A 46,628-nucleotide genomic window follows, 5' to 3' on the forward strand; every position below is an offset into this window, starting at 1 on the left:
CAACGTCAGAAAACCCGCCGGCAACCATCCCTGGCGCCATGCTCCAACTTGACCGGCCTTCCCGGTGACGCCAAAGGGGACATGTTTAACTGGCACAGGGTGGGGACATTTCTAAATGGCGTTGACATCTGTCATGCCGGGGTCTTGGCGAGCTCCAGATGCGCTGCTACCATGCGCAGCTCTGTGGGGCCATAGCTCAGCTGGGAGAGCGCGTCGTTCGCAATGACGAGGTCGGGAGTTCGATCCTCCCTGGCTCCACCAATACACCAAGGGTCTGGATAGTCTCCAGGCCCTTTTTCTTGCGCGCATCCCCGTGTGGCGCGGGGTTCAGACCACCTATCCTGCGGGTGACACCTCGCCAGAAGTCCCGAAAACGGTCGTTTTCTTGGTCAGAGCCGCCTCTTTTCTCTTGTTTGCCCCGCCTACCGCTTCGCGGCCAGCCTCAGACTGTCCAAAATCGCTCCAGGCGATTTTGCGCACCTCGCAGTCCGGCGGTAACGATGACGCGTGGTAACGATGACGCATAATATGCTTGCGTGATAGCATCACGCTCCCACAACGGGGAACCCGAACATGCGCACAGTGATTGGCATCCGTCCGGCCAAATCCGGCCGCCGGGCAGTCGATGACGCCACCGGCCCCAAGCCCACCGTCTGGTTCGATTCCTGGCGACAATTGGCCGGTCTGCTGTCGGACGAAAACCGCGCGCTGCTGCGCCTGATGCGTGAGCGGCAACCGCGCACCGTGCTGGAGCTGGCCGAGTGGTCGGGTCGTGCGGCCAGCAACCTGTCGCGCACCCTGCGTCACCTGGAGCGCCACCACCTGGTCAAGCTGCACCGCAGCCCGGACACTCGTGCTGTGCGCCCGGAGGCGCTGGCCACCGAGTTTCTGATCGTGCTGGATTGACCTGAGAGGATAAAAAGCGAGGTTCGCCTCATCCAATGCCGACCTGATCGCCGCCGGGCTGTCGCCGCTGGCGCCGGAGCGTGCGCTGCTGGCCGCCAGCCGGATTTTTCTGCGCGAGATCGGGGAGCGCGTTACCACCCGCGAGGATTTTGCCTTCGAAACCACCCTGGCGGGGCGTACCTACCTGCGCCTGATCGAGCGGTTGCAACGCGACGGTTGGCGGCTGGAGCTGATCTACCTGGCCCTGCCCAGTGTCGAGATGTCGAAGGCCTAACGATTGCCGCCTAACGCTCATAGCGCGCCTGGATGCCGTGCACACCGCATCAGCCACAACGCGCACACCACCCGGCTCAAGATTCCCCGCCGAGCGGAAAGGTGGAGAATCAGCATGACCATTCGGAGAAAGCAAGGGACGGGCTCGGACATGCCCTCGCGGCGGGAGTCGCGGACAAAGATCCTGCAGCTTCAGGACCGGAACGGCAAGGTTCCGGCTTTTTTTTCGTCACCACACCGAGCGCAGGAAGGCGTCGACCTCGGTGGTGTAGTCGGACGGTTCGCCGAGCGTCTTGTTGATCTCGCCGTGCGACAGGTCCTCCTCCAGAACGCGGCCGCGAGCGCCCAGTGACTGCAGCTTGTCGACGAAGGCGTGCGCCTGGGGGCAGGCGTCGCGGCGGCGGCTTGAGCACACTGCCAGGAACGGTGCCGGCGCGGCCGCGAGGTGCTGATACGGCGACGCGGCGAGCCAGTCCGCCGGGTTGGTCCCGAACGCCTGGTCGTACAGCGGAAAGTGCCGGCCGCGCATGGTCTGCACCACGTCGAGACAGGCACTGTCCAGCGAGACGGTACCGCGCCACGGGCGAGCGCCCTGCTCGCTCGCCAGCTCGGGACGAGCTGTCAACAGCGCGACCAGATGCGCGCCGGCGGAGTGCCCCATCAGCACGAAGCGGTTCGGGTCGGCGCCCCACGCAGCGGCGCGCCGCTGCGCCGTGGCCAGCGCCCTCGCCACGTCCTGTGCCTGCTGCAGCGGCGAGGTGTCGGGCAACATCCGGTAATTGGTGGAGATCACCACGTAGCCACGCACTACCCAGTAAGCCACCTTGTTCTGGACCACGCCGCGCATGGCCTTGTCGCCACGACGCCAGCCGCCGCCGTGGACCATGAAAATCACCGGCGCCCCGCGCGCAACCTTCGGCGCGTACACGTCGAAACGCTGCCGCGGGTCGCTGCCATAGGCCACGTCGCGAATGACGCGGATCCCCGGCGGGACCGTCGCCGGCTCACCGGCCTCGGCCAACCGGGCACGCCAGCGCAAGGTCTGCGCGCTCGCGCCCGGTGTCGCGTCCGGTGTCTCGACCTGCGCCCGCACGACGTGCATCGACAAGGCCGGCACGAGCGCACAGGCACTGAGCAGAAATCGGATCACGCGACGGCTCATCAAGGTCTCCCGAACGCAATCTTCACTGCATCGCCCAGACTGTCGGCACTGCGCAACCGCGCGAACAGCCGGTGCCACTGCCCGAACGCGATCTTGATCGGGTCATGAGTCTGCAGCGGATGCGCCAGACCGTAGCGTATCGGCTCTTCTGCCCGCTCGCTGCGCAAGGTACCGAAGAGGCGATCGAACACGATCAGCACGCCGCCGTAGTTGCAATCCAGATAGGCAAGATTCGACGCATGGTGCACCCGGTGGTGGGCTGGCGTGTTGAACACCCATTCCAGCGGTCCGAGCCGACCGACCGCCTCGGTATGCAGGAAAAACTGGAAGTGCAGCGACGACGTGGCCCAGACCGACCGCGAGCGACGCCCACGCCCCCTTGCCGTCATAGCCGGCACGGGCGACGTACTTGCGCCAGATCCATTCGGTCAACACCAGCGCGAGCATGACCAGGGCCAGCCCGGGCATTCGAGCGATGCGTTCCATGGCCGCGTTTCTCCCTACTTCCCCGCCAAGGCGCGTGCATGCTCGGCCATCTGCCGCATTTCGGCCTGGTCCACCGCACCGTCGCCGTTGGCATCGACCAGGGCGAACAGCTTCTCGCCGGCCTGTTCGAACTCGGCGCGGCTGATGCGCCCGTCGCCGTCCAGGTCGGTCGCCTGCTGCAGGGCGTGGACCTTCTGCACCATGCCGGCGTGGGAACGGGCGAATGCAGGCAGATCGTCGTCACTGATGTAGCCGTCGCCATTGCGGTCGACCTTGGCAAAGCGGGCCGCTCGCCCAGCGACGAACTCGTCATGGGTGATCCGGCCGTCGTGGTTGGTGTCGGCCTGCGCGAAGCGTTCAGCCGGGTCGGAGCGTCGCATCATCTGCGCCTGCGCGGCGGTGGCAATGACGCCAAGCGCGACGAACAGGCCGAGGGCAAGCATCGGTCGCATGGAGGTTCTCCGTGGTGATCGGTTAAGACGAGGCATGGCCGGAAAGGCGGCCGATGACGCGGTCGTGGTCAAGGGCAACGAGCCACGCCACCGGCCGGTCGGTGCAATCAGTGGCCGCAGGAAATCACGTTGCCGGCGGCATCCGTGCAGGTGCCGCTGTGGCTCACGCCCTGCCCCTTGGTGTAAGTGGTCTGGCCGTTGTAGCTCTCGCCGACGGCGTTGGTCGCGCTGGTGGCATGGGTGGTGACGCCGTCGGCCGTGCTGGTATTGCCGACGAAACTGCCGCGCGCGTCGCTGCCGCTACTCTGCGAGCTGCCGCTGACGCTGCCATCGGCACTGCGGCTATAGCCGCCACTGGTGTTGAACGTACCGCCGCTGGCCGTGGTGCCGGAGCCGCTGTGGCCGGTACTGGCCGAGCCATCGGCATGGCGGGTATAGCTGTTGCTGCCGCGATAGCTGCCGCCATTGGCACCCTGCACCGCACGCCCGGCCTGGTGCTGCACGCTGCCGTCGGCGCCGGTGGCGGTGTAGCCACCACGCACCACCGAACCGCGCGCCCCGGAGGCTGCCGTGCCGCGCATATGGGTGATGCCGCCCTGCCCGTTGGCGAAGGTGCCGCGGGCATGGACGCGGCCGCTGCGCTGGGCGTCGGCCGGCGAGGCAAACGCGGCCACGGCCGTGCAGGCCAGGGCCAGGGAGACGATGCGGAAAGAGGTGGACATGCTCATGACAGGCTCCAGTCGTTGGAAGTGGGACCGCATGACGCTGCGGTGGGGCCACTGTCACGCCGAAGACCGCCGCCAGGTGTGTCTGAAATCCGCTCGGTGTGAGCGGATGTTGCGGACGCCGCGCCCGGAAACATTTGCTTGCAAATTGGCCATGGTGGGCGCTTGTGGCCCCACAGAACGCACGACATAGTCGCTCCATGGAACCGCCCCACATCCTTGTCGTCGACGACGACCTGCGCCTGCGCGGCCTGCTCGAACGCTACCTCGACCAGCAGGGCTTTCGCGTCCGCGGCGCCGCCCACGCCGCCGGCATGCGCCGCGAGCTGGCCGCGCACCACGTCGACCTGATCGTGCTCGACCTGATGCTTCCCGACGCCGATGGCCTGCAGCTGTGCAGCAGCCTGCGCGCCGAAGGCGTGCACACGCCGATCATCATGCTCACCGCGAAGGGCGACGACGTGGACCGCATCGTGGGGCTGGAGATCGGCGCGGACGATTACCTGGGAAAACCATGCAACCCGCGCGAGCTGGTGGCACGCATCCGCGCCGTGCTGCGGCGGCAGCCGAAGGCCGTGGTGGGCGCGCCACAGACCGAGCAGGCCAGCATGCGCTTCGGCCGCTTCTACTTCGACCCGGCCACCCGCCAGTTGCTGGACGGCGAGAGTCCGGTGAAACTCACCAGCGGCGAGTTCGCCGTGCTGGCGGCGCTGGTGGCGCATCCGTTCGAGACGCTGAGCCGGGAGCGGCTGATTGCGCTGGCGCGCGGCCGCGAGCACGAGGCGTTCGATCGCAGCATCGACGTGATGGTGTCGCGCCTGCGTCGCTGTATCGAGGACGATCCGCGCCAGCCGCGCTGGCTGCAGACGGTGTGGGGCGAAGGCTACGTGTTCGTGCCGCAGGGAGATGCTCCGTGAAGCGTGGGCCTACCACGTTTTCGCTGGTGCTGGCCCTGCTGGTGGCCGCGCTGGTGCTGGCGCTTACGCTGGGCGGACTACTGTCCACCCGGGCCGGCCTGCGGGCAATGGGCGATTCGTTCGGCCGGCTGGTGGTGGCGACATCAAGTTCGGTCGACGCGCTGGCCGACCGCGATGATGCCGGCGCGCGCGACACCCTCGCCCGGTTGCAGCGCAGCGGCATCCGCATCACCAGCGCCTCGCCGCCGCCCACGCTGAAACCGGTGGTGCCGGTGGCGGAAGAAATCGGCCACGTCGTGGGCGAGCAGCTCGGCGACCCGTCGCGGGTCGTCGTCGTGCAGCAGCCGCAGGTGCAGATCTGGGTACGCAGCGCCCGTCGGCCTGGGCAGTGGATCGTGATGCAGGTGGCGAGCTTCCGTCGCCAGGTGATCCGCTCGATGCTGCTGCTGATGCTCTTCGCTGGCGCCGTGGCGCTGGCCGTGGCGGCCCTCGCCGCGCGCATGCTCACCCGCCCGCTGGAACGCCTGGCGACGCATGCCCCGGCCCTGCTAAGCGGCCAGTCGATCGCGCAGCATCTGCGCGGCAGCCCACGCGAGGTGCGCGACCTCGCCGATGCGCTGGGTGCCGCCGGCGAGGAGCTGCGCCAGAGCGCGCGCGAACGCGAGCTGATGCTGGCCGGCATTTCGCACGACCTGCGCACGCCGTTGGCGCGGCTGCGGCTGGCGCTGGAGCTGGGCGATGCCGGCGATCCGGCGCGGCGCGACGCCATGGTCACCGACCTCGGAGAACTCGACAGCGCGCTCGCCCAATGCCTGGCCTACGTGCGCGACGGCAGCGACGAGGCCGTGCGCGAAATCGACCTCGCCACCCTGCTCGTGCAGCTGATGGCACTGCGCCCGCAACCCGATGCATGGTGCTACGAAGGCCCCGACAGCCTGCGCCTGTGCACACGCCCAAGCCTGCTGCGCCGCGCTCTGGGCAACCTCATGGACAACGCCGAGCGCTACGGCGCCGCGCCGTTCCTGGTGACGGCGCAGCAACGCGGTAACGGCCTGCACGTGGACGTCGAAGACCACGGCCCAGGCGTGCCCGAGGCCCTGCTCGCACAACTCGGGCGGCCGTTCGTGCGCGGAAACTCCGCGCGCAGCGGCACCGCCGGCAGCGGGCTGGGCCTGAGCATCGTCAAGCGCGCGGCCGAGGTGTGCGGCGGTCGTCTTGAGCTGCACAATCGCCCCGGCGGCGGTTTCATCGCCATGCTGGTGCTGCCCAACACGACGACGGCGCGCCGTTGAGCGCCGCGCCCGCTGTGGCGACCGATCGCGGCGGGCGCAGGACATGATCCCGCAGTACGCTCCCGACCTGCGCCGCGGAGTCGTCGACCGCAACTCGGACAAGCACCGAGCCCCGGAGACACCGTGTTCGGAATCAGGCGATGCCGGCGTGGTCGTCGGCGAGCCGCAGCTCCCTTGGCAGGGCGAAGGTGATGTTTTCCGGCTCGCCGTTCAGTTCGCGCACCTGGCCCGCCCCCCATGACTGCAATCGGGCGATGACCTCCTTCACCAGTTTGTCCGGCGCCGAGGCACCGGCGGTGACGCCTATGCGCCCAACGCCTGCGAGCCACTCCCGCTCGATGTGCCCGGCGCCGTCGATCAGGAACGAGCGCACGCCCTGCTTCTCGGCCAGTTCGCGCAGTCGGTTGGAATTGGAGCTGTTCACCGAGCCGACCACCAGCACCAGATCGACCGATTCGGCCAGCCGCCGCACGGCGTCCTGACGATTCTGGGTGGCGTAGCAGATATCGTCCTTGCGCGGGCCCTCGATGTCGGGGAACCGTTCGCGCAGGGCCATGATGATGGCCTTGGTGTCGTCCACCGACAGCGTGGTCTGGGTGACGTAGGACAGCTCGCGGGGAAACGCCGGCGCCAGCGTGGCCACCTGCCCGACCGACTCCACAAGCAGGATCTCACCGCGGTTGGCCGGGTTCCATTGCCCCATGGTGCCTTCCACCTCGGGATGGCCCGCGTGACCGATCAGCACCACGCTGCGACCGATGCGCCCCAGCCGCGCCACTTCCATGTGCACCTTGGTCACCAGCGGGCAGGTGGCGTCGAACACCTTCAGCGCACGCTGCCCGGCCTCCTCGCGCACCGCCTGCGAGACGCCGTGGGCGCTGAAGATCACGGTGGCGCCGTCGGGCACCTCGTGCAGCTCCTCCACGAACACCGCGCCGTCGGCGCGCAGCTTGTCGACCACGTAGCGGTTGTGCACCACCTCGTGCCGCACGTAGATCGGCGCACCGTAGGATTCCAGCGCGCGCTCGACGATGGCGATGGCGCGGTCGACGCCGGCGCAGAAACCGCGGGGATTGGCGAGGAGGATGTCCATGGGCGCACCGACAAAAGGGATCGTCGTAGGAGCGCACCCTGTGCGCGAACGCCTTTGATCTCAATCGACCCAAAGGCGTTCGCGCACAGGGTGCGCTCCTACAGGGTGTTGGATTATCGCATGTCCTTCCGCTTGCCGGCCCACAGGCCGAACACGATCAACATCACCGCGCCCACGCTGATGCCGCAGTCGGCCACGTTGAATACCGGGTAGCTCCACTGGCGCCAGTAGACCTGGATGAAGTCGGTGACGGCCGCCGTGTGCAGGCGGTCGATCAGGTTGCCGATGGCACCGCCGATGATCAGCGCCAGCGGCGCCGCGGTGCGCCAGTCGCGCCGCGCGGTGCGCGCCAGCCACACCACCAGCACCGCGCTGATCAGCACGGCCAGCACCACGAAGAACCAGCGCTGCCAGCCCGCACCCTGCGCAAGAAAGCTGAACGCCGCGCCGGGGTTGAACGCCAGCGTCCAGTTGAGCAGGCCGGGGATCACCGGATGCGGCTTGCCCGCGGGCTGCAGCGTCGCCAGCGCCCACCATTTGCTCAACTGGTCGAGCGTGATGACGGCGGCGGAAAGCAACAGCCAAGGAAGCGCGTTGGGTTTGGTGGTCATGGGGGTGCAGCTTCCGATTCGATGGTGCTGATTCCTGGTGGGCAGGAGCGCACCCTGTGCGCTAACGCCTTTGATTTCAATTGACCCAAAGGCGTTCGCGCACAGGGTGCGCTCCTACACGGGCTGGTCAGAACCAGCGCCGGTCCTCGCCCGGGCCCTCGACGTTGCTCACGCAGCGCCCGCACAGCCCGGGGTGATCGGCGTGGCTGCCCACGTCGTCGCGACGATGCCAGCAACGCACGCACTTGGCCGCGTTGCTGACGGTGGCGGAGACCCATGCCTCGCTGCCGTCCAGCTCGACCTTCGCCGCCTCGTCGGGCCGCGGAGCCACTGGTGCCAGGGTGAGCTCGGAGGTGATGAAGAAGAAGCGCAACTCGTCCGCCGCCGGGGCGTAGCGGGCACGCAGCGCTTCGTCGGCATGCACCGTGACCTTGGCCTCCAGCGCCGCGCCGATCTGCTCGGCCTTGCGCATGCCCTCGAGCACGCGCGAGGCGCTGTCGCGGATCGCCAGCAGGTCGGTCCAGTAGCGACGCTGCTCGGGCGAAGCCTGCGTGGCGGCAAGACCCTCGTACCAGGTCTCGAACAGCACCGTCTCGCCGCGCCCGCCGGGCAACGCCTGCCAGATTTCCTCGGCGGTGAAGCTCAGCACCGGCGCCAGCCAGCGCACCATCGCCTCGGCGATGCGGTACATCGCGCTCTGCGCGCTGCGCCGGCCGCGGCTGTCGGTCGGCATGGTGTAGAGGCGGTCCTTGGTGATGTCCAAGTACAGCGCGCCCAGCTCGTTGGTGCAGAAGTTCTGCACCCGCGCCACGACTTCGGGGAAGTCGTAGCGGTCGTACGCGGCGACCACCGCCTGCTGCACGTCGTGGGCCTGCTGCACGGCCCACTGGTCGAGCAGCAGCGAATCCTGCACCGGCAGCAGATGCTTCGCCGGATCGAAGCCGTCGAGGTTGCCGAGCAGGAAGCGCGCGGTGTTGCGGATGCGGCGGTAGCTGTCCGACACGCGCTTGAGGATCTCGTCGGAGACGGTCATCTCGTTGCGGTAGTCGGCCGAGGCCACCCACAGGCGCAGCACGTCGGCGCCCAGCGTGTCCATCACCTTCTGTGGCGCCACCACATTGCCCAGCGACTTGGACATCTTGCGGCCGGAGGCATCCACGGTGAAGCCGTGGGTGAGCACGTCGTCGTAGGGCGCGCGGCCGTGGATCGCCGCCGAGGTGAGCAGGGACGACTGGAACCAGCCGCGATGCTGGTCGGAGCCTTCCAGGTACATCACCTTGTAATCGTGCGCGTCGCCCTGCTGCAGCTCGGGGCGCTGGCCGATCACGCCGAAGTGGGTGACGCCGGAGTCGAACCACACGTCGAGCACGTCGGTGACTTTCTCGTAGTCGCCGGCCTGGTCGCCCAGCAATTCGGCCGCGTCGAGCTCGTACCATGCATCGATGCCACCCTGCTCCATGCGCCGGGCCACCTGCTCCATCAAGGCCACGGAATCGGGGTGCGGCTCCTGCGTGGCCTTGTGCACGAACAGCGCGATCGGCACGCCCCAGGTGCGCTGGCGGCTGATGCACCAGTCCGGCCGGCCGGCCACCATGCCGGCGATGCGCTCCTCGCCCCAGCCCGGCACCCAGCGCACCTGCCTGATCGCCTTGAGCGCCGCGTCGCGCAGGCCGGCCTGCTCCATGCCGATGAACCACTGCGGCGTGGCGCGATAGATCACCGGCGTCTTGTGGCGCCAGCAATGCGGATAGGCGTGTTCGATGGTCGCGTGGGCCAGCAGCACGCCGCGCGCGCGCAGCAGTTCGACGATCTGCGGGTTGGCCTTCCACAGATGCTGGCCGGCCAGCTCGACGCCGTCGGCGGACGGCGTGTCGGCGCGGTAGATGCCGCGGCCGTCGACCAGGTTGATCGTGCCGATGCCGTACTGGCGCGACACGGTGAAATCCTCCACGCCGTGATCGGGCGCGGTGTGCACGGCGCCGGTACCGTCCTCGGCCGACACGTGCTCGCCCAGGATCACCGGCACCTCGCGCGGGTAGAACGGATGCTTCAGCTGCACGCCTTCCAGCGCAGAGCCCGCCGCATGGCCGAGCACCTTGCGCCCCTCTCCCTGCGGGAGAGGGGCTGGGGGTGAGGGTTCGGCGGAGCCGGAAGGCTGCGCTCCGCCCGCACCCTCACCCGCCCTTCGGGCACCCTCTCCCGCGGGGAGAGGGGCGTAGCGGGCCAGCGCCTTGTCGACCAGCGCGCTGGCGATCACCAGCAGCACGCGGCGACCGTCACGCGAAGGACCTTCGACCAGCGCGTACTCCAACTCCGCGCCCAGCGACACGGCCAGGCTGGAGGGCAAGGTCCACGGGGTGGTGGTCCAGATCGGCACGGCGACGATGGCGTCGCCCGCGTCCACGCCGAACGCCTTCGCCAGCGCCTGCGGATCGACCGCGTCGTAGGCCACGTCCACCGCCGGCGACTGCTTGTCGGCGTACTCGATCTCCGCCTCGGCCAGTGCCGAGCCGCAGTCGAAGCACCAGTAGACCGGCTTGGCGCCGCGCACCACGTGGCCGTTGGCGACGATGCGCGCCAGCGCGCGCACCATGCCCGCCTCGTAGCTGAAGTCCATCGTGCGATAGGGCTTCTGCCAGTCGCCCAGCACGCCCAGGCGCTTGAAGTCGGCGCGCTGCGCGTCGACCTGGCCGGCGGCGTACTCGCGGCACTTCTGGCGGAAGGCGCGGGCGTCGAGCCTGTCGCCCGGCTTGCCGTACTTCTTCTCCACCGCGATCTCGATCGGCAGGCCGTGGCAGTCCCAGCCCGGTACGTACGGCGCGCGGTGGCCGGCCAGCAGCCTGGACTTGACCGTCATGTCCTTGAGGATCTTGTTGACCGCATGGCCGATGTGGATCGAACCGTTGGCATAGGGCGGACCGTCGTGCAGCACGAACACCTTGTCGCGCCCCGCCGTGTGCGCCTGGATCTGCGCATAGCGATCCACCTGCTCCCACTGCGCCAGCCAGCCGGGCTCGCGCTTGGGCAGGTCGCCGCGCATCGGGAAATCCGTCTGCGGCAGGTTGATGGTGTTCTTGTAGTCCTGGGTCATGGCCTGGTTGCCGTCGGGTGGGTTCGCCGGGACGACCCGGACGAACGTGATGCATGGCTGACCGCGCGCGTGCGGCCAGCGCACGCCACGGGCAAACCTCAAATGCTAATGCTGGCCGGGCTTGACGCAAGCACGGCGGGTGCGGGGCGGCACGCGGTCCTCATGCGCCCACCAGCACGGGATTCATGCCCAGCATGGCACGCGCCGCCGCGGCGTCGCGATCCATCTGGGCGGTGAGCGCGTCCAGATTGTCGAACTTCCGCTCGTCGCGCAGCTTGCCGACGAACTCCACCGCCATGCGCCGGCCGTAGAGATCGCCCTCGAAGTCGAACAGGTGCACTTCCAGCAGCGGTTCGGCCACCTCGTTCACGGTGGGCCGCACGCCGAGACTGGCCACGCCCGGCCAGGCGCACCCGCCATCGCCCAGGCCGACGCGCACCGCGAAGATGCCGTGGATCGGGCTGACCCGCTCGCGCAGGCGGATGTTGGCGGTGGGATAGCCCAGGGTGCGGCCCAGCTGGTTGCCGTACTCCACCTTGCCCTCGATCACGAACGGTCGACCGAGCAGCGGCGCGGCGGCGGCGAAATCGCCGGCGGCCAGCAGCTCGCGCACGCGGGTGGCCGACACGCGCTCGTCGTGCAGGGTCACCGGCGCCATGGTGCGCGCGACAAACCCGAACGCGTCGCCTAGGCGCTCCAGCATCGCCACGTCGCCCGCGCGGCGGTGGCCGAAGCGGAAATCACCACCCACCCAGACCTCGCGGGCGGCCAGTCGCTCCACCAGCACGCTGCGCACGAAATCCTCGGCGGGCATCGCCGCCAGTGCCGCGTTGAAGCGCAGCAGCAAGGCATGCGTCATGCCGGCCGCATCGAAGCCACGCAGCTTCTCGCGCATGCTGGACAGGCGCGGCAGCGGCTCGCGTGAAAAATAGGCGCGCGGCAACGGCTCGAAACTCACCACCACCGGTTCGACGTCCAGCGCAAGCGCACGCTCGTGCACCTGCGCCAGCAGGGCCTGATGGCCGCGATGGAGACCGTCGAACGCGCCGATCGCCACCACGCTGCCGCGCGGCGTCAGGCAAGCACCGGCGACATCCCTGGAAAGCTTGATCATCGCGCCAGTATAGCGGCCGGCCGCACGCACCTGGCGCTCAGGCACCGCGCAGGTCCCGCACCCGGAGCCCCAGCGCGAACAGGACGCCAACGTAGGTGCCGGCGCCCGCGATCACCAGCACGGCGAGATGCCACAGCCGCGCCAGCACCGCGACATCGGTCCAGTCCGGCCACAGCCAGCGACCAGCGAGCAGCACGGCGACCATCGCCGCACACGCCACGCCCAACCGCAACCAGTGCCGCGACCATCCGGGCAAGCGCTGATACACCCCGGCCCGACGCAGCCAGTGCCACAGCAGCACGAAGTTCACGTAGCTCGACAGCGAACTGGCGATCGCCAGCCCCACATGCAGACCCGGCACCTGGGCGATGCCATCGATCCAGCTGCCCTGCTTCTGCGCCGGGGTCGCCCACAGCTCGAACAGCAGCGCGATGAACACGCCGTTGAACAGCATGTTGGCCACCAGCGCCGCCACCCCGGCGCGCACCGGGGTGCGGGTGTCCTGCCGCGCATAGAACGCAGGCAGCAGCACCTTGACCAGCGCATAGGCCGGCAAGCCGGCGCTCAGCGCCAGCACCGACAGCGAAGCCATCCGCGCATCGAACGCCGAGAAGTTGCCGTTCTGGAAGAACGTGGCCACCAGCGGCTCGGCCAGCACCAGCAGCGCCAGCATCGCCGGCAGCGCGATCAGCAAGGTGATGCGCAATCCCCAGTCCAGCGCCCGGGAAAAACCCACCCGGTCCGTGCCGACATGGTGGCGCGACAGCGCCGGCAGGATCACCGTGCCCAGCGCCACGCCGAACACGCCCAGCGGCAGCTCGAGGAAACGGGTGGACTGCCACAACCAGGTCTGCGAACCGGTCACCAGGTAGGAGATCACCACGGTGTCGAGCAGCAGGTTGAGCTGGGCCACGGAGGAGCCGAACAGCGTCGGCACCATCAGCGTCATGATCCGGCGCACCTGCGGGTGGCTCCAGCCCCAGCGCGGCCGCTGCAGCAGCCCCAGTCGACGCACCGCAGGCAGGAGGAACAGCCACTGCAGCACGCCGGCGGCCAGCACCGCCCAGCCCATCGCCGTGATCGGCACCTGCAACCGCGGCGCCAGCCACAGTGCTCCCACGATCATGCAGATATTGAGGATCACCGGCGCCAGCGCCGGCAGCGCGAACCGGTGGAAGCTGTTCAGTACGCCGGCCGCGAGCGCGTTCAGCGACACAAAGAAGATGAAGGGGAACGTCAGCCGCACCAGGTCGGCGGTGAGGTCGAACTTGTGCGGGTCGTCCAGCGCCCCCGGCGCAAACATCGAGGCCACCTGCGGCGCGAAGATCATGCCCAGCGCGGTGACCAGCAGCAGCACGCCGCCGAGCGTCCCCGATACGCGCGCCAGCAGCTCCTTCAGCTCGTCGCGCGAGCCGGTCTGCTTGACCTCGGTGAACACCGGCACGAAGGCGGTGGAGAACGACCCTTCCGCAAACAGGCGCCGCATGAAGTTGGGAATGCGGAAGGCGATGACGAACGCATCGGTCGCCGCATTGGCGCCAAACACGTGACTCATCGAAATGTCGCGGATCAGGCCGAGGACCCGCGAAATCATCGTCATGCTGCTGAACGACAGCAGCCCGCGCAGCATGCTGGGGGACTTCATGCGGGTGACGCTACCTCTGTGAAGGGAACCTGGCTGCGCCGTCTCGGCCGGCACGCCATGCAGGCCGCGTAGTGTGACAGCCGGCGCGGCCGAGTTGACAGCCCGCTTGTGGCACAATGCGGGCACGTCGCCCTGCCGCAGGCTCTGCAAAAGCCCTGCAGGCAACCGCCCCCGCAAAGGCCAAGCGGTTGACGCCATAGCGCATTGCCCGCATAATTGCGCGTCTTTTTCCAACCCGAGCATTTCCGGAGTTTTACCTTGGCCAACATCAAGTCCGCGAAGAAGCGCGCGCGCCAGTCCGAGCAGCGCCGCCTGCGCAATGTCAGCGCCCGCTCCATGGTCCGCACCGCGCTCAAGAAGGTCGTCAAGGCCATCGAGGCCAAGGACAAGGCTGCCGCCGTCGAGGCGTTCACCGCCGCCCAGCCGGTCATGGACCGCTACGCCGCACGCGGCCTGATCCACAAGAACAAGGCTGCCCGCCACAAGAGCCGCCTCAACGCGAAGATCCGCGAGCTGGCGTAAATCGCCCTGCAGCCATCCGGTTGGAAACAGAAAACCGGCGCCAGGGCGCCGGTTTTTTTATGCCTGTGCCGAATGGACTGCAGTGCCCAGGGGCGCCGCAGAGGCTGAGAAAAATTCGACCGCCGTAGCGAGAGCGCCGCCAAGCGTTCGTGACAAGGTGCGTTGGGCGCAAATCCGGGGAGTTTGGTGAACCAAATGACCCGGATTTGCGCCCAGCGCGCCGCCGGCACGGGCGTTTGGCGACGGTCGCAGTAGGCGGGCGATTTTTTCTCAGCCTCTCAGTCCGCATTGATTCGTCAGACGTCGCCGCGCAGGCGCACGTCGTTCGCGGGCATCTCGTCGGCAGATTCACGCCGCGCCGCGCGCTCCGCCTCGAAGAAGCGCTGCACCTGCCGGCAGACCGCCATGGTGTTGTCGCGCGCAATCGCCGACACCAAGAACCACGGCCGGGTCCAGCCCAGGCGGGCCACGATGTCCCCGGCCACCTGCTGGCGCTCGTCCTCGGGCAGCACGTCCGCCTTGTTGAGCACCAGCCAGCGCGGGCGCTCCAGCAACTCCGGATCGAACTTCGCCAGCTCCTGCTCGATCGCGCGCACCTGCCCGACCGGGTCGGCGCCGTCGATCGGCGCGATGTCGACCAGATGCAGCAGCAGACTGGTGCGCGACACGTGACGCAGGAACTGGATGCCCAGTCCGGCGCCCTCGGCGGCCCCCTCGATCAGGCCGGGAATGTCCGCGATCACGAAGCTCTGGTCGGTGCCAAGACTGACCACGCCGAGATTGGGATGCAGCGTGGTGAACGGGTAGTCCGCCACCCGCGGCGTGGCCGCCGACACCGCCCGGATGAAGGTCGACTTGCCCGCGTTCGGAAAACCGAGCAAGCCCACGTCCGCCAGCAGCTTGAGCTCGAGCTTGAGCTCGCGCACATCACCGGGCGTACCCGGCGTGGACTTGCGCGGCGCCCGGTTCACCGAGCTCTTGAAATGGATGTTGCCCAGCCCGCCCTTGCCGCCCTGCGCCACCAGCAGGCGCTGGCCGTGCCGGGTGAGGTCGCCGATGATCTCGTCGGTGTCCACGTTGGTGACCACGGTGCCGATCGGCACGCGGACCATGGTGTCCTCGCCGCCCTTGCCGTACATCTGGCTGCCCATGCCGTTCTGGCCGCGCTGCGCCTTGAAGCTGCGCTGGTGGCGGAAGTCGATCAGGGTATTGAGCCCCTCGTCGGCGACCAGCCACACCGAACCGCCGAAGCCGCCGTCGCCGCCGTCGGGACCGCCGAACGGGATGAACTTCTCGCGACGGAAGCTGATGCAGCCATTGCCGCCGTCGCCGGCCTGGACCTTGATGACTGCTTCATCGACGAATTTCATGGGGATACATCCGGGAGCTATGAGGCAAGGCGGAACAAGGTTAGCCCGATGGCGATTGCCACGGAGCTTTCCTCGCCCGCCTGAAAAACAAAGGCCCCGCCGGAGCGGGGCCCTTGCACAACGCGTCGTGACGGGCTCAGGCCGGGATCACGTCGACGAATCGGCGGTTCTTCTCGCCGCGGACCTTGAACTGCACGGTGCCGTCGACCAGCGCAAACAGCGTGTGGTCGCGACCCAGGCCGACGCCGGTGCCGGCGTGGAACTGGGTGCCGCGCTGCCGCACGATGATGTTGCCGGCCTCGATGGCCTGGCCGCCGTAGATCTTGACGCCGAGATACTTCGGGTTCGAATCGCGACCGTTGCGGCTGGAACCTACGCCTTTTTTATGTGCCATGACTCAATGCTCCAGTTGCTCAGGCGTTGATGCCCGTGATTTCGACTTCGGTGAAATGCTGACGATGTCCCTGCTGCTTCTTGTGGTGCTTGCGGCGGCGGAACTTGATGATGCGGATCTTGTCGGCACGGCCGTGCTTGCGCACGGTGGCGCTGACGGTGGCACCCGATACGATGGGCGCACCCACGGTGATCGACTCGCCTTCGCCCACCAGCAGAACTTCGTCGAAGCTCACGGTGGCGCCTTCTTCGGCGTTCAGCAGCTCCACGCGCAGGACGTCGCCCTGCTGCACGCGGTACTGCTTGCCACCGGTCTTGATGACTGCATAACTCATGGGATGGTCCCTTCTGTCGTTATTCTCTTGGGTTCCGCGGGGCGATGGTCTGCGCTGGCGGACTCGGGAGTATAGCGAGGCACGGAGAAGCTGGTCAATCCTTGACCACCCCGCGGGAAGCCGGCCCAGCGCGCTATCGGGAGCCCGTGCCGGCCGGCTTGCCGAGCGCCGGCTGCGCCGGCGCGCTGGCCGGGCAGCGACCTTCGGCCGTGATGGTGCCGGCCTTCTGCAGCTGCTCCATCATCGCCTGGCCGCGCTCACGGCCCCATTGCTGGCCCACCTGCATGCCCTCGGCCATGGTGGCAGGCATCTCGGCAACCACCTTGCGGCCCAGCGGGGAACGGTAGAACTTGAGCAGGCCGTCGATGTCCTCGGCGGTGAAGTGGCGCTGGTAGATCGGGATCATCTTCTCCGACAACTCCTGCATGCCCTTCTCGTCGAGAAAGTTGTTCCAGTAGCTGGCCGGCACGCAGGGCAGCTGCTGGCCCATCATGCCGGCCATCTGGGTGTTCATCTGCTGGAACATGCGGTTGACGCCGAATATGTCCATCAGCTCGTGCACCTGCTGGGCGCTGGCCTGGGCGGCCCATGCGGGACTGCCGGCGAGGGCGAGCACGGCACTGCAGGCCAGCGTGCGCCAGGCGCGTTCGATCGATGTCGGCTTCATGGATGTCGGCTTCATGCGTTTGTGCTCCGATGCAGGGATGGCGAAGCCGGCATTTAGCCACAGCCGTCGCCGCCGGCAAAACGTCCCGGGCTTGGAGGCGGATGGGTGACGCACCCGTTATCGACGCCACGGTCCGATCACGGGGCATTGGTATAGTGCCCGTTTCCCCCATATCACGGCGCGATGGACACCATTCGCATCCGCGGCGCACGCACGCACAATCTCAAGAACATCGACCTGGACCTGCCGCGTGACCGGCTGATCGTGATCACCGGCCTGTCCGGCTCGGGCAAGTCCTCGCTCGCCTTCGACACCATCTACGCCGAAGGTCAGCGCCGCTACGTGGAGTCGCTGTCGGCGTATGCGCGGCAGTTCCTGTCGATGATGGAAAAGCCCGACGTGGACCACATCGAGGGCCTGTCGCCGGCGATCTCGATCGAGCAGAAGTCCACCTCGCACAACCCGCGCTCCACCGTGGGCACGATCACCGAGGTGTACGACTACCTGCGCCTGCTGTACGCCCGCGTCGGCACGCCGCGCTGTCCGGACCACGGCATCCCGCTGGAGGCGCAGACGGTCAGCCAGATGGTCGACGCCACGCTGGCGATGGATCCGGAAAAGCGCCTGATGCTGCTGGCACCGGTGATCCGCGACCGCAAGGGCGAGCACGTGCAGGTGTTCGACCAGTTGCGCGTGCAGGGTTTCGTGCGCGCCCGCGTCGACGGCGTGGTGCATGACCTGGACGCCGTGCCGCCGCTCACCCTGCGCCAGAAACACACCATCGAGGTGGTGATCGACCGCTTCCGCCCGCGCGAGGACATCAAGCAGCGCCTGGCCGAGTCGTTCGAGACCGCGCTGCGGCTGGGCGACGGGCTGGTGATCCTGGCGGACATGGATGAGGTGGGCGCAGCGGACCAGATGCTCTCCTCGCGCTATTCCTGCCCGGTGTGCGACTACTCGCTGCCGGAGCTGGAACCGCGGCTGTTCTCGTTCAACTCGCCGATCGGCGCCTGCCCCGGCTGCGACGGCCTGGGCGTGACCCAGGTATTCGATCCGGCGCGCGTGGTCGGCCATCCGGAACTCTCGCTGGCCGGCGGCGCGATCCGCGGCTGGGACCGGCGCAACCCGCACTATTTCCAGCTGCTGCAGTCGCTGGCCGCGCACTACGATTTCGACGTCAACGAGCCGTGGGAGAACCTGCCGGCCGCCACCCGGCAGGCCGTGCTGTTCGGCAGCGGCAGGCAGCCGATCGCCTTCCGCTACCTCACCGAGCGCGGCGGGCGGGTCATCCGCAAGCATCCGTTCGAGGGCATCGTTCCCAATCTGGAGCGCCGCTACAAGGAAACCGAATCGGCCGCGGTGCGCGAGGAGCTGTCCAAGTACATCAGCGACCAGCCCTGCCCCAGCTGCGAGGGCCAGCGACTGAACCGCTCCGCCCGCAACGTGTTCGTGGCCGATCATGCCCTGCCCTCGCTCACCCACCGCTCGATCGACGACGCGCTGGCGTTCTTCGACACGCTCACCCTGACCGGCTGGCGCGGCGAGATTGCGGCGAAGATCGTCAAGGAAATCCGCGAGCGGCTGACCTTCCTCAACGACGTGGGCCTGAACTACCTCACGCTGGACCGGCAGGCCGATTCGCTTTCCGGCGGCGAGGCGCAGCGCATCCGCCTGGCCAGCCAGATCGGCGCCGGGCTGGTCGGCGTGATGTACGTGCTCGACGAGCCGTCGATCGGACTGCATCAGCGCGACAACGAACGCCTGCTCGGCACGCTCACCCGCCTGCGCGACCTGGGCAATACGGTGATCGTGGTCGAGCACGACGAGGACGCCATCCGCATGGCCGACCACGTGCTCGACATCGGCCCCGGCGCCGGCGTGCACGGCGGCGAGATCGTGGCGCAGGGTTCGGTGGACGACATACTGGCCTCGCCGCGCTCGGTCACCGGCCAGTTCCTCTCCGGCAAGCGCGCCATCGAGGTGCCGGAGAAGCGCCGCCAGCCGGTCGACAAGGCGTCCTGGCTGCACCTCAAGGGCGCCAGCGGCAACAACCTCAAGCACGTCGACCTGGCAATCCCGGCCGGCCTGTTCACCTGCGTCACCGGCGTCTCCGGCTCGGGCAAGTCGACCCTGATCAACGACACCCTGTTCCGGCTGGCGGCGATGGAGCTCAACGGCGCCTCGACCCAGCCGGCGCCGTTCGACTCGGTCAGCGGCATGGAGCTGTTCGACAAGGTGGTGGACATCGACCAGTCGCCGATCGGCCGCACGCCGCGCTCCAACCCGGCCACCTACACCGGCCTGTTCACGCCGCTGCGCGAGATGTTCGCGCAGGTGCCGGAGGCGCGCTCGCGCGGCTACACCGCCGGCCGCTTCAGCTTCAACGTGCGCGGCGGCCGCTGCGAGGCCTGCGAAGGCGACGGCATGATCAAGGTGGAGATGCACTTCCTGCCCGACGTGTACGTGCCCTGCGACGTCTGCCACGGCAAGCGCTACAACCGCGAGACGCTGGACATCCTCTACAAGGGCCACACCATCGCCGACGTGCTCGACATGACGGTGGAGGACGCGCTGAAGCTGTTCGAGAACGTGCCCACCATCGCCCGCAAGCTCGACACGCTGCGCGCGGTGGGGCTGGACTACATCAAGCTCGGCCAGAGCGCGACGACACTGTCCGGCGGCGAGGCGCAGCGCGTGAAGCTGTCCAAGGAACTCAGCAAGCGCGATACCGGCCGCACCCTGTACATCCTCGACGAGCCCACCACCGGATTGCACTTCCACGACATCGAGCAACTGCTCGACGTGCTGCACCAGCTGGTCGACCAGGGCAACACGGTGGTGGTGATCGAGCACAACCTGGACGTGATCAAGACCGCCGACTGGATCGTCGATCTCGGTCCCGAGGGCGGCTCGGGCGGCGGGCGCATCCTGGTGTCCGGCACGCCGGAGACGGTCGCGGCCACCGCCGGCTCGCACACCGGCCGCTTCCTCGCGCCGCACCTGAAATCCACCCACGCCACCAAGGCCAAGCGCGCCGACGCGCCCAGGCGCACCAAGGCCGCCACCAGGCACATCGCCTCGGCCGACAAGCATCGGCCCATGCCCAGGAAGAAGCGTTCGTGAGCTCGCCGCAGGACACCCCGAAGCCGGCGCGCAAGCCGCGCGCGTCCAAGACCGCCGACGCAGCCCCGGCGGCCGACCTCGACAGCTCGCCGCAGGGCGAGCAAGTAAAGCCCAGGCCGCTGTTCGTGGCCCATCTGGACGTGCGCTGGCGCGATCTGGACGCCTTCAACCACGTCAACAATTCCACTTATCTCACCTACCTCGAAGAGGCGCGGCTGCAGTGGCTGCGCCACGTGCCCGGCCCATGGCTCGACGAATCGTCGATGCCGGTGCTGGCGGCCAGCCACCTCAACTACCGCCAGCCCATCGCCTGGCCGGGGCATCTGGCCGTGGAGCTGTGCTGCGAGCGGCTGGGCAACAGCTCGATCACCCTGGCCCATCGCATCGTCGATGCCGGGGATGCCGACCGGCTCTACTGCGACGGGCAGGTGGTGCTGGTATGGATGAATCCCGCCACCGGCAAGCCGGTAGCGCTGCCGCAGGCGATCCGCGACTCGGCGGCCGCTGCCGCGGCCTGAACGCACGATGGTGGGCGATGGAGTGATGGTGGTGATGGAGTGGCGCGGCAGCGATGACCGATGCCCGCGCTTCATGGCGGTGTCGGTAAGATCGCCGACACCGCTTCGACAAGGAGTTTGCCGTGCGCCAGACGCCTCTCGCCCTTTTGCTGCTGACGCTCGCCACCGGCGCCGCTGCCGCCGAACACGGCGAGATCACCATCTACCGCAGCGACGATGCCGCGCTGTTCGCCAACGACGGCGCCAGCGTCCCGGCCGGCTACGCCCTGGTGCGCCAGCCGCGCACGGTGAACCTCACCGCCGGCGTGCAGGACATCCACCTCGGCGGCCTGCCGCTGTATCTCGACCCCGAAGCGTTGGCACTGGAGTTCGACGGCGCCAAAGCCTCGGTGATCTCGCAGCGGCTGCAACTGGCCCAGGGCGGCTCGGCACTGGCCGGCAACCTGGTCGGACGCCAGGTCGACGTGCTCGGCGACCAGGGCAACGTGATCGCCCGCGGCACCCTGCTCTCGGCCGGCAGCCCGCTGCAGGTCCGCCAGGGCGACGTCACCGTGCTGGTCCACGACTATGCCGCCGTGCGCGCCAGCGGCACCATCGACGGCGGCTCCCGGCTGGACCTGCGCGTGGACGCGCAACGGGCCGGACCGGCCAGTGCGCAGCTCAGCTACGTGACGGGCGGGCTGGGCTGGCGTGCCTCCTACCTCGGCACGCTTGCCGATGGCGGGGCATGCCGGCTCGACCTGCAGTCGCGCGCCAGCGTGGCCAACCGCAGCGGCAGCGACTGGCACGACGCGCAGCTCACGCTCATCGCCGGCGAGCCGCGACTGGACAAGCCCGCCGCGCCGATGGTGACCATGGCGTTTCGTGGCAAGGCCGCCGACCTGCCGCAACAATCCGCGCTGGCCGACTACCGCAGCTACCGCCTGCCCGCGCCGGTCGACCTGCCGGACGGCAGCATCAGCCTGCTGCCGCTGTACGCGCCCAGGAGCATCGCCTGCGAGCGCACCGCACTGTATGAGACCGGCGGCCGCTACCAGCCGCCGCAGCCGATGATCCAGTCCCCGATCATGACCACTGGCCCGTCGGCCGTCATCGGCACGCTGGCTTTCCGCGCCTTCGACAGCCTGCCGGCCGGCTATCTGCGCGTGCTGGCCCGCGACGATCGCGGCGCTGCGCAGGTGATCGGCGAAAGCCGCATCGAGGACACCCCGAAGGGTGGCGAGGTCAAGCTCACCCTCGGCAACGTGTTCGACCTGCGCGCCAGGCGCGAACGCACCGCGTTCCACGTCGATCGCGACGGCCGCACCATGGACGAAGCCTTCCGCCTCGTCTTCACCAATGCGGGCGACCGTGCGCGCACCGTCACGGTGCGCGAGCATCCCTCGCGCTGGCGCACATGGATACTGGCCTCCTCCAGTCTCAGGCCCACCGTCACTACCGCCGACACGCTGGGCTTCGCGGTGAAGGTGCCGGCGCACGGCAGTGCCACCCTCGACTACGCGGTGCGCTACACCTGGACCGCCGACGACCGGCCGCAATAAGCCCGCCCCTCAGGGACACGACCATGCTCAACCGCATCACCCACGACACCATCGTCGAACTGCAGCTGGCCCGCCCGCCGGTCAACGCACTGAATCTCGAACTGCTGCGCAGCCTGCGTGCCGCGCTGGAGGAAGCGCCCGCGGCCGGCGCGCGCGGCATCGTGCTGTCCGGCGCACCGGGCATGTTTTCCGCCGGTGTCGACGTGCCCGCATTGATGGGCCGCGAACGCAGCGAGGTGCGTGCGTTCTGGCGCGAGTTCTTCGCCGTCTGCGCGGCGCTGGCGCGCGCGCCGGTGCCGGTGGTGGCGGCGATCACGGGACACAGCCCGGCCGGCGGCGCGGTGCTCTCGCTGTTCTGCGACTACCGGGTGATGGCCGAGGGGCCGTTCAGGATCGGTCTCAACGAGGTGCAGGTGGGGCTGAGCGTGCCCGACTGCATCCAGCTGGCGCTGCGCCGCGTGGTGGGCACCTATCGCGCCGAGCGGCTGCTGGTGGCCGGCGCGATGATCGAATCCTCCCAGGCGCTGGCCTGCGGCATGGTCGACGAGCTCACCGGCGTGGACCAGGTCACCGTTCGCGCGCTGCACTGGCTGCGCGAACTGCTGGCCCTGCCCTCGCATGCGATGCTCGCCACCCGCGCCCTGGCCCGCGCCGATCTGGCCGATGCCTACGCCGATGTGGATGCGCTGCCGCTGGATGCCTTCGTCGACGGTTTCTTCCACCCGCAGACGCAGGCCGTACTGCAGGGCCTGGTGGAGCGGCTGCGCAGGAAGTGAGCCGGACCGGGCGGGCGCTCAGCCCGGTCCGGTCGCCACCGGCCGCGACGGATCGCTGACCCAGCCGCTCCACGACGGTGCGTACAGCCGCGAACCGGCCAGACCGGCATGCTCCATCGCCAGCAGGTTGTGGCAGGCGGTGACGCCGGAGCCGCAGGAGTGCACCACCTGCGACGGCGCGTGCCCCTCGACCACCGTCAGGAACTCCCGCCGGAGTTCGCCGGCAGACTTGAAGCGTCCGTCGGCGGCGAGGTTGTCCGCGAACGGACGGTTCCTCGCGCCGGGCACGTGGCCGCCCACGCGGTCGAGCGGTTCGGTGTCGCCGCGGTAGCGCGGGGCGGCGCGTGCGTCGAGCAGCAGTTGCCCCGGCCGCGCCGTCACGGCGGCATGATCGAGGATGAGCTGCGCGGCGTCGTAGTGGATCGCCACCTGCGTCGGCGCGCGCTCCGGCAACGCCGTTTCCAGCGGCAGCCCGGCGGCGGTCCACGCGCCAAGGCCGCCGTCGAGCACGGCCACTGCGCGCGCTCCGACCAGCCGCAGCAGCCACCACAGCCGCGCCGCGGCCAGTGCGCCGCCGGCGGCGTCGTACGCCACCACCTGCAGGTCCGGATGCCAGCCCCAGCGGCCGAGCACGGCCGCGAAATCGGCCTCCAGCGGCAGCGGGTGCCGGCCCAGTCCGAGCGACTGCCGCGAGAGATCGGACAGGTCATGGTCCAGGCTGGCGTAGACCGCGCCGGCGATGTGCCCGGCACGGTAGTCGCGCTCGCCCTTGCCCGCGTCGGCGAGATCGAAGCGGCAGTCGACGATCAGCACCTTGGCGGGCGGAAGCGCAGCCAGTTCGGTGGCGGTAATCAGCGTGGTCTTCATGGCGTGGTCTTCATGCGCGTCCCATCCTCTGCAACAGGTTCAGCATCATCGCCGCGGTGGCGCCCCAGATGCGGTGACCACCGTGTACGAACTCCACCATGGACCGCTGGTGGCCGCGGAATTCCATGGTGTAGTGGCGCAGGTTGCCAGGCTCCAGAAAGAACCCCAACGGCACCTCGAACACTTCGGCCACCTCGTCCGGTGCCGGCGTCAGCCGCGCGTGCCCGGCAATGCGCGCCACCACCGGGGTCACGCAGTAGCCGCTGATCGTCTCGAACACGTCGAGGAATCCCAGCGGCGACACCAGGCCCGGGTCCAGACCGATCTCTTCTTCGCTCTCGCGCAGGGCGGTGGCGATCGCATCGCGATCGTCCGGATTGCTGCCGCCGCCGGGAAACGCCACCTGCCCCGCGTGCGAAGGCAGGTGCGCCGTGCGCACGGTGAGCAGCACGCGCGGCTCGACGCCTTCGCGCACGCCCACCAGCACCGCCGCGGGCCGGCGCACGGCGGTGCCGAGCAGTTCGCTCATGTGCGCGTGGTTCCAGCCCGGCGGCTGCGGCGGCTCGGCCAGCGGCAGCAGCGCGGGCTCCAGCGCGTGCCAGATCCGCTCCATCACGAGGCCTTGCGGGTCGGCAGCACCACACGCATGAGGTACAGCCGCTCGGTGTCGGGCATGCTGCCCCAGCGCGCGATCTCGCCCATCGAGCGCTGGCAGCCCAGGCAATAGCCGCGACCGTCCAGCCGGCACAGACCGATGCAGGGCGTCAGCGGCGCCTGGGGAAAGGAAGCACGGGGATCGGTCGACATGGCCCCCGATGATAGCGCCTGCAAGGGATGCTCTGATCAGGGGTTGGCGACGTCCAGCAGCTCGATGTCGAACACCAGCGCCTCGTTCGGACCGATGCGCGGCAACGCGCCGCGCTCGCCGTAGGCCAGCTTCGGCGGGATCACCACCTTCCAGCGGTCGCCCACGTGCATGCGCGGGATCACGTCGCGCCAGCCGGGGATCACGCTGTTCACCACGAAGCTCACCGGGTTGCCGTGGGCAAAGGTGCTGTCGAACTCGGTGCCGTCGATCAGCATGCCGCGATAGTTGACGGTGACCTTGCTGTCCACCGTCGGGCTGGTGCCGCCCCGTCCCTGCTTGATCACCGCGTACTGCACGCCCGAGGGCAACTGCACCACGCCGGGCTGGGTGCGGTTGTGCGCCATGTACTGCTCGCTCCTGCGGGCGTTGCGGACAGCGACGCGGCGGAACTCGGCCACCGCGCGGGCGTGCATCTGCTCGTCCAGCGCATGCAACTGGGCGCGCATGTCCGACATCGGCACGCTCGGCGGGCGCTTGGCGGCGGCGTCCTGGATCGCCCGCTGCAGCGTGGCCAAGTCGACGGACGGCTCGCCGTCGGCGAACTGGCTGCCGATCTGGTAGCCGATCGCGTAGGACAGCTTGGCCTTGTCGATGGCGGCAGGCGGCCTGGACGACTGCTGCGCCTGCGCGACCGTGCCGATCAGCCCGAGTCCCGCCGCCATGAACCGTCCTGCCCACTTCACCATGCCGCTCTCCGAAACCGTGACGCCCGGTGGGCATGCCCATGCGCCATGCCTGCCCGGTGCAGCATCGCCGGATGCGATACCCGGCATGAGATTCCGGCCGGTGGCAAAGGTTCCCGCTGCTACCATCTGGACTTTTTCCCCCGCAGGTTCCTGCCATGGCTTATCGCAACCTCGAAATCGCCGACCGCGGCGCCATCCGCACCATCACCGTGGCGCGCCCGGACAAGCTCAATGCACTCAATCGCGACACGCTCAACGAGCTCACCCTCGCCTTCACCCAGGCAGCGCAGGAAGACGGCGTGCGCGCGGTGGTACTGGCCGGCAGCGGCGAGAAGGCCTTCGTCGCCGGCGCCGACATCGCCGAGATGAGCGGCTACACGCCGCTGCAGGCGCAGTCGTTTTCGCGCACCGGGCAGCGCCTGATGAGCCTGATCGAACGCCTCGGCAAGCCGGTGATCGCGCGCATCCAGGGTTTTGCGCTGGGCGGCGGCATGGAGCTGGCGATGGCCTGCCACCTGCGCGTGGCCAGCGAGAAAGCCAAGTTCGGCCAGCCGGAAATCAACCTCGGCCTGATCCCCGGCTTCGGCGGCACCCAGCGCCTGCTGCGGCTGGCTGGCCGCAGCGCGGCGCTGGAGCTGTGCCTCACCGGCGCCACGATCGGCGCGCAGCGCGCCCACGAGCTGGGCATCGTGACCCGCGTGGTCGCGCCCGAGGCGCTGGACGAAACGGTCGACGCCCTCGCCGACCAGCTCGCCGCCGCCGCGCCGCTGGCCGCCGCCGGCATCCTCGACGCCGTGCTGCAGGGTGGCGAAACCAGCCTCGACCAGGGGCTGGAGTTCGAAACCCAGGCCTTCGCCCTGGTGTTCTCCAGCGAGGACATGCGCGAGGGGACGCGCGCGTTCCTCGACAAGCGCAAACCCGCGTTCAAGGGCGCCTGACCGCCCTCCCACCGACTCTGCGCTCCCGTAGATGTGGCGCAGCCCATGTAGGAGCGCACCCTGTGCGCGAATGCTCTTGCTCCTGATCGACATCAAAGCCAAGAGCATTCGCGCACAGGGTGCGCTCCTACCGTCAGTGACCGCCGCGGTATTTTTTCTCGCCGGCGGTCACGGCGATATCCAGCCGGTTTTCCGGCGGCGCCAGCGGGCAGGTGGCGAACGGCGTGAAGGCGCACGGCGGGTTGTAGGCGCGGTTGAAATCCAGCACCACGCTGCCGGGCTGCTTCACGCTGCCGGCGGGCAGTGCGGCGTAGAGGAAGCGTGCCGCGCCGTAGGTCTGCTTGCCCGAGGTGCGGTCGGCGATCACGAAGAACAGCTCGCCGCCCGGCTCCTCCTGGTAGGGCAGCAGCTCGAAGGTCTTGCCGTCTCGCTCGAACACCGCCTTGCCCGGCACGTCGACCGCGTCGATGGTGCCGATCACCGAGCCGATCTGGAGCTTGTGCGGCGGATCGAACGGCACCCACTGCGCCACGATGCGCCAGGAGGGATCGATCGGGAACGATTCGATGCCCAGGAAATGCCTGCGGGTGGGCGCCTCGGGGGCCTTCACGCGCAGCGCCTTGCGGCCGTCGCGATCGATCACGTAGAAGCTCGCCGTGCCGAACCGAACCGTGGTCGGCCCGTTCGCGCCCGCGTGCATGTCGTCCACCAGCGGCGCGCTGGCCACGGCCTTGCCGTCCACCGTGGCGCCGCTGCCGGCGGCCAGCGCCATCGACAGCGCGCCGTCCGGGCCAAGCGTCACGGTGCCCAGGTGGTCCGGGCCCGCGGCCAGCACGATATCGTTGTCTGCCGCGTGACCGATCCGGTTCGCGCCTTCCTTCAGCCATTCCAGCCCGACCAGGCTGAGCCAGCCGTCCGGCGCGGTCAGCCGCTGCAACCGACCCTGCCGCCACTGCTCGACCCCGCGTGTGACGTCCTGGGCGGAAAGAGTCGGTGCGGCGGGAACATCGGCAGCGTGCACGAGCGGAACTCCAAGCAGGAAGGCAACAGCCAGCGTGGCGCGACGGAGCATCAGGCGGTCAGCCGGTGGGGAGGGAACGCCCGAGTATGGGCAGCGCCCGGGCCACGAGGCAAATCCCGCCGGTCAGCGGCCGCGCAGGAACAGCTTATCCAGCTCGGCCAGGCTGAGCTGGGTCCAGGTCGGACGTCCGTGATTGCACTGGCCGGAGCGTTCGGTGGCCTCCATCTCGCGCAGCAGCGCGTTCATTTCCGGCAGGCTCAGGCGGCGGCCGGCGCGCACCGAACCGTGGCAGGCCATGGTCGACAGCAGCTCGTTCTCCAGCTCCTGCAGCCGGCGCGAACTGCCGTGCTGGGCGAGCTCCGCCAGCACGTCGCGGGTGAGCTGACCCACGTCGGCGCCTTCCAGCAGCGCCGGGATGCGCCGCACCACCACCGCCGAGGGGCCGCCGCGCGACAACTCCAACCCCCACGCCGCCAGCGCCTCGGCGTGCTCCTCGGCGGCCGCAGCTTCCTTCGCGCTCACCGCCAGGCTGAGCGGCACCAGCAGCACCTGCGAACGCAGGTGGTTGGCGGCGCGCGCGACCTTCAGTTTCTCGTAGGTGATGCGCTCGTGCGCCGCGTGCATGTCGACCAGCACCAGGCCGTGCTCGTTCTCCGCCAGCACGTAGATGCTCTTGAGCTGGGCGATGGCGAAGCCCAGCGGCGGCGCCTGCTCGGCGCTGTCCGGGGCGAATGAAGGCTGGGTCCAGCCGGCGGCGTCGCGTGGTACGGACTCTCCCAGCAGCGCGGCATAGTCGGCCAGCGGCTGCTCGCGCACGCCCAGGCTGAGCCGGCTCTGCGTGGCCGCTCCACCGGACCAGCCGCCGCCGTACGTCGACTGCGCGGCGACGGCGCTCGTCGATGCCGTGTCGGCGACGGCCGCGGGCTGCTGCTGCATCGCCTGCCCGGCGCGCGTCTGTGCCAGCGCCTCGTGCAGGCTGCGGAACAGGAAGTCGTGCACCAGCCGCTGCTCGCGAAAGCGCACCTCGTGCTTGGCCGGATGCACGTTGACGTCCACGCCCACCGGATCGAGTTCCAGATACAGCACGAAGGCCGGATGGCGGCCGTGGAACAGCACGTCCGCATAGGCCTGGCGCACGGCGTGCGCCACCACGCGATCACGCACGAGGCGGCCGTTGACGTAGAAGAACTGCGCATCGGGCTGGCCGCGCGAGGCGGTGGGCAGGCCGACCCAGCCGGACAGGCGCAGGCCGGCGGCTGCGTGGTCGATGCGCAGGCTGCGTCCCGGGAATTCCTCGCCGAGCACATCCGCAACACGCGCCAGCGCGGCCTGCTCGTCACGCGCGACCTTCCACACGCGCACCGGCTTGCCGTTGTGGCTGAGCCGGAACTCCACGCCGCTGCGTGCCAGCGCGAGCGACTTCAAGAGGTCGTCGATGTGTGCGAACTCGGTGCGCTCGGCGCGCATGAATTTCCGCCGCGCCGGCACGTTGTAGAACAGGTCGCGCACCTCCACGCTGGTGCCCGGCGGGTGCTGTGCCGGTCGCGCGGCCTGCAGCTTGCCGCCGTCCACCTCGATGCGGAATGCCGCCTCCGCGCCGCGCGCACGCGAAGTCAGCGCGAAGCGCGCCACCGACGACACCGAGGCCAGTGCCTCGCCGCGAAAGCCCATGCTGGCGACGTGTTCGAGATCCTCGAAGCTGCCGATCTTGCTGGTGGCATGCGAGGCCACGGCGAGCGGCAGCTCGTCCGGTGCGATGCCGCCGCCGTCGTCGCGCACGCGGATCAACCGCGCGCCACCCTGCTCGATGTCCACCTCGATGCGCGTGGCGCCCGCGTCGAGGCTGTTTTCCACCAGTTCCTTCACCACCGACGAGGGCCGCTCGATGACCTCGCCGGCGGCGATCTGGTTGATGAGGTCGGGAGGCAGCACGCGGATGACAGGCATCGGCGTAGCTTACGGGAGCGGCCGGGGATCGAGAAGGCGAGCGGTTCGGCCAGTGCCCACCGATGGAACCACCCGCACGCTCGCCACCGGCCCTTCGACTTCGTTTCGCTCGCCACGAACGGAGCGAGCCGTTCGCGCTGGGCGGCCTGAGGGATCGGCGCGTCAGCCGGCGGGAATCGCCAGCACGGCACCGGCGCGAATGGAATCGCCGTCGATGCGGTTGGCATGCTTGAGCGCGCCCACGCTCACGCCGTACTGGCGCGCGATGCTGCCCAGGCTCTCGCCGCGGGCGACGCGGTGCAGATCGCGCACCGTTGCATCGGCACGATCAGACGCCACGGCCACGGAGGCCTTGCTGTCCTTGCCGGGCTGGGTGGCCGCAAGCATCGCGCCGCTGCGGCGTGCCGCCTCGGCGGCGAACCAGGTGCCCGGCGGCGGCGTCGATTCGAAGTAGTTGCGCACGCCGCCCATCACCGCCTGCGCCAGCTCGGCCTGGTGGGTCGGATCGCGCAGCTTGCGTTCTTCGGTCGGATTGCTGATGAAGGCGGTCTCGACCAGGATCGACGGCACGTCCGGCGAGCGCAGCACCACGAAGTTGGCGCGCTCCACGTAACCGCGGTGCGTCGGCCCCAGCCGCGCCAGCGCCTTGAGCACGTTGCCGGCGATCGACTCGCTGGCCTGCATCGCGTAACCCTGCTGCAGGTCCAGCAACACGGCGGCGAGGCTGTCGTTCTTGTCGTCCAGCGACACGCCGCCGATCAGGTCGGCGCGGTTTTCGCGGTCGGCCAGCCAGCGCGCCGCCTCGCTGGTCTTGCCGCGCGGCGACAGCACCCACACCGACGAACCCCTCGCATCGCCGTTCCTGAACGCATCGGCGTGGATGGACACGAACATGTCCGCGTTCTTCTCGCGGGCGATCTGATAGCGGCGCTTGAGCGGGATGAAATAGTCGCCGTCGCGCGTGAGCACGGCCTGCATGCCCGGCTGCCTGTTGATCAGTGCGGCCAGCCGACGCGCCACGGCAAGCGTGACGTTCTTCTCCAGCGTGCCGCCCGGACCGTGCGCGCCCGGGTCGTCGCCGCCGTGTCCGGCATCGACCGCCACCACCACCTTGCGCTGGCCGCCCATCTGCTCGGCCACCTGACGCAGGGTCATCACCTCGCTCGCCGAGGCCTTGTTCGCGTGCACGGCCTTCATCACGGGCGGCGACGCACGGGCGACCACCGCAGCGCTCGCGGCCTTGGCCGCTGCGGCGGGATAGAGATCCAGCACCAGCCGGTAACCATAGCCACCGCCGGGCTTGAGCACGAAACTCCTGGGCGCGCTGTGCGCATCCACGTCGGCGATCAGTTCGAGCCGACCACCGCGGCGGCGAGTGCTCAAGCCCTTGAACAGGCCCTGCGCCGACGGCGTGGCGAACGCCGGACCCAGCCGGTCCTTGCCCAGATCGATCTGCACCTTGCCGTCGTCCTGGCGGAGTCGATAGCTCACCGGGCCGCTGAGATCGAACACCACGCGGGTGTAGAGCGGGCCGGCCCAGACCCGCGCGGCGCGGACATCGGCGGCGCGGGCGGGCAACGCGGACAGGCCGGCGGAAGTGGCCGCCAGCGCGATCAAGCCGATCCTGAACAGGGATGCCCTCATGGCCTGCATTGAATCGCAGGAAAAACGCCATTGCAAGCATTTTTTCCTTGGATATCCGCAACCTGCACCGTATTCGTCAGGCAATATCCAGAAGAGCCCTGCAAGCCGCGCTTTCCCGGGCACTAATTGCCCCACCACAACACACTTTTTTCCCTTCAGGAACGCAAGCTTAGCGATGCGAATGCGGCACGACCGGACCGCGTGCCGGCGGCGGCATCCGGGCCAGCAGTCGCTCGCCGTGCGGGCTGGCGGCGCGCAGCACGGCCCTGCGTCCGGTCCCCGCGTACTCCAGGAACACTTCGACGTCCGCCGCCGGCAGGGCGCCCGCACCGCGCTGTGGCCACTCGATGAGCACCACCGCACCGGGCTCGCCGAGCGCGTCCAGGCCGAGCCATTCGAGCTCGTCCGGATCGGCGATGCGGTAGAAATCCAGGTGCCAGGCCTGCGCATCGCCCAACGGATAGGACTCCACCAGGCTGTAGGTCGGACTCTTGATGCGGCCGGGCACGCCCAGCGCATGCAGCAGCGCGCGCGCGAATGCACTCTTGCCGGCACCGAGGGGGCCGTGCAGATAGCACACCAGCCCGCCGTCGATGGTCGCGGCGACCTGCCCGGCCAGTGCCGCGGTCGCCGCCTCGTCGGGCAGCTCCATGCTGAGCTCACGCATGGTCCAGGCCATTGCCGAGCCGGCGCAGCGGGGCGAACAGGTCGCCGGCGAGCAGGCCGCGCTCGCCGGCTTCGGCGGCGGCGGCGTCGCCCGCCCGCGCGTGCAGGCCCACGCCGAGGCAGGCGGCCTCCCATGCCGTGGTGCCCTGTGCCAGCAGGGCGGCGATGACGCCGGCAAGCACATCGCCCATGCCCGCGGCCGCCATCCCCGGATTGCCCCACGGACACACGGCGAGGCGCCCGTCCGGATGGGCGATCAGGCTGCCCGCCCCCTTCAGTACGACCACCGCGCCGTGCCGGCGCGCCAGCTCGCGGGCGGCGGCGAAGCGATCGGCCTGCACGGCGGCGATCTCCACGCCGAGCAATCGGGCCGCCTCGCCCGGATGCGGGGTCAGCACGGCCGCGCGCTCGAACCGCCGCGGCTCGCGGGCCAGCAGGTTGAGGCCATCGGCATCGAGCACCAGCGGCCGATCCGAGTCGAGCGCGGTCAGCCACAATGCGTGGCCCCAGGCGCCCTGCCCCAATCCGGGGCCCACGGCGAGTACGTCGGCCCGGTCGATCAGCGGGGCCAGCGCCTGCGGCCCGTTCACGCCATGCGCCATCAGCTCGGGACGTCCGGCATTGAGCGCCGGAACATGAATATCGTGCGTCGCCACGCTCACCAGACCGGCGCCCGAACGCAGCGCCGCCTCGCCGCACAGGCGGATCGCGCCGGCCATGCCGCGCTCGCCGCCGATCACCAGCAAGTGGCCGTTGTCGCCCTTGTGCGCCACCCGCGGACGCGGCGGCAGGTGGATCGCCCGCAACAGCTCGGCATCGTGCGGCTGGTCCTGCCACAGGCTTGCCGGCAGCTGGAGCGTGTCGAGCTCGAGCCGGCCGACATGATCGGCCGCCACGCCGGTATGCAGCCCGCGCTTGGCCGCGATGAAGCACACCGTGACCGCCGCGCGCACCGCCACGCCGGGGCAGGTGCCGAGATCGGCGTTCAGTCCGGACGGCACGTCCAGCGCAAGCACCGGCTTGCCGCAGGCGTTGATGCGCTGGATCAGGTCGGCGACCGGTGCCTCGGGGGCGCGGTTGAGACCGCTGCCGTAAAGCGCATCCACGTGCACGTCCGCGTCCGGCCAGGGCACGGTCGGATCGAACCGATGCACGCGGCCGCCGGCAAACTCGAACGCGGTGCGGGCCTGCAGGGCGTCGCCGCTCGCCTGGCCGGACAACGCCACCAGCTCCACCTGGTAGCCGGCCTCTTTCGCCAGCGCGCCCAGCAGGTAGCCGTCGCCGCCGTTGTTGCCCGGGCCGCACCACACCGCGATACGGCGCGCCTGCGGCCAGTGCCGCCGCAGGCTGGCCAGTGCGGCAGCGGCGGCACGGCGCATCAATTCGAAACCCGGGATACCGAGCACCTCGATGGCACGGCGGTCGAGCGCGCGCACCTGTTCGACGGTATACAGCGCGTGGCGGGGGGCGGTGTCGGTCATCGGCGGATTATAGGCAAGGCGGGGCGCGGCGCCGCAGCGCTTAAACTAGCCGCATGCCTGCCCTGGACCTCCCCGCCATCGACTACGCCGCGCTCGCGCGGTCGATCAAGCAATGGGCGCGCGAACTGGGCTTTGCCGACACCGGCATCAGCGGCGTCGACCTGGCCCGCGACGAACAGCACCTGCAGCAGTGGCTGGCTGACGGACACCACGGCGAGATGGAGTACATGGCGCGCCACGGCGCCAGGCGCAGCCGGCCGCACGAACTCGAACCGGGTACGCAGCGGGTGATCTCGGTGCGCATGGATTACGCGCCACCGGACATCGCCAGCGCCTGGTCGGTGATCGGGAGCGGCGAGCTGGGCTACATCTCGCGCTACACGCTGGGCCGCGATTACCACAAGCTGATGCGCGGGCGATTGCAGAAACTCGCCGAGCGCATCCGCGCGGAGATCGGCGAGTTCGGCCATCGCGCCTACGTCGACTCCGCTCCGGTGCTGGAGAAGGCGCTGGCGCGCAACGCCGGGCTGGGCTGGATCGGCAAGCACACGGTGCTGCTCCATCGCCGCGCCGGCTCGTACTTTTTCCTTGGCGAGCTGTACACCGACCTGCCGCTGCCGGTGGACGCACCCGCCACCGAGCACTGCGGCAGTTGCAGGCGCTGCATCGACATCTGTCCCACGCAGGCGATCGTGGCGCCGTATCGGCTCGACGCGCGACGCTGCATTTCCTATCTCACGATCGAACTCAGGGGCAGCATCCCGGAAGAGTTCCGCAAGCCCATGGGCAACCGCATCTTCGGCTGCGACGACTGCCAACTGGTGTGCCCCTGGAACAAGTTCGCGCAAGCCACCGAAGAGCCGGATTTCGCCCCACGCCACCGGCTCGACGGCAGCCGCCTCACCGAACTGTTCGCGTGGAGCGAGGAGGAGTTCCTGCGTCGCACCGAAGGCATGGCGATCCGCCGCACCGGCTACGAAGGCTGGCTGCGCAACATCGCCGTGGCGCTGGGCAACGCGCCACGCTCGGAGGCGGTGCTGGCCGCGCTGCGCGCGCGTGCCGACCACTCCTCGGCCCTCGTACGCGAACACGTGGCCTGGGCCCTGCAGCAGCACGAGGCAACTCCCACCACCGGAGATCCATCATGAGCGAGAGCCTGAAACCGATGCCGCGACTGGAGGACGTGCTGGACGACCTGCGCCAGCTCGAACCGATCTTCCACCGCCCCGAGTCAGGCGCCGGCCCGGCCGACGGCGAGCGGATCACTGAGCCCGGCTTCTGGGAGATCGGCGCGTCCGGCCAGCGCTACAGCCGCGATGACGTGCTCGAGGTGCTGCGCCAGCGCGTGGCGCATCCGTCCCACGAATCCCTGGCAGCGGACGACTTTGCCTGTCACCCACTGGCGCCGAGCCTGTACCTGCTGGGCTATCGGTTGCGCCAGGGCGAGAGCGTCACCCGGCGCACCACGTTATGGCGGCGAACGGTGGAAGGATGGAAGGCGGTGTATCACCAGGGCACGCCGGTGGCGCGCCCGTAACCTAAGCGCGAGCGCCGCAGCGCACCGCGGCTGCTGCTCAGGCCGCGGCCATCTGGGTCGGGATCGAACGGTTGGTGTGCGAGATGCCGTTCTTCGCGTCGGCGTACACCAGCATCGGCTGGTGCGCTTCGACCTCGGCTTCGGACAGCTGGGCAAACGCAGCGATGATGATCAGGTCGCCCGGCTGCGCGCGATGCGCGGCACTGCCGTTCACCGAGACGATGCCCGAGCCGGCCTCGGCCTTCAGCGCGTAGGTGACGAAGCGCTTGCCGTTGTTGATGTTCCAGGCGTGGATCTGCTCGTATTCACGGATGCCCGACGCGTCGAGCAGCACGCTGTCGATCGCGATCGAGCCCTCGTAGTGGAGCTCGGCGTGGGTCACCGTGGCGCGGTGGATCTTGGCCTTGAGCATGGTCAGGTGCATGACATCACTTCCGGCAGGTACGGCCTGCGTAGCCGATGATTATCGAACCGCCGGCCATGCGCTGCAACACGACCGGGTTCGCAACCAAATAATGGCGGCGTTCAGTCGAACAGCAAGTTGTCGATGAGCCGGGTGTTGCCCAGCCGCGCGGCCACCAGCCCCACCAGCCCCGTGCGCTCCCCGCCATCGGGTGGCAGCAGGTCTTCCGCCCGGCGGATTGCCACGTAATCGGGTGCGAATCCGGCGCGCTCCAACTGCGCGGCGGCGGCCTGTTCCACCACGCTCACCGCGTGCCCCTTGGCGATCAACCGCCGCATCTGCACCAGCGTGGCATGGATGCGCGGCGCCAGCGCGCGCTCCGCGGGCGACAGATACTGGTTGCGCGAACTCAGCGCCAGGCCGTCCTGCGCCCGCTGCGTGGGCGCGCCGATCACCTTCACCGGCAGACCGAGGTCGCGCACCATCCGCTCGATCACCTTCAGTTGCTGGAAATCCTTCTGCCCGAACACGGCCAGATCCGGCTGAACCAGGTTGAACAGCTTGCACACCACGGTCGCCACGCCGTCGAAATGACCGGGCCGATGCGCCCCTTCCAGCGTCTCGGTGATCTGCGGCACGCGCAGACTCACGGTGTTGGCGGGGCCATACGGATACATGGTGGCCACGTCGGGGGCGAACAGCAGGTCGCAGTCGTGTTCGGCCAGCCCGGCCTGGTCCTGCACCAGCGTGCGCGGGTAGCGGTCGAAATCCTCGTTCGGCCCGAACTGCGTGGGATTGACGAACACGCTGGCGACCACCCGGTCGGCACGCATCCGCGCCAGGCGGATCAGCGAGAAGTGGCCGGCGTGGAGATTGCCCATGGTGGGCACGAAGCCCACGGTCTGTCCGGCGCTGCGCCAGCCGCGAATCGCGGCACGCAGCGCGCCGACATCCTGCACGGTCTGCATCGATGGAACCTCAGAGGGTGTCGACAAAATAATCAGCTTGCGAGTCTGGTAGCAAGGATACGCGCCTCGACCAGCCAAACCCAAGCCACCGGTGCCCATGACGAACGGTCGTGGTGCGCCATCAGGCGGCGGGCGCGCTCGTTCCACGCATGGGTACGCTCGACCACCCAGCGTTTGGCCTGCACCACAAAGCCTTTAGCGAGTGGCTCCGGCAGCAAGGGCAACTGCACATCGTCCCAGGTGCCCGTGTTGCGATTGTTCGGGTGACGGACGATCTCCACATCCAAGGACGGGTGGGCCGCCTCGATGCCCTCTTTGCACTTGCCCGCGTAGGCGCCATCGGCATAGAGCTTCTGAAGCCCGGGAACCTTGGCGCACGCTTGCGCCATTGCGCGCGCAGTCGATCATGCATCGCCTCGAACACACCGGCCTTCGCCCAGCGACTGAAGGCTTTGTGTACCGCCGCCCACGGCGGGAAACTCTTGGGCAACAGACGCCAGGCACAACCCGTGCGCACGGCATAGCAACAGGCGTCGACCATGCGCTTGCGGGCGTGCTTGGCGGGCCGCCCACGTCCGCCCGCGTGCTCGAACAGGTCGCTTACCAGCGCCCATTCGGCCTCGGTCAGATCCGTGTTCATGCCGCTGGGTCCGTCGGGGCGTCGATGTTTCTCTGTATAGCCGTAGCGCACCGGCGTCCCCTGCTGCTCCACGGGCAACGCTTCGGGGTTGCGCTCCGGCCTGGCCTTGCGGATGCCCGCTTTTCGCAGGGTCGTTCGCACGGTCGCCGAGCAGACACGCGTTCCGGTGCGTCGCGCCAGTTCGCGAGTCACCTCGTCCAGGGTCGCGTGCGGATGCTCGCGCACGATGGCACGCAAGGCCTTCACATGATCTTCGTTCAACGCCGGCTTGCGCCCGCGCTTTACGTCACTGCGCTTCTTTTGTTCCATGAGAACCGTCCGCTCGTGAGACCTACGGCAGATTCTACAGGTTTGTTTTATTTTGTCGACACCCTCTCAGAGGCTGTGAAAAATTCGACCGCCGTAGCGAGAGCGCCGCCAGGCGTTCGTGACAAGGTGCGTTGGGGGCCAATCCGGGGAGTTTGGTGAACCAAATGACCCGGATTGGCCCGCGGCGCGCCGCCGGCACGGGCGTTTGGCGGCGGTCGCAGTAGGCGGGCGATTTTTTCACAGCCTCTCAGTTGAAGCAGTGCTCGGGAGCAGGAAACACGCCGCGGCGCACCTCGTCGGCATAGGCGGCGATGGCCGCCGCCACCGAGTCGCGACCGAGCAGGAAATCCTTGCTGAATCTGGGACGCTTGCCCGGGGTGACGCCGAGCAGGTCGTGCAGCACCAGCACCTGGCCGTCGCAGTATGGACCGGCGCCGATGCCGATGGTGGGAATGGCCACGGCCCCGGTGATGCGCTGGGCCAGCGATGTGGGCATGCCTTCGAGCACGATCAGGTCGGCCCCGGCCGCTTCCACCGCCCGCGCCTCGGCCAGCACGCGCTCGGCCGCCTCCTGTTCGCGCCCCTGGATGCGGAAACCGCCGAACTTGTGCACCGACTGCGGGGTCAGGCCCAGGTGCGCGCACACCGGAATCGACCGCGCCACCAGCGCGCCGATCGCCTCCAGCACGTGCGGCGCCGCGCCTTCGAGCTTGACCATCGCCGCGCCGCCCTCGGCCACCAGACGCGCGCCGGCCTCCAGCGCATGCGCCGTGTCGCGGTCACTCATGAACGGCAGGTCGGCCACCAGCAGCGTGGAGCGCAGGCCGCGGGCGACCGCCGCCGTGTGGTAGACCATGTGGTCGAGCGTCACCGGCAGCGTGCTGGCATGTCCCTGCACCACCATGCCGAGCGAATCGCCGACCAGCGCCACGTCCACCCCGGCGCTCTCCAACTGGAAGGCGAAGCTGGCGTCGTACGCGGTCAGCATGACGATGCGCCGCCCCTCGGCCTTCATCGCCCGCAGGCCCGGCACGGTCACCGGCTTGCGATCGGGGTTACTGGCGTTGTGCACGTACACGTGGCGATCCTGTTCGGGCAAGCGGCCGCACATCATAAACCCTCGCCGCCGCAGTGCAGCACGAGGCGCAGTCAGGGCAGTGCCGTGCAGCCGGTGGCATCCACCTGCCGCAGCAGCTCGATTACTCCGCCCTGCCCCGGCAGAATCAGTTCAGGCGCGATGTCGGCCAGCGGCACCAGTACGAAGGCGCGCTCGCGGATACGCGGATGCGGCAGCGTCAGTCGCCGGTCATCCAGCGTGATGCCGTCCATGTGCAGCAGGTCCAGGTCCAGCGTGCGCGGCCCCCAGCGCGCGCCATCGCGCACCCGTCCGGCGGCCGCCTCGATCGCCAGCAACGCGTCGAGCAGCTGGTGCGGGGAGAGCGCCGTGTGCACACGCACCGCGGCGTTGAGAAAGTCCGGTTGATCGCAGAAGCCCCAGGGCACCGTGCGATAGAAACACGAGCGGCCGGTGACCGCGGTGGACGGCAGCGTGTCCAGCGCGTCGATCGCCCGGCTCAGCGTTCGCTGCGAATCGCCCAGATTGCTGCCCAGCGCCACGTAGGCGGCGCGGGCCGGCGCCGAGGCAGTCACGCCGGGCCGGATTTGCCGGAAGGCTTGCGGCGGCGGCGCTTGCGCGGCGGTCGCCCGGCGGCCGCCGCGGCGGGCGCATCCGGCCCGCTCGGGCCGCCGCTGGCGGGCAGCGCAGCCGCCAGCACGTCCTGTGGCAGTTGCTGCGCATGCGCCCACCACTGGCCCAGTTCACGGATTGCCGGCGATTCCTCCGCGCGCAGCAGCAGGAAGTCGAACGCGGCCCGGAACCGCGGCTGCGCCAGCAGTCGGAACACCCGCTTGCGCTGGATCTGCTCGAAGCGCGGCTGCAGCGACCAGATCTCTTCCATGGTGAAGGTGAAACGCCGCGGGATCGCCACGCGCTGGCACTGCTCGCCCACCACGTGCGCCGCGGCGCGTGCCCAGGCTTCGGACACGTCCATGCCCTGGGCGATCCAGCCGTGCGCGTGGTCGCGCACCTCGCCCCACAGCAGCACCGCGAACAGGAACGCCGGCGTCACCGACTTGCCCTCGATCACCCGCGCATCGGTGTTCGCCAGGCCCTGCTCCAGCAGCGCGCGCAGCGCGTGGTCGCCACGCTCCAGCGCCCGCGCGGTCGACGGAAACAGGAATTTCAGCAGCCCGCACTGTTCGAGCATGCGGAAGCTCTTCAGCCCGTGCCCGCCCAGGAACATCTTGAGCGACTCGTCGAACAGGCGCGCCGGCGCCGCCTCGGTGAGCAGCGGGCCGAGGCTCTCGAACGGCGCCGCGGCCGACGCGTCGATGCGGAACTCGAGCTTCGCCGCCAGCCGCGCGGCGCGCAGCATGCGAACCGGGTCTTCCCGATAACGCGTCACTGGGTCGCCGATCAGTCGCAGCACGCGGTCGGCCACGTCCTGCATGCCGCCGACGTAGTCGCGCACCGAAAAGTCGCTGATGTCGTAATAGAGCGCATTGACGCGGAAGTCGCGGCGCACGGCGTCTTCCTCGATCGTGCCCCAGATGTTGTCGCGCACGATGCGCCCGTCGACGATGTGCCGATCGCCCTCGGCGTCGTCCTCGCCGGTGCCGCGGAACGTGGCCACCTCGATGATCTCCGGCCCGAACACCACGTGCGCCAGGCGGAAGCGACGGCCGATCAGCCGGCAGTTGCGGAACAGCTTCCTGACCTCGTCGGGCGTGGCGTTGGTCGCCACGTCGAAGTCCTTCGGATGGCCGCCGAGCAGAAGGTCGCGGACGGCGCCGCCCACGAGATAGGCATCGAAGCCGGCCTCGTTGAGGCGGTACAACACGCGCAGCGCGGCCTTGCTGATGTTCTTGCGGGAAATCGCGTGCTGGTCGCGCGGAATGATCCGCAGCGCAGGCGCGTCATCGTTCCCTGTCTGGAAGTTCAAGCGGTAAGAATCCCTGCCGATCGGAGAATCCCGCAAGCCTAGCGCACGCACGGATGCAAGGGCATCCCGTGCGTCCGTGCGATCCGCCGGTGCAGCGACGGAATGGCCCACAAGGAAGCCGGCGCAACGGAGCGACAAAGACATTGCCGGGCAAAACAATTCCGCTATACTAGCGCGCTCTGAAACAGAACGCTCCCTTCGTCTAGTGGCCCAGGACACCGCCCTCTCAAGGCGGGAACACGAGTTCGAACCTCGTAGGGAGCGCCAATTCAGTCCGGCCGAATCGCCGGACATCTCGACAGGCCCTCGGCAGCATGACCTTTGTCGTCACCGACAACTGCATCAAGTGCAAGTACACCGATTGCGTCGAAGTCTGCCCCGTCGATGCCTTCCATGAAGGCCCCAACTTCCTCGCTATCGACCCGGACGAGTGCATCGACTGCACGCTGTGCGAGCCGGAGTGTCCGATCAACGCGATCTATCCCGAGGATGACGTGCCGGCCGGACAGGAAAAATTCGTCGCGCTCAACGCCGAACTCGCCAAGGCATGGCCGGTGATCACCGAGCGCAAGGATGCCCCGGCCGATGCCAAGGCGTGGGAAGGCAAGCCCGACAAGATCAACCTGCTCGAACGCTGATCTCCTGTCGCCGCTTCACGCGACACGGCAACGCCGACTGCAACGATCCATCAAGAACGCCGCCCTCGAGGCGGCGTTCTCTTGCTTCCGGGACGCGCGGGCGGATCAGCTGCCCAGCTTGGCTTTCAGGCCATCGACCAGCTTGGCCACGCCGGGGGCGTCGCCCTGCGCACGAACCTCGCTGCCGCCCTGGCCGCTGGGCGCGATCGAGACGCTCACCGTGTGCGCAGTCGCACGGGAGGCATCGCCATTGCCACGGCCGAACAGGCGGCCGAAGAAGCCGGGCTTCTTGCCGGTCGTCGCTACCGCCATCACGGTGACGGTGTAGGTGTGCGCTGCATCGTCGCGCGCCGCGATCTGGCCGATCTCGCCCTGCGCCAACGCATCGCCCACGCGCTTGTACGCGGCATCGACGCTGTCGCCGAGCACGAAACCGTCGGTAATCGTGGCGTTGGCGCCGGGGGCCGCGGCGGTTGCGCCATTGGCGGTGGGCTGGTTGGCGCCAGGCGGCGGAATCACCAGCGCCTCACTGGCCGAGGGCGTGTCCAGACCCGGCGGAATCTCCAGCGGAGCTTCCTGCTTGGCCGTATCCCACGACTTGTGCGAACGGAACATGCCACAGCCCGAGAGCATGAGACCGGAAAGAAGCAGGGCCGGCATGGCCACCGCGAGCGAGGTTTTCTTCATGTAATGGGATTTCCGTGGGAGAGTCATGTCGCCGGGTTCAGGCGGCGACAGCCAGTGGAACAAGTCGGGCCAGCGCCCGGTGGATTTCGTCGCGCACCGCGCCGTCGGCGAGCTCGACCAGCGGCAGCCGCGGCACCGCCGTGCCCAGACCGAGCATCGGCAAGCCCGCTTTCACCGCGATCGGGTTGGGCGCCCCGTTGAGCGCCTCCACCAGTGGCGACAACCGTGCATCGATGCGTCGAGCCGCATCCGCCTGGCCGGCCGTCGCAGCATCGCACAGTTCGCGGAACACCCCGGGTACCAGGTTCGCGACCACCGAGATGGTGCCGGCGGCGCCCGCCAGCATGGCCTCCCTGGCCGTACCGTCGTCGCCGGAGAGATAGACGAAATCGGGCCGGACAAGTTCCGCCATGGCGCGGATGCGATCGGCGTCGCCGCGTGCCTCCTTGATGCCGAGGATGCGCGGGTGGTCGCGCAGCGCCGCCACAGTCTCGGGAAGCATGTCGCAGCCGGTGCGCCCGGGCACGTTGTAGAGGATCAACGGCAGGCCACCGTGGTCGGCCACGTCGGTGAAATGCCGGCGCAGGCCTTCCTGGGTCGGACGCACGTAGTACGGCGTGACCACCAGCGCCGCGTCGGCGCCGAGTTCCGCCGCGCGGCGGGTCAGTGCCACCGTCTTGGCCGTGCCGGCCTCGCCGGTGCCGGCGATCACCGGCACGCGTCCCGCGACGTGCCGCAGCGCAAACGCCAGCAGCCGCTCGAACTCGTCGTGCTCGAGCATGTGCGCCTCGCCGGTGGAACCGGCCACCACGAGTGCCTGGGTGCCGCCGCCGATCTGGTAGTCGAGCAGGCGCGCGAAGCTGTCCAGGTCGAGCGCGCCATCGGCACCGAACGGCGTGACCAGGGCACAGATGCTTCCGCGGATGTTCAAGGGACTTCATTCCAGCAAAAAAATCCAGTCGTGCATGTTACTTGCGGGCTCGCGCGAGGGGCAAGTAAGCTCGAAAGCCCTACGCCCGCCGCGCTCGCGTCCGGCATCTCCCCCGCACAGGCAGGTCCGCCTTTGAACCGCACCATCCCGCGCACCGGAAGCGATGAACAGTTACTGATCCAGACCCTGTCCTCGGCAGGCAAGAGCCCCCTGCTGACGCTGGCCCGCCGCATTGCCGACGCGGGCTGCAACCTGTCCGACGCACGGGTCTCGACGATCGGCGCCGACAGCTCGCTGGTGCTGGTGGCCAGCGGGGCCTGGGATGCGCTGGCCAAGCTGGAGAACGCACTCGGCAAGCTCGCCCGCGACGAGGACATGCACCTGGTGCACTACCGCACGCAGCCGCGCGAGCCCGATGCGCGGCGGCTGCCGTACCTGGTGGAAGTGGTCAGCGCCGATCGCCCGGGCATCCTGGTACGCCTCGTGGAGTTCTTCCACCGCAACCGCATCACCATCGAGCAGCTCAATTCGATGCACTACCAGGCGATGCAGACCGGTGCGGAGATGTTCCAGGCGCAGATCACCATCGGCGTTCCGTCGGACAGCCACATCGCCACCTTGCGCGACGATTTCCTGGAGCTGTGCGACAGCCTCAATCTCGATGCCATCATGGATCCGGTGAAGTTCTGAGGATCGCGCGGAGACAATGCCCTGGCAAGGACTTTCATTCGCTGGCAGACGCGCTAGTCTCTGGGCCGGGACGTTTGTGAGACCGGCCATGCAGTCAGGGCACCCTTCGTGGAACCACCGCCGCCTTCGCGGCCTCGCCCCGACCGCTGCCGACATCGCTGCCCTTGCCGCCCACGCGGCCGCACCACCCTCCCCATCCCACGACAGTGCGACGGTCCCCGGCCGCCGCAGGAGAACCCATGCCTGAGATCGGCAAGAAGATTCCCGCCCTGAAGGGGCGCACCGGCGACGACACCGAGCTGAAACTGTTGGACTACCAGGGCCAGTGGGTCGTGATCTATTTCTACCCCAAGGACAGCACGCCGGGCTGCACCACCGAAGCACAGCAGTTTCGCGACCTCCACCCCGCCTTCCGCAAACGCAACGCCGAGATCATCGGCGTGTCACGCGATTCGATCCGCTCGCATGCCAACTTCGCCGCCAGACAGGGGCTGCCGTTTCCCCTGGTATCCGACGCCGATGAAGTCTGGTGCAACGCATTCGACGTGATCCGCGAGAAGCTGCTGTACGGCAAGAAGCACTTGGGCATCGTGCGCAGCACCTTCCTGGTGGACCCTGATGGCCGTCTCGCCGCCGAGTGGCGTGGCGTGAAGGTGCCGGGCCACGCGCAGGCCGTGCTCGATGCCATCGCAACCGCCTGATTTTCCACGGCCGATCGCGCGTCTGGCGCCACGCGCGCGCGCGGCCGTTCCGCGGCCGCCTTCTCCGGCCGCGCCCAGCGGCGATGGCCGCACCCCTTCTTCCATCCCGCCCAGCGAGGTTTCTTCCGCATGACCGGAAGCAAGCGCATCTACGTGCTCGATACCAACGTGCTGCTGCACGACCCGACGTCGCTGTTCCGCTTCGAGGAGCATGACGTGTTCATCCCGATGACGGTGCTGGAAGAACTGGACGAAAAGAAGAAAGGCGCCTCCGAGGTCTCGCGCAACGGGCGCCAGGTCAGCCGCTTCCTCAACGAGCTGATCGAGCGCGGCAACGGCCACGGCATCAAGGATGGCCTGTCGCTGGACAATCCGCAGGGCGTGAACCTCAAGCGCGACGGCGAGGCAGGCCGCCTGTATTTCCAGCAGCGCGCCACCAATAACCACGGTAAGGCGGACAACCTGATTCTCGCCGCGGTGATCGACCTGCGCGAGCAGCAGCCGCACCGCTCGGTGATCCTGGTCAGCAAGGACATCAACCTGCGGATCAAGGCCAGCATCTACGGCATCGATGCGGAGGACTACGAGAACGACAAGGCGCTGGACGATTTCTCCCTGCTCTACACCGGCGCCACCGAACTGCCGGAGGATTTCTGGGAGCGCCATGCGGAAGTCGAGTCGTGGAACGAGCGCGGCCGCACCTACTACCGGCTGGACCGCGGCGAAGGCGAGGACTGGTACGCCAACCAGTGCCTGTTTCTGCCCGGGGACGAAAGCGTCGAGCTGCGCGTGACGTCGGTCGACGAGGAGCAGGCCACGCTGGTGCTGCTGGACGACCACAGCCATCCCAACCACAGCGTGTGGGGCATCGCGGCGCGCAACCGCGAGCAGAACTTCGCGCTCAACGTGCTGATGGACCCGGACGTGGATTTCGTCACCCTGCTCGGCACCGCCGGCACCGGCAAGACCCTGCTGGCGCTGGCCGCCGGGCTGGCCCAGGTGATGGACCAGCAGCGCTACCGCGAGATCATCATGACCCGCGCGACGGTCTCGGTCGGCGAGGACATCGGCTTCCTGCCCGGCACCGAGGAGGAAAAGATGACGCCCTGGATGGGCGCGCTCACCGACAACCTCGAAGTGCTCGCCAACCCGGAGGAAGGCGGCAACTGGGGCCGCCAGGCCACCAACGACCTGCTCGCCTCGCGGATCAAGATCCGCTCGCTGAACTTCATGCGCGGGCGCACCTTCCTGTCGCGCTACCTGATCATCGACGAGGCGCAGAACCTCAGTCCCAAGCAGATGAAGACGCTGATCACCCGCGCCGGCCCCGGCACCAAGATCGTCTGCCTGGGCAACGTGGAGCAGATCGACACGCCCTACCTCACCGAAACCACCTCCGGCCTCACCTACGCGGTGGACCGCTTCAAGCACTGGGCACACTCGGCACACATCACCCTGCGTCGCGGCGAGCGCTCGCGCCTGGCCGATTTCGCCTCCGAGGCGCTTTGATAACATCGCGGATCGGCGTCCAATGCCCAAAGCGTAGGCGATTTCACCCTTCGTCATTCCGGCGAAAGCCGGAATCCAGTGCCTTTGACGCGTGACGAAAGTCGCTGGATCCCGGCTTTCACCGGGATGACGGGCAGAGGCACGTTCAGAGTCATCCCGGTGCCATCAGCGCTGCTGGCCCGCCTGCCCTGCATGCTGGCAGCGACCTGAAGGGAAGCGTCGACTTCTGAATCGATGCGGATCGGACCGTCCGCCGGTGGCGGCGCTATGCTTGCCAGCGATTGATCGGATTTCTTTCTCTATGCACCTGCTCAACCCCCGCCTGATCGTCCTCTGCCTGCTGCTGGCCTTCGCCTTCTGTGTGCTGCTGGTGCACCTGCGCGGGCGCGCGCGGCTGCGTTTCGATCGCCAGCTGGTCGACCATTCGGCGGTGTTCGCCCCTTACAACCTGCTGATGTACGCGTTCTCGGCGGTGCCGGCGCGGCCCATCCTCGACCGCCGCGGCTTCCCGCAACTGGACCTGCTGCAGGCCAACTGGCAGGCGATCCGCGCCGAGGCGCTGCGACTGTTCGACGAAGGCCACATCCGCGCCGCGCAGAAGCACAACGACGCCAGCTTCAACAGCTTCTTCAAGCAGGGCTGGAAGCGCTTCTATCTCAAGTGGTACGGCGAGCCGCTGGCCTCGGCCGAGGCGCTGTGCCCGCAGACGGTGCGCCTGCTCAACAGCATCCCCAGCGTGAAGGCGGCGATGTTCGCCCTGCTGCCGCCGGGCTCCAGGCTCAACCCGCATCGCGACCCCTTCGCCGGTTCGCTGCGCTACCACCTGGGCCTGATCACGCCCAACTCGGACGACTGCCGCATCTTCGTCGACGGCCAGATGCACGCCTGGGGTGACGGCAAAGACGTGGTGTTCGACGAAACCTACGTGCACTGGGCGGAAAACCGGACCGACCAGACCCGGGTGATCCTGTTCGCCGATGTGGAACGACCGCTGCGCACGCGCTGGATGACCGCATTCAACCGTCGCGTCGGCGCCTTCATGGGCAGGATCACCGCCTCGCCGAACACCGAGTCGCCAGAGGAGAAGACCGGCTTCGTCAACCGCGTGTTCGCCCTCAACCAGCGCAGCCGCGGGCGCAACCGGGCATTCAAGAAGAAGCACCCGAAGCTGTTCCGCGCGCTGAAGTACACCGGCATGCTGGTCTTCATCTGGCTGGTCTTCCTGGCGCCCTGGCCGTTCGTGCGTTGACGCGTTCGGAACCGCCCAGGGCTGAGAAAAATTCGACCACCGCAGCGAGAGCGCCGCAGCGCACGTTTGCCGGAGCTGCATTTATTTCGTACCGCGTTACGTAATACCCTGATTCCGTGACCACCTCACCATGCCCGTGCCGGCTTACGGACGTCTATACGTCCGTGCCGCGCATAGTGCTTCGCTGTGGTGATTTCGCGGGGCGAAACGCCGCATGAGGGGGTCAACAAGGCG

The 46,628-nt window shown here is 68.7% G+C and carries 45 protein-coding genes, 2 tRNA genes and 1 pseudogene; 18 read left to right on the forward strand and 30 right to left on the reverse strand.

What is annotated here, in order from left to right; all coding sequences use genetic code 11:
- Positions 1-185: 185 nt before the first annotated feature.
- Together ACO2Q2_RS14440 and ACO2Q2_RS14445 are read left to right on the forward strand one after the other, a co-directional pair.
- Positions 186-261: transfer RNA gene (locus ACO2Q2_RS14440), tRNA-Ala, on the forward strand.
- 312 nt (positions 262-573) lie between these two features.
- Positions 574-906 (forward strand): transcriptional regulator, encoded by a 333-nt coding sequence (locus ACO2Q2_RS14445; protein WP_423256573.1) that lies wholly within the window; start codon positions 574-576, stop codon positions 904-906.
- Positions 907-1,408: 502 nt separating this feature from the next.
- On the opposite strand, the gene ACO2Q2_RS14450 is transcribed toward ACO2Q2_RS14445, so the two are convergent.
- From ACO2Q2_RS14450 to ACO2Q2_RS14465, 4 genes are all read right to left on the reverse strand, one after another.
- Positions 1,409-2,341 (reverse strand): alpha/beta hydrolase, encoded by a 933-nt coding sequence (locus tag ACO2Q2_RS14450; RefSeq protein ID WP_423256575.1) that lies wholly within the window; start codon positions 2,339-2,341, stop codon positions 1,409-1,411.
- Positions 2,341-2,730: a sterol desaturase family protein gene (locus ACO2Q2_RS14455; RefSeq protein ID WP_423256577.1), complete on the reverse strand. Its 390-nt coding sequence runs from the start codon at positions 2,728-2,730 to the stop codon at positions 2,341-2,343. Before ACO2Q2_RS14455 ends, ACO2Q2_RS14450 begins: the two co-directional genes overlap by 1 nt.
- A 111-nt stretch (positions 2,731-2,841) precedes the next feature.
- A complete protein-coding gene (locus ACO2Q2_RS14460) occupies positions 2,842-3,279 on the reverse strand; it encodes an EF-hand domain-containing protein (protein ID WP_423256579.1) in 438 nt (145 codons plus the stop codon).
- A gap of 107 nt (positions 3,280-3,386) precedes the next feature.
- Positions 3,387-4,007 (reverse strand): hypothetical protein, encoded by a 621-nt coding sequence (locus ACO2Q2_RS14465; protein ID WP_423256581.1) that lies wholly within the window; start codon positions 4,005-4,007, stop codon positions 3,387-3,389.
- A 197-nt stretch (positions 4,008-4,204) separates the two neighbouring features.
- Between ACO2Q2_RS14465 and ompR the strand changes: the two genes are divergently transcribed.
- The gene (gene ompR, locus ACO2Q2_RS14470) at positions 4,205-4,921 is read left to right on the forward strand and encodes a two-component system response regulator OmpR (RefSeq protein ID WP_423256583.1); all 717 of its coding nucleotides are present in this window, start codon (positions 4,205-4,207) and stop codon (positions 4,919-4,921) included.
- Positions 4,918-6,213 carry an ATP-binding protein gene (locus ACO2Q2_RS14475; protein ID WP_423256585.1) on the forward strand — a complete coding sequence of 432 codons (1,296 nt, stop codon included), beginning with the start codon at positions 4,918-4,920 and terminating at the stop codon, positions 6,211-6,213. Before ompR ends, ACO2Q2_RS14475 begins: the two co-directional genes overlap by 4 nt.
- A gap of 133 nt (positions 6,214-6,346) precedes the next feature.
- Here the strand turns inward: ACO2Q2_RS14475 and ispH are convergent, their stop codons facing one another.
- From ispH to murJ, 5 genes are all read right to left on the reverse strand, one after another.
- The gene (gene ispH / locus ACO2Q2_RS14480; RefSeq protein WP_423256587.1) at positions 6,347-7,306 is read right to left on the reverse strand and encodes a 4-hydroxy-3-methylbut-2-enyl diphosphate reductase; all 960 of its coding nucleotides are present in this window, start codon (positions 7,304-7,306) and stop codon (positions 6,347-6,349) included.
- Positions 7,307-7,419: 113 nt separating this feature from the next.
- The gene (lspA, locus tag ACO2Q2_RS14485; protein ID WP_423256589.1) at positions 7,420-7,917 is read right to left on the reverse strand and encodes a signal peptidase II; all 498 of its coding nucleotides are present in this window, start codon (positions 7,915-7,917) and stop codon (positions 7,420-7,422) included.
- A 127-nt stretch (positions 7,918-8,044) separates the two neighbouring features.
- Positions 8,045-11,008: an isoleucine--tRNA ligase gene (locus tag ACO2Q2_RS14490; protein ID WP_423256592.1), complete on the reverse strand. Its 2,964-nt coding sequence runs from the start codon at positions 11,006-11,008 to the stop codon at positions 8,045-8,047.
- A gap of 160 nt (positions 11,009-11,168) precedes the next feature.
- Entirely contained in the window at positions 11,169-12,122 is a 954-nt protein-coding gene (locus ACO2Q2_RS14495) for a bifunctional riboflavin kinase/FAD synthetase (RefSeq protein ID WP_423256652.1), read from the reverse strand.
- Positions 12,123-12,159: 37 nt separating this feature from the next.
- Positions 12,160-13,767, reverse strand: a complete 1,608-nt coding sequence (gene murJ / locus ACO2Q2_RS14500) for a murein biosynthesis integral membrane protein MurJ (RefSeq protein ID WP_423256594.1) — start codon at positions 13,765-13,767, stop codon at positions 12,160-12,162.
- Positions 13,768-14,025: 258 nt separating this feature from the next.
- On the opposite strand from murJ, the gene rpsT reads away from it, so the two are divergent.
- A complete protein-coding gene (rpsT, locus tag ACO2Q2_RS14505) occupies positions 14,026-14,289 on the forward strand; it encodes a 30S ribosomal protein S20 (RefSeq protein WP_302069957.1) in 264 nt (87 codons plus the stop codon).
- Positions 14,290-14,585: 296 nt separating this feature from the next.
- On the opposite strand, the gene cgtA is transcribed toward rpsT, so the two are convergent.
- The 4 genes from cgtA to ACO2Q2_RS14525 form a co-directional block, all read right to left on the reverse strand.
- Positions 14,586-15,659 carry an Obg family GTPase CgtA gene (gene cgtA, locus ACO2Q2_RS14510; protein ID WP_423256596.1) on the reverse strand — a complete coding sequence of 358 codons (1,074 nt, stop codon included), beginning with the start codon at positions 15,657-15,659 and terminating at the stop codon, positions 14,586-14,588.
- Between the two features lie 136 nt (positions 15,660-15,795).
- The gene (rpmA, locus tag ACO2Q2_RS14515; protein WP_404635185.1) at positions 15,796-16,053 is read right to left on the reverse strand and encodes a 50S ribosomal protein L27; all 258 of its coding nucleotides are present in this window, start codon (positions 16,051-16,053) and stop codon (positions 15,796-15,798) included.
- A gap of 19 nt (positions 16,054-16,072) precedes the next feature.
- Positions 16,073-16,387, reverse strand: coding sequence for a 50S ribosomal protein L21 (rplU, locus tag ACO2Q2_RS14520; protein WP_404635183.1), 315 nt, complete (start codon positions 16,385-16,387; stop codon positions 16,073-16,075).
- 133 nt (positions 16,388-16,520) lie between these two features.
- A complete protein-coding gene (locus tag ACO2Q2_RS14525) occupies positions 16,521-17,054 on the reverse strand; it encodes a DUF2059 domain-containing protein (protein ID WP_423256598.1) in 534 nt (177 codons plus the stop codon).
- 183 nt (positions 17,055-17,237) lie between these two features.
- On the opposite strand from ACO2Q2_RS14525, the gene uvrA reads away from it, so the two are divergent.
- From uvrA to ACO2Q2_RS14545, 4 genes are all read left to right on the forward strand, one after another.
- Positions 17,238-20,177, forward strand: coding sequence for an excinuclease ABC subunit UvrA (uvrA, locus tag ACO2Q2_RS14530; RefSeq protein ID WP_423256600.1), 2,940 nt, complete (start codon positions 17,238-17,240; stop codon positions 20,175-20,177).
- Positions 20,174-20,695: an acyl-CoA thioesterase gene (locus ACO2Q2_RS14535; RefSeq protein WP_423256602.1), complete on the forward strand. Its 522-nt coding sequence runs from the start codon at positions 20,174-20,176 to the stop codon at positions 20,693-20,695. The genes uvrA and ACO2Q2_RS14535 overlap by 4 nt, the downstream gene beginning before the upstream one ends.
- 122 nt (positions 20,696-20,817) lie before the next feature.
- Positions 20,818-22,236 (forward strand): DUF4139 domain-containing protein, encoded by a 1,419-nt coding sequence (locus tag ACO2Q2_RS14540; RefSeq protein WP_423256604.1) that lies wholly within the window; start codon positions 20,818-20,820, stop codon positions 22,234-22,236.
- A 23-nt stretch (positions 22,237-22,259) separates the two neighbouring features.
- Complete coding sequence (locus tag ACO2Q2_RS14545; RefSeq protein ID WP_423256606.1) at positions 22,260-23,012, forward strand: enoyl-CoA hydratase/isomerase family protein; 753 nt, start codon at positions 22,260-22,262, stop codon at positions 23,010-23,012.
- A gap of 18 nt (positions 23,013-23,030) precedes the next feature.
- Here the strand turns inward: ACO2Q2_RS14545 and ACO2Q2_RS14550 are convergent, their stop codons facing one another.
- Genes ACO2Q2_RS14550 through ACO2Q2_RS14565 form a run of 4 tightly spaced genes read right to left on the reverse strand, consistent with a single transcriptional unit; the run spans position 23,031 to position 25,409 of the window.
- Positions 23,031-23,879, reverse strand: a complete 849-nt coding sequence (locus ACO2Q2_RS14550) for a sulfurtransferase (RefSeq protein ID WP_423256608.1) — start codon at positions 23,877-23,879, stop codon at positions 23,031-23,033.
- A 10-nt stretch (positions 23,880-23,889) separates the two neighbouring features.
- The gene (locus ACO2Q2_RS14555) at positions 23,890-24,492 is read right to left on the reverse strand and encodes a CoA pyrophosphatase (protein ID WP_423256654.1); all 603 of its coding nucleotides are present in this window, start codon (positions 24,490-24,492) and stop codon (positions 23,890-23,892) included.
- Positions 24,492-24,686, reverse strand: coding sequence for a DUF1289 domain-containing protein (locus tag ACO2Q2_RS14560; protein WP_423256610.1), 195 nt, complete (start codon positions 24,684-24,686; stop codon positions 24,492-24,494). Before ACO2Q2_RS14560 ends, ACO2Q2_RS14555 begins: the two co-directional genes overlap by 1 nt.
- A 36-nt stretch (positions 24,687-24,722) precedes the next feature.
- On the reverse strand, positions 24,723-25,409 hold the full coding sequence (locus ACO2Q2_RS14565; protein ID WP_423256612.1) for an FKBP-type peptidyl-prolyl cis-trans isomerase: 687 nt from the start codon (positions 25,407-25,409) through the stop codon (positions 24,723-24,725).
- Positions 25,410-25,588: 179 nt separating this feature from the next.
- On the opposite strand from ACO2Q2_RS14565, the gene ACO2Q2_RS14570 reads away from it, so the two are divergent.
- On the forward strand, positions 25,589-26,371 hold the full coding sequence (locus ACO2Q2_RS14570; RefSeq protein WP_423256614.1) for an enoyl-CoA hydratase/isomerase family protein: 783 nt from the start codon (positions 25,589-25,591) through the stop codon (positions 26,369-26,371).
- Between the two features lie 133 nt (positions 26,372-26,504).
- Here the strand turns inward: ACO2Q2_RS14570 and ACO2Q2_RS14575 are convergent, their stop codons facing one another.
- The 5 genes from ACO2Q2_RS14575 to ACO2Q2_RS14595 all read right to left on the reverse strand — a co-directional run bounded on the left by ACO2Q2_RS14575 (position 26,505) and on the right by ACO2Q2_RS14595 (position 33,130).
- Complete coding sequence (locus ACO2Q2_RS14575) at positions 26,505-27,443, reverse strand: DUF1684 domain-containing protein (RefSeq protein WP_423256616.1); 939 nt, start codon at positions 27,441-27,443, stop codon at positions 26,505-26,507.
- A gap of 72 nt (positions 27,444-27,515) precedes the next feature.
- A complete protein-coding gene (gene mutL / locus ACO2Q2_RS14580; RefSeq protein WP_423256618.1) occupies positions 27,516-29,339 on the reverse strand; it encodes a DNA mismatch repair endonuclease MutL in 1,824 nt (607 codons plus the stop codon).
- Between the two features lie 162 nt (positions 29,340-29,501).
- Positions 29,502-30,983 (reverse strand): N-acetylmuramoyl-L-alanine amidase, encoded by a 1,482-nt coding sequence (locus tag ACO2Q2_RS14585; protein WP_423256620.1) that lies wholly within the window; start codon positions 30,981-30,983, stop codon positions 29,502-29,504.
- Between the two features lie 169 nt (positions 30,984-31,152).
- Positions 31,153-31,650: a tRNA (adenosine(37)-N6)-threonylcarbamoyltransferase complex ATPase subunit type 1 TsaE gene (tsaE, locus tag ACO2Q2_RS14590; RefSeq protein ID WP_423256622.1), complete on the reverse strand. Its 498-nt coding sequence runs from the start codon at positions 31,648-31,650 to the stop codon at positions 31,153-31,155.
- On the reverse strand, positions 31,643-33,130 hold the full coding sequence (locus ACO2Q2_RS14595; RefSeq protein WP_423256624.1) for an NAD(P)H-hydrate dehydratase: 1,488 nt from the start codon (positions 33,128-33,130) through the stop codon (positions 31,643-31,645). The genes tsaE and ACO2Q2_RS14595 overlap by 8 nt, the downstream gene beginning before the upstream one ends.
- A gap of 53 nt (positions 33,131-33,183) precedes the next feature.
- Between ACO2Q2_RS14595 and queG the strand changes: the two genes are divergently transcribed.
- Together queG and ACO2Q2_RS14605 are read left to right on the forward strand one after the other, a co-directional pair.
- A complete protein-coding gene (queG, locus tag ACO2Q2_RS14600) occupies positions 33,184-34,278 on the forward strand; it encodes a tRNA epoxyqueuosine(34) reductase QueG (protein WP_423256626.1) in 1,095 nt (364 codons plus the stop codon).
- Positions 34,275-34,667 (forward strand): DUF4440 domain-containing protein, encoded by a 393-nt coding sequence (locus ACO2Q2_RS14605; protein WP_423256628.1) that lies wholly within the window; start codon positions 34,275-34,277, stop codon positions 34,665-34,667. Before queG ends, ACO2Q2_RS14605 begins: the two co-directional genes overlap by 4 nt.
- 37 nt (positions 34,668-34,704) lie before the next feature.
- Here ACO2Q2_RS14605 and panD read toward each other — a convergent pair whose 3' ends face one another.
- The 6 genes and pseudogenes from panD to pcnB all read right to left on the reverse strand — a co-directional run bounded on the left by panD (position 34,705) and on the right by pcnB (position 39,989).
- Complete coding sequence (panD, locus tag ACO2Q2_RS14610) at positions 34,705-35,091, reverse strand: aspartate 1-decarboxylase (protein ID WP_423256630.1); 387 nt, start codon at positions 35,089-35,091, stop codon at positions 34,705-34,707.
- A 101-nt stretch (positions 35,092-35,192) separates the two neighbouring features.
- Positions 35,193-36,038 (reverse strand): pantoate--beta-alanine ligase, encoded by an 846-nt coding sequence (gene panC, locus ACO2Q2_RS14615; protein WP_423256632.1) that lies wholly within the window; start codon positions 36,036-36,038, stop codon positions 35,193-35,195.
- A 32-nt stretch (positions 36,039-36,070) separates the two neighbouring features.
- Positions 36,071-36,987, reverse strand: a pseudogene (locus ACO2Q2_RS14620) (transposase).
- A gap of 247 nt (positions 36,988-37,234) precedes the next feature.
- Positions 37,235-38,065, reverse strand: a complete 831-nt coding sequence (panB, locus tag ACO2Q2_RS14625; RefSeq protein ID WP_423256634.1) for a 3-methyl-2-oxobutanoate hydroxymethyltransferase — start codon at positions 38,063-38,065, stop codon at positions 37,235-37,237.
- A 71-nt stretch (positions 38,066-38,136) separates the two neighbouring features.
- A complete protein-coding gene (gene folK / locus ACO2Q2_RS14630) occupies positions 38,137-38,637 on the reverse strand; it encodes a 2-amino-4-hydroxy-6-hydroxymethyldihydropteridine diphosphokinase (protein WP_423256636.1) in 501 nt (166 codons plus the stop codon).
- Positions 38,634-39,989: a polynucleotide adenylyltransferase PcnB gene (gene pcnB / locus ACO2Q2_RS14635; protein ID WP_423256638.1), complete on the reverse strand. Its 1,356-nt coding sequence runs from the start codon at positions 39,987-39,989 to the stop codon at positions 38,634-38,636. The genes folK and pcnB overlap by 4 nt, the downstream gene beginning before the upstream one ends.
- A 191-nt stretch (positions 39,990-40,180) precedes the next feature.
- Between pcnB and ACO2Q2_RS14640 the strand changes: the two genes are divergently transcribed.
- Both ACO2Q2_RS14640 and fdxA read left to right on the forward strand, forming a co-directional pair.
- Positions 40,181-40,256, forward strand: a tRNA-Glu gene (locus tag ACO2Q2_RS14640).
- Between the two features lie 47 nt (positions 40,257-40,303).
- Complete coding sequence (gene fdxA, locus ACO2Q2_RS14645) at positions 40,304-40,627, forward strand: ferredoxin FdxA (protein ID WP_423256640.1); 324 nt, start codon at positions 40,304-40,306, stop codon at positions 40,625-40,627.
- Positions 40,628-40,732: 105 nt separating this feature from the next.
- Here fdxA and ACO2Q2_RS14650 read toward each other — a convergent pair whose 3' ends face one another.
- Positions 40,733-41,314, reverse strand: a complete 582-nt coding sequence (locus ACO2Q2_RS14650; protein WP_423256642.1) for a hypothetical protein — start codon at positions 41,312-41,314, stop codon at positions 40,733-40,735.
- 37 nt (positions 41,315-41,351) lie between these two features.
- Positions 41,352-42,245, reverse strand: a complete 894-nt coding sequence (gene dapA, locus ACO2Q2_RS14655) for a 4-hydroxy-tetrahydrodipicolinate synthase (protein ID WP_423256644.1) — start codon at positions 42,243-42,245, stop codon at positions 41,352-41,354.
- A gap of 132 nt (positions 42,246-42,377) precedes the next feature.
- Between dapA and ACO2Q2_RS14660 the strand changes: the two genes are divergently transcribed.
- The 4 genes from ACO2Q2_RS14660 (at position 42,378) to ACO2Q2_RS14675 (ending at position 46,394) form a co-directional block, all read left to right on the forward strand.
- Complete coding sequence (locus tag ACO2Q2_RS14660) at positions 42,378-42,935, forward strand: glycine cleavage system protein R (RefSeq protein ID WP_423256646.1); 558 nt, start codon at positions 42,378-42,380, stop codon at positions 42,933-42,935.
- Positions 42,936-43,174: 239 nt separating this feature from the next.
- Positions 43,175-43,636, forward strand: coding sequence for a peroxiredoxin (locus ACO2Q2_RS14665; RefSeq protein ID WP_423256648.1), 462 nt, complete (start codon positions 43,175-43,177; stop codon positions 43,634-43,636).
- Between the two features lie 129 nt (positions 43,637-43,765).
- Positions 43,766-45,145: a PhoH family protein gene (locus tag ACO2Q2_RS14670; protein ID WP_423256650.1), complete on the forward strand. Its 1,380-nt coding sequence runs from the start codon at positions 43,766-43,768 to the stop codon at positions 45,143-45,145.
- Positions 45,146-45,467: 322 nt separating this feature from the next.
- The gene (locus tag ACO2Q2_RS14675) at positions 45,468-46,394 is read left to right on the forward strand and encodes an aspartyl/asparaginyl beta-hydroxylase domain-containing protein (protein WP_423256656.1); all 927 of its coding nucleotides are present in this window, start codon (positions 45,468-45,470) and stop codon (positions 46,392-46,394) included.
- Positions 46,395-46,628: the final 234 nt, after the last annotated feature.

This window comes from Dyella sp. KRB-257, assembly GCF_049445995.1.
GTDB lineage: Bacteria > Pseudomonadota > Gammaproteobacteria > Xanthomonadales > Rhodanobacteraceae > Dyella_A.

Coding starts and splice junctions, on each gene's coding strand:
- ACO2Q2_RS14465 (WP_423256581.1), bottom strand. CDS start 4,007: ATGAGCATGTCCACCTCTTTCCGCATCGTCTCCCTGGCCCTGGCCTGC.
- ACO2Q2_RS14565 (WP_423256612.1), bottom strand. CDS start 25,409: ATGGCGGCGGGACTCGGGCTGATCGGCACGGTCGCGCAGGCGCAGCAG.
- ACO2Q2_RS14670 (WP_423256650.1), top strand. CDS start 43,766: ATGACCGGAAGCAAGCGCATCTACGTGCTCGATACCAACGTGCTGCTG.
- ispH (WP_423256587.1), bottom strand. CDS start 7,306: ATGGACATCCTCCTCGCCAATCCCCGCGGTTTCTGCGCCGGCGTCGAC.
- ACO2Q2_RS14545 (WP_423256606.1), top strand. CDS start 22,260: ATGCTCAACCGCATCACCCACGACACCATCGTCGAACTGCAGCTGGCC.
- murJ (WP_423256594.1), bottom strand. CDS start 13,767: ATGAAGTCCCCCAGCATGCTGCGCGGGCTGCTGTCGTTCAGCAGCATG.
- ompR (WP_423256583.1), top strand. CDS start 4,205: ATGGAACCGCCCCACATCCTTGTCGTCGACGACGACCTGCGCCTGCGC.
- ACO2Q2_RS14585 (WP_423256620.1), bottom strand. CDS start 30,983: ATGAGGGCATCCCTGTTCAGGATCGGCTTGATCGCGCTGGCGGCCACT.
- ACO2Q2_RS14460 (WP_423256579.1), bottom strand. CDS start 3,279: ATGCGACCGATGCTTGCCCTCGGCCTGTTCGTCGCGCTTGGCGTCATT.
- tsaE (WP_423256622.1), bottom strand. CDS start 31,650: ATGCGTGAGCTCAGCATGGAGCTGCCCGACGAGGCGGCGACCGCGGCA.
- ACO2Q2_RS14560 (WP_423256610.1), bottom strand. CDS start 24,686: ATGTCGACCGATCCCCGTGCTTCCTTTCCCCAGGCGCCGCTGACGCCC.
- ACO2Q2_RS14445 (WP_423256573.1), top strand. CDS start 574: ATGCGCACAGTGATTGGCATCCGTCCGGCCAAATCCGGCCGCCGGGCA.
- cgtA (WP_423256596.1), bottom strand. CDS start 15,659: ATGAAATTCGTCGATGAAGCAGTCATCAAGGTCCAGGCCGGCGACGGC.
- ACO2Q2_RS14605 (WP_423256628.1), top strand. CDS start 34,275: ATGAGCGAGAGCCTGAAACCGATGCCGCGACTGGAGGACGTGCTGGAC.
- ACO2Q2_RS14555 (WP_423256654.1), bottom strand. CDS start 24,492: ATGGAGCGGATCTGGCACGCGCTGGAGCCCGCGCTGCTGCCGCTGGCC.
- lspA (WP_423256589.1), bottom strand. CDS start 7,917: ATGACCACCAAACCCAACGCGCTTCCTTGGCTGTTGCTTTCCGCCGCC.
- ACO2Q2_RS14490 (WP_423256592.1), bottom strand. CDS start 11,008: ATGACCCAGGACTACAAGAACACCATCAACCTGCCGCAGACGGATTTC.
- fdxA (WP_423256640.1), top strand. CDS start 40,304: ATGACCTTTGTCGTCACCGACAACTGCATCAAGTGCAAGTACACCGAT.
- ACO2Q2_RS14495 (WP_423256652.1), bottom strand. CDS start 12,122: ATGATCAAGCTTTCCAGGGATGTCGCCGGTGCTTGCCTGACGCCGCGC.
- mutL (WP_423256618.1), bottom strand. CDS start 29,339: ATGCCTGTCATCCGCGTGCTGCCTCCCGACCTCATCAACCAGATCGCC.
- uvrA (WP_423256600.1), top strand. CDS start 17,238: ATGGACACCATTCGCATCCGCGGCGCACGCACGCACAATCTCAAGAAC.
- ACO2Q2_RS14570 (WP_423256614.1), top strand. CDS start 25,589: ATGGCTTATCGCAACCTCGAAATCGCCGACCGCGGCGCCATCCGCACC.
- ACO2Q2_RS14450 (WP_423256575.1), bottom strand. CDS start 2,341: ATGAGCCGTCGCGTGATCCGATTTCTGCTCAGTGCCTGTGCGCTCGTG.
- panD (WP_423256630.1), bottom strand. CDS start 35,091: ATGCACCTGACCATGCTCAAGGCCAAGATCCACCGCGCCACGGTGACC.
- rpmA (WP_404635185.1), bottom strand. CDS start 16,053: ATGGCACATAAAAAAGGCGTAGGTTCCAGCCGCAACGGTCGCGATTCG.
- ACO2Q2_RS14550 (WP_423256608.1), bottom strand. CDS start 23,879: ATGAAGACCACGCTGATTACCGCCACCGAACTGGCTGCGCTTCCGCCC.
- ACO2Q2_RS14575 (WP_423256616.1), bottom strand. CDS start 27,443: ATGCTCCGTCGCGCCACGCTGGCTGTTGCCTTCCTGCTTGGAGTTCCG.
- ACO2Q2_RS14525 (WP_423256598.1), bottom strand. CDS start 17,054: ATGAAGCCGACATCGATCGAACGCGCCTGGCGCACGCTGGCCTGCAGT.
- ACO2Q2_RS14665 (WP_423256648.1), top strand. CDS start 43,175: ATGCCTGAGATCGGCAAGAAGATTCCCGCCCTGAAGGGGCGCACCGGC.
- ACO2Q2_RS14455 (WP_423256577.1), bottom strand. CDS start 2,730: ATGACGGCAAGGGGGCGTGGGCGTCGCTCGCGGTCGGTCTGGGCCACG.
- rplU (WP_404635183.1), bottom strand. CDS start 16,387: ATGAGTTATGCAGTCATCAAGACCGGTGGCAAGCAGTACCGCGTGCAG.
- panC (WP_423256632.1), bottom strand. CDS start 36,038: ATGCAGACCGTGCAGGATGTCGGCGCGCTGCGTGCCGCGATTCGCGGC.
- queG (WP_423256626.1), top strand. CDS start 33,184: ATGCCTGCCCTGGACCTCCCCGCCATCGACTACGCCGCGCTCGCGCGG.
- ACO2Q2_RS14650 (WP_423256642.1), bottom strand. CDS start 41,314: ATGAAGAAAACCTCGCTCGCGGTGGCCATGCCGGCCCTGCTTCTTTCC.
- ACO2Q2_RS14595 (WP_423256624.1), bottom strand. CDS start 33,130: ATGACCGACACCGCCCCCCGCCACGCGCTGTATACCGTCGAACAGGTG.